The 57,671-nt window shown below is 61.8% G+C and carries 43 protein-coding genes and 1 other RNA gene (2 of these 44 cut by a window edge); 25 read left to right on the plus strand and 19 right to left on the minus strand.

Annotated elements, in window-relative coordinates; translation table 11 throughout:
• The 4 genes from KI235_RS09105 to KI235_RS09120 all read left to right on the plus strand — a co-directional run.
• Positions 1-559, plus strand: the 3' portion of a protein-coding gene (locus tag KI235_RS09105; RefSeq protein ID WP_013692602.1) for a response regulator. Its footprint begins 122 nt before the window's first position; 559 of the gene's 681 nt are visible here — the last part of the coding sequence; its start codon lies off the left edge, out of view; the stop codon is at positions 557-559.
• Entirely contained in the window at positions 556-1,887 is a 1,332-nt protein-coding gene (locus KI235_RS09110) for an ATP-binding protein (protein ID WP_013692603.1), read from the plus strand. The genes KI235_RS09105 and KI235_RS09110 overlap by 4 nt, the downstream gene beginning before the upstream one ends.
• A 292-nt stretch (positions 1,888-2,179) precedes the next feature.
• The gene (locus tag KI235_RS09115; RefSeq protein WP_039012751.1) at positions 2,180-3,592 is read left to right on the plus strand and encodes an aspartate aminotransferase family protein; all 1,413 of its coding nucleotides are present in this window, start codon (positions 2,180-2,182) and stop codon (positions 3,590-3,592) included.
• An 84-nt stretch (positions 3,593-3,676) separates the two neighbouring features.
• Positions 3,677-3,904: an MbtH family protein gene (locus KI235_RS09120; protein ID WP_003199508.1), complete on the plus strand. Its 228-nt coding sequence runs from the start codon at positions 3,677-3,679 to the stop codon at positions 3,902-3,904.
• Positions 3,905-4,092: 188 nt separating this feature from the next.
• On the opposite strand, the gene KI235_RS09125 is transcribed toward KI235_RS09120, so the two are convergent.
• Positions 4,093-4,911: a pyruvate, water dikinase regulatory protein gene (locus KI235_RS09125; protein ID WP_003199510.1), complete on the minus strand. Its 819-nt coding sequence runs from the start codon at positions 4,909-4,911 to the stop codon at positions 4,093-4,095.
• Between the two features lie 184 nt (positions 4,912-5,095).
• Here KI235_RS09125 and ppsA point away from each other — a divergent pair, with 184 nt between their 5' ends.
• The 8 genes from ppsA (at position 5,096) to KI235_RS09165 (ending at position 13,219) form a co-directional block, all read left to right on the plus strand.
• Positions 5,096-7,471 carry a phosphoenolpyruvate synthase gene (gene ppsA / locus KI235_RS09130; RefSeq protein WP_212795646.1) on the plus strand — a complete coding sequence of 792 codons (2,376 nt, stop codon included), beginning with the start codon at positions 5,096-5,098 and terminating at the stop codon, positions 7,469-7,471.
• 158 nt (positions 7,472-7,629) lie between these two features.
• Positions 7,630-8,619 (plus strand): alpha/beta fold hydrolase, encoded by a 990-nt coding sequence (locus KI235_RS09135; RefSeq protein WP_003199516.1) that lies wholly within the window; start codon positions 7,630-7,632, stop codon positions 8,617-8,619.
• 126 nt (positions 8,620-8,745) lie between these two features.
• On the plus strand, positions 8,746-9,237 hold the full coding sequence (gene rraA / locus KI235_RS09140; RefSeq protein ID WP_003199517.1) for a ribonuclease E activity regulator RraA: 492 nt from the start codon (positions 8,746-8,748) through the stop codon (positions 9,235-9,237).
• 25 nt (positions 9,238-9,262) lie between these two features.
• Entirely contained in the window at positions 9,263-10,258 is a 996-nt protein-coding gene (locus tag KI235_RS09145) for a zinc transporter ZntB (protein WP_003199519.1), read from the plus strand.
• Between the two features lie 63 nt (positions 10,259-10,321).
• Positions 10,322-10,567 carry a hypothetical protein gene (locus KI235_RS09150; RefSeq protein ID WP_003199521.1) on the plus strand — a complete coding sequence of 82 codons (246 nt, stop codon included), beginning with the start codon at positions 10,322-10,324 and terminating at the stop codon, positions 10,565-10,567.
• Positions 10,568-10,569: 2 nt separating this feature from the next.
• Positions 10,570-11,394 (plus strand): mechanosensitive ion channel domain-containing protein, encoded by an 825-nt coding sequence (locus tag KI235_RS09155; protein ID WP_003199523.1) that lies wholly within the window; start codon positions 10,570-10,572, stop codon positions 11,392-11,394.
• A gap of 91 nt (positions 11,395-11,485) precedes the next feature.
• On the plus strand, positions 11,486-12,076 hold the full coding sequence (gene sigX, locus KI235_RS09160) for an RNA polymerase sigma factor SigX (RefSeq protein ID WP_003183614.1): 591 nt from the start codon (positions 11,486-11,488) through the stop codon (positions 12,074-12,076).
• 108 nt (positions 12,077-12,184) lie between these two features.
• Positions 12,185-13,219: an OmpA family protein gene (locus tag KI235_RS09165; protein ID WP_003199525.1), complete on the plus strand. Its 1,035-nt coding sequence runs from the start codon at positions 12,185-12,187 to the stop codon at positions 13,217-13,219.
• A gap of 587 nt (positions 13,220-13,806) precedes the next feature.
• On the opposite strand, the gene cobA is transcribed toward KI235_RS09165, so the two are convergent.
• From cobA to KI235_RS09205, 8 genes are all read right to left on the minus strand, one after another.
• Positions 13,807-14,562 carry a uroporphyrinogen-III C-methyltransferase gene (cobA, locus tag KI235_RS09170; RefSeq protein ID WP_013692606.1) on the minus strand — a complete coding sequence of 252 codons (756 nt, stop codon included), beginning with the start codon at positions 14,560-14,562 and terminating at the stop codon, positions 13,807-13,809.
• 10 nt (positions 14,563-14,572) lie between these two features.
• Positions 14,573-17,290, minus strand: a complete 2,718-nt coding sequence (locus tag KI235_RS09175) for a nitrate reductase (protein WP_212795647.1) — start codon at positions 17,288-17,290, stop codon at positions 14,573-14,575.
• The gene (gene nirD / locus KI235_RS09180) at positions 17,290-17,607 is read right to left on the minus strand and encodes a nitrite reductase small subunit NirD (protein WP_003199531.1); all 318 of its coding nucleotides are present in this window, start codon (positions 17,605-17,607) and stop codon (positions 17,290-17,292) included. Before nirD ends, KI235_RS09175 begins: the two co-directional genes overlap by 1 nt.
• Positions 17,604-20,057 carry a nitrite reductase large subunit NirB gene (gene nirB / locus KI235_RS09185; RefSeq protein WP_003199533.1) on the minus strand — a complete coding sequence of 818 codons (2,454 nt, stop codon included), beginning with the start codon at positions 20,055-20,057 and terminating at the stop codon, positions 17,604-17,606. Before nirB ends, nirD begins: the two co-directional genes overlap by 4 nt.
• Before the next feature lie 483 nt (positions 20,058-20,540).
• Entirely contained in the window at positions 20,541-22,211 is a 1,671-nt protein-coding gene (locus KI235_RS09190) for a bifunctional protein-serine/threonine kinase/phosphatase (protein WP_003199535.1), read from the minus strand.
• A 9-nt stretch (positions 22,212-22,220) separates the two neighbouring features.
• Entirely contained in the window at positions 22,221-23,432 is a 1,212-nt protein-coding gene (locus tag KI235_RS09195) for a nitrate/nitrite transporter (RefSeq protein ID WP_003199537.1), read from the minus strand.
• A 367-nt stretch (positions 23,433-23,799) separates the two neighbouring features.
• Complete coding sequence (locus KI235_RS09200; protein ID WP_003199539.1) at positions 23,800-24,375, minus strand: ANTAR domain-containing protein; 576 nt, start codon at positions 24,373-24,375, stop codon at positions 23,800-23,802.
• A gap of 14 nt (positions 24,376-24,389) precedes the next feature.
• Entirely contained in the window at positions 24,390-25,601 is a 1,212-nt protein-coding gene (locus KI235_RS09205) for a CmpA/NrtA family ABC transporter substrate-binding protein (protein WP_003199541.1), read from the minus strand.
• Positions 25,602-25,833: 232 nt separating this feature from the next.
• On the opposite strand from KI235_RS09205, the gene KI235_RS09210 reads away from it, so the two are divergent.
• A complete protein-coding gene (locus KI235_RS09210; protein ID WP_003199543.1) occupies positions 25,834-26,853 on the plus strand; it encodes a quinone-dependent dihydroorotate dehydrogenase in 1,020 nt (339 codons plus the stop codon).
• 289 nt (positions 26,854-27,142) lie between these two features.
• On the opposite strand, the gene KI235_RS09215 is transcribed toward KI235_RS09210, so the two are convergent.
• Positions 27,143-27,358: a ribosome modulation factor gene (locus KI235_RS09215; RefSeq protein ID WP_003223300.1), complete on the minus strand. Its 216-nt coding sequence runs from the start codon at positions 27,356-27,358 to the stop codon at positions 27,143-27,145.
• Between the two features lie 530 nt (positions 27,359-27,888).
• Between KI235_RS09215 and rlmKL the strand changes: the two genes are divergently transcribed.
• Both rlmKL and KI235_RS09225 read left to right on the plus strand, forming a co-directional pair.
• The gene (rlmKL, locus tag KI235_RS09220) at positions 27,889-30,159 is read left to right on the plus strand and encodes a bifunctional 23S rRNA (guanine(2069)-N(7))-methyltransferase RlmK/23S rRNA (guanine(2445)-N(2))-methyltransferase RlmL (RefSeq protein ID WP_003199545.1); all 2,271 of its coding nucleotides are present in this window, start codon (positions 27,889-27,891) and stop codon (positions 30,157-30,159) included.
• Positions 30,160-30,302: 143 nt separating this feature from the next.
• Positions 30,303-32,687: a GGDEF domain-containing protein gene (locus KI235_RS09225; RefSeq protein ID WP_003199548.1), complete on the plus strand. Its 2,385-nt coding sequence runs from the start codon at positions 30,303-30,305 to the stop codon at positions 32,685-32,687.
• Between the two features lie 233 nt (positions 32,688-32,920).
• Here the strand turns inward: KI235_RS09225 and dacB are convergent, their stop codons facing one another.
• Positions 32,921-34,387 (minus strand): D-alanyl-D-alanine carboxypeptidase/D-alanyl-D-alanine-endopeptidase, encoded by a 1,467-nt coding sequence (gene dacB, locus KI235_RS09230; RefSeq protein WP_003199550.1) that lies wholly within the window; start codon positions 34,385-34,387, stop codon positions 32,921-32,923.
• A gap of 231 nt (positions 34,388-34,618) precedes the next feature.
• On the opposite strand from dacB, the gene KI235_RS09235 reads away from it, so the two are divergent.
• Entirely contained in the window at positions 34,619-34,963 is a 345-nt protein-coding gene (locus tag KI235_RS09235) for a YggL family protein (protein ID WP_003199553.1), read from the plus strand.
• 158 nt (positions 34,964-35,121) lie between these two features.
• Here KI235_RS09235 and KI235_RS09240 read toward each other — a convergent pair whose 3' ends face one another.
• Complete coding sequence (locus tag KI235_RS09240; RefSeq protein WP_003199555.1) at positions 35,122-36,312, minus strand: benzoate/H(+) symporter BenE family transporter; 1,191 nt, start codon at positions 36,310-36,312, stop codon at positions 35,122-35,124.
• A 244-nt stretch (positions 36,313-36,556) separates the two neighbouring features.
• On the opposite strand from KI235_RS09240, the gene KI235_RS09245 reads away from it, so the two are divergent.
• Positions 36,557-37,321 (plus strand): GntR family transcriptional regulator, encoded by a 765-nt coding sequence (locus tag KI235_RS09245; RefSeq protein WP_003183531.1) that lies wholly within the window; start codon positions 36,557-36,559, stop codon positions 37,319-37,321.
• Positions 37,322-37,447: 126 nt separating this feature from the next.
• On the opposite strand, the gene guaD is transcribed toward KI235_RS09245, so the two are convergent.
• The 4 genes from guaD to xdhA form a co-directional block, all read right to left on the minus strand.
• The gene (gene guaD / locus KI235_RS09250) at positions 37,448-38,752 is read right to left on the minus strand and encodes a guanine deaminase (protein WP_003199558.1); all 1,305 of its coding nucleotides are present in this window, start codon (positions 38,750-38,752) and stop codon (positions 37,448-37,450) included.
• Positions 38,753-38,771: 19 nt separating this feature from the next.
• Entirely contained in the window at positions 38,772-39,614 is an 843-nt protein-coding gene (gene xdhC / locus KI235_RS09255; RefSeq protein WP_003199560.1) for a xanthine dehydrogenase accessory protein XdhC, read from the minus strand.
• A 123-nt stretch (positions 39,615-39,737) separates the two neighbouring features.
• Entirely contained in the window at positions 39,738-42,137 is a 2,400-nt protein-coding gene (xdhB, locus tag KI235_RS09260; RefSeq protein WP_003199562.1) for a xanthine dehydrogenase molybdopterin binding subunit, read from the minus strand.
• On the minus strand, positions 42,130-43,584 hold the full coding sequence (xdhA, locus tag KI235_RS09265) for a xanthine dehydrogenase small subunit (protein WP_100263715.1): 1,455 nt from the start codon (positions 43,582-43,584) through the stop codon (positions 42,130-42,132). Before xdhA ends, xdhB begins: the two co-directional genes overlap by 8 nt.
• 382 nt (positions 43,585-43,966) lie before the next feature.
• Between xdhA and KI235_RS09270 the strand changes: the two genes are divergently transcribed.
• From KI235_RS09270 to KI235_RS09290, 5 genes are all read left to right on the plus strand, one after another.
• On the plus strand, positions 43,967-44,626 hold the full coding sequence (locus tag KI235_RS09270; protein ID WP_003199566.1) for a GntR family transcriptional regulator: 660 nt from the start codon (positions 43,967-43,969) through the stop codon (positions 44,624-44,626).
• 2 nt (positions 44,627-44,628) lie between these two features.
• Positions 44,629-48,117, plus strand: a complete 3,489-nt coding sequence (gene smc, locus KI235_RS09275) for a chromosome segregation protein SMC (protein ID WP_212795648.1) — start codon at positions 44,629-44,631, stop codon at positions 48,115-48,117.
• Between the two features lie 258 nt (positions 48,118-48,375).
• Complete coding sequence (gene zipA / locus KI235_RS09280; protein WP_003199570.1) at positions 48,376-49,221, plus strand: cell division protein ZipA; 846 nt, start codon at positions 48,376-48,378, stop codon at positions 49,219-49,221.
• A 109-nt stretch (positions 49,222-49,330) separates the two neighbouring features.
• Positions 49,331-51,688, plus strand: a complete 2,358-nt coding sequence (ligA, locus tag KI235_RS09285) for an NAD-dependent DNA ligase LigA (RefSeq protein WP_212795649.1) — start codon at positions 49,331-49,333, stop codon at positions 51,686-51,688.
• A 128-nt stretch (positions 51,689-51,816) separates the two neighbouring features.
• On the plus strand, positions 51,817-52,977 hold the full coding sequence (locus KI235_RS09290; protein WP_003199574.1) for a putative zinc-binding metallopeptidase: 1,161 nt from the start codon (positions 51,817-51,819) through the stop codon (positions 52,975-52,977).
• A gap of 69 nt (positions 52,978-53,046) precedes the next feature.
• On the opposite strand, the gene KI235_RS09295 is transcribed toward KI235_RS09290, so the two are convergent.
• The gene (locus KI235_RS09295; RefSeq protein ID WP_145902434.1) at positions 53,047-53,442 is read right to left on the minus strand and encodes a hypothetical protein; all 396 of its coding nucleotides are present in this window, start codon (positions 53,440-53,442) and stop codon (positions 53,047-53,049) included.
• A gap of 482 nt (positions 53,443-53,924) precedes the next feature.
• Here KI235_RS09295 and ffs point away from each other — a divergent pair.
• Together ffs and KI235_RS09305 are read left to right on the plus strand one after the other, a co-directional pair.
• An RNA gene (ffs, locus tag KI235_RS09300) (signal recognition particle sRNA small type) lies at positions 53,925-54,021 on the plus strand.
• Positions 54,022-54,351: 330 nt separating this feature from the next.
• Positions 54,352-55,005 (plus strand): Pr6Pr family membrane protein, encoded by a 654-nt coding sequence (locus KI235_RS09305; protein ID WP_043042820.1) that lies wholly within the window; start codon positions 54,352-54,354, stop codon positions 55,003-55,005.
• Between the two features lie 81 nt (positions 55,006-55,086).
• Here the strand turns inward: KI235_RS09305 and KI235_RS09310 are convergent, their stop codons facing one another.
• Positions 55,087-55,401 carry a helix-turn-helix transcriptional regulator gene (locus KI235_RS09310; protein ID WP_003199578.1) on the minus strand — a complete coding sequence of 105 codons (315 nt, stop codon included), beginning with the start codon at positions 55,399-55,401 and terminating at the stop codon, positions 55,087-55,089.
• Positions 55,402-55,739: 338 nt separating this feature from the next.
• Here KI235_RS09310 and KI235_RS09315 point away from each other — a divergent pair, with 338 nt between their 5' ends.
• Positions 55,740-57,488, plus strand: coding sequence for a GGDEF and EAL domain-containing protein (locus KI235_RS09315; RefSeq protein WP_038859502.1), 1,749 nt, complete (start codon positions 55,740-55,742; stop codon positions 57,486-57,488).
• On the opposite strand, the gene KI235_RS09320 is transcribed toward KI235_RS09315, so the two are convergent.
• On the minus strand, positions 57,434-57,671 hold the final stretch of the coding sequence (locus KI235_RS09320; RefSeq protein WP_013692613.1) for a transporter substrate-binding domain-containing protein. It continues 533 nt past the right edge of the window; 238 of the gene's 771 nt are visible here — the last part of the coding sequence; its start codon lies off the right edge, out of view — the gene reads right to left on this strand; the stop codon is at positions 57,434-57,436. The two genes, KI235_RS09315 and KI235_RS09320, sit on opposite strands and share 55 nt — an antisense overlap.

Here is a 57,671-nt window from a genome sequence, read left to right on the forward strand (position 1 = left end):
CGTGGCGGAATTCGATGTCATGGTGCTGGACTTGGGATTGCCCGACGAGGACGGTCTCAAACTGCTCAGGCAGTTGCGTCAGCAGGGGCTGGAGACGCCGGTGCTGATCCTCACCGCCCGGGACTCGGTGACCGACCGGGTCGACGGCTTGCAGGCCGGCGCCGATGACTACCTGCTCAAACCCTTCGACCTGCGCGAACTTGCGGCGCGCCTGCACACGTTGCTGCGGCGCGTGGCGGGGCGCAGCGTCAACCTGATCGAACACGGTCGCCTGACCTATGACCCCAGCAGTCGGGAAACCACCCTGGACGGCCAACCGGTGGATCTGTCCCGGCGCGAGCAATCGCTGTTGCAGGCACTGTTGCACAGTCGCGGCAGGGTGCTGTCCACTGAACAGCTCAAGGACAGCGTCTACGGGTTCAACGACGAACTGGAAAGCAACGCCCTCAACGTCCATATCCATCACCTGCGGCGCAAGTTGGGTAACGGGATTGTCGAGACCGTGCGTGGCCTGGGCTATCGCCTGGGGCCGGCCGAAGGTGGAGAGTCTTCCAAGTGATGAGCCTGCGACTGCGCCTGAGCCTGACCCTCGGCGCGGCCTTTGCCCTGATCTGGGCCCTGGCCGCGGCGTGGATGCTCAGCGACCTGCGCAACCAGATGATGTTTTCCCTCGACCAGCGCCTGGTGGCTTCGGCGCGGATGGTCGCCGGGTTGCTGGAACAGATGCCACCGTTGCCGAGCAAGGGCGACGGCACGCATTTGAGCTCCGAGCAATTGAGCATTCCAGGCGGCATGGCCTGTCAGGTCAGTTCCTTGCGCGGCGAGATTCTGGCCCGCAGCCACGGCACCCCGGAGCAAACCCTGGAAGCCGAGAAAATGGGCTTCCACGACCAGATGATCGACGGCGCGCCCTGGCGCAGCTTCACCCTGGCCCGGGGCGATTTGCGCATCACCACCGCCGACCGCCAGATCGAACGCGAAGCCCTGAACATGTCGATACTGTTGGCCGCCTCGGTGCCGGTGGGCGTGGCGCTGCTCGGTTGCCTGTGCCTGTTGTGGCTCGGCATCGGCCAGGGCCTGGCACCGCTCAATCGCATTCGCGATGCGCTGATGCGGCGTAGCGCCGATTCCCTGGAGCCCTTGCAGATCCATCCACTGCCCAGCGAATTGCGACCGCTGCTGGAGACCCAGAACCAGTTGTTCCAGCGCATCGGCAAGACCATCGAGCGTGAGCGCCGGCTGACCGGCGACGCCGCCCACGAGCTGCGTAGCCCGCTGACCGCGATCAAGACGCACCTGCAAGTGGCGCGCATGACCGAAGGCGCCGCCCGCGACCAGTCCCTGGCTCGGGCCGAGGAGGGCGCCGACCGCATGCACCGCACACTCGAACAGTTGCTGTTGCTGGCGCGGGTCGAAGGCAGCCTGTCGTTCGACGATGGCGTGCAATGCAACGCCGAGCAGGTCGCCCGACTGGCGATCCAGGATGCCGTCAGCAGTGATTCGCGGCGGATCAGGCTGCACGTATCCCCAGGGTTGTCCGATGCACCGGTGCAGATGCCGGCGGTGCTCTCCATCGCCGCCTTGCGCAACCTGCTGGATAACGCCCTGCGCCATACCCCGGACGATACCGATGTGGAGCTGAGCCTGGAGATGGTCGGCCAGCGCGTGCGCTTCCAGGTCCGCGACCACGGCCCCGGCATCGCCGCCGACGACATCCAGCACCTGACCCAGCGCTTCTGGCGCAATGGCCAGAGCACCGGCTGCGGACTGGGGCTGGCGATCGTCCAGGCCATCGTCCAGCGTTGCGGCTGCGGCCTGCATTTCGACACGCGCCCGGATGGGTTGCGGGTCGAGTTGACGGTGCCGGTGCAGGTGTTACCGGCCTGATTCACTCCAACAATGGCCTGTGCAACGGCTCTGTGGGAGCAAAGCTTGCTCGCGATGGCATCACCTTGGCCGACAGTCAGGCCGAGGTGCCTGCATCGCGAGCAAGCTTTGCTCCCACAGGCTTCATGAACAAGCCACTGATCGCGTCGACCCGCAAAGTTCTGCCCGAGAGTAAATCCCTGCGTTGCTGATGCGTTTCCACAACAGGAAACCTGCATGTGCGCTCCGACCGGAGATGCACCTGTGCGGTGTGTCGTTGGGTCATTACTTCAGTGTATTGCGGGGTCGAGGGATGTCAGTCGCCAACAGTCTTATCGAAGCACAGCCGGCCCGGGTCAGCCCTGCGCCGGTCGAGACGCTCTACCAGTTCAATGAGTCGCCGCTGCTGGCCCGCCAGAATCGGCAGGAGTCCAACGCCCGCAGCTACCCAAGGCGGATTCCCCTGGCCCTCAAGCGTGCCAAGGGGCTGTATGTCGAGGACGTCGAGGGTCGCACCTTCATCGACTGCCTGGCCGGCGCCGGCACCTTGGCGCTGGGGCATAACCATCCGGTGGTGATCGAAGCGATCCAGCAGGTGCTGGCCGATGAGCTGCCCTTGCATACCCTGGACCTGACCACGCCGGTCAAGGACCGTTTTGTCCAGGACCTGTTCGGCTTGTTGCCGGCAGAGCTGGCCGCCGAGGCGAAGATCCAGTTCTGCGGCCCCACCGGCACCGACGCGGTGGAAGCCGCCCTCAAGCTGGTACGCACCGCCACCGGCCGCAGCACCGTGCTGTCGTTCCAGGGCGGTTATCACGGCATGAGCCAAGGGGCGTTGAGCCTGATGGGCAGCCTGGGGCCGAAGAAACCCTTGGGCGCCTTGCTCAGCAGCGGCGTGCAGTTCATGCCCTATCCCTACGATTACCGCTGCCCGTTCGGACTGGGTGGTGTCGAAGGCGTGAAGGCCAATCTGCATTACCTGGAAAACCTGCTGAATGACCCCGAGGCCGGCGTGCAATTGCCGGCAGCCGTCATCGTCGAAGTGGTGCAGGGCGAGGGCGGGGTGATTCCCGCTGATCTGGACTGGCTACGCGGTTTGCGGCGGATCACCGAGCAGGCGGGGGTGGCGTTGATCGTCGACGAAATCCAGAGCGGCTTTGGCCGTACCGGCAAGATGTTTGCGTTCGAGCACGCCGGGATCATCCCGGACGTGGTCGTGCTGTCCAAGGCCATCGGTGGCAGCCTGCCCCTGGCGGTGGTGGTTTATCGCGATTGGCTCGACACCTGGCTGCCGGGCGCTCACGCCGGGACCTTCCGTGGCAATCAGATGGCCATGGCCGCCGGTTCCGCAGTGATGCGCTATCTGCAGGAGCACGACCTGCCGGCCCACGCCGCGGCCATGGGTTTACGCTTGAGCGAGCACCTGCGCATCCTGCAGCGAGACTTCCCGCAACTGGGCGATATCCGCGGTCGCGGGTTGATGCTCGGCGTCGAACTGGTGGATCCGGCGGGTAAGCCTGACGCCCTGGGCCATCCGCCGGTACATGCACGGCTGGCGCCACAGCTGCAACGTGAATGCCTCAAGCGCGGGCTGATCCTGGAACTGGGTGGCCGGCAAGGCGGCGTGGTGCGGTTCCTGCCACCGCTGATCATCACAAAGGCGGAAATCGACCGGGTTGCCGAGATTTTCGGGCGAGCCCTGCAGGCGGCGGTCGTCGAGGCCTAATTTTCACCCCGGCCCGTACGTTCCTTTCATATCCTGGCTGCGCAGATGCCGCCGCGAACCTCGAGCAAAGATGGAGAGACACCCATGACTTCAGTATTCGACCGCGAGGACATCGTCTTTCAGGTCGTGGTCAACCACGAAGAACAGTATTCGATCTGGCCAGACTACAAGGTCGTCCCAGAAGGCTGGCGCACCGTCGGCAAAAGCGGGTTCAAGAAGGAATGCCTGGCCTACATCGAAGAAGTCTGGACCGACATGCGCCCGCTGAGCCTGCGCAAGAAGATGGAAGAGCAGGCGGCTGTGGCTCATTGAGGTAGAACCTGTGGGAGCAAGCTTCCACAGGAGGAAAGCAGGGGGAATACAAATCCTGAAGTCATACCAGAACCAATGTGGGAGCGAGCTTGCTCGCGATTGGGGAGTGTCAGGCAACATTCATGCGGCTGACACACCGCAATCGCGAGCAAGCTCGCTCCCACAGGTTTTTGCTTCAGGCCTCTACCTCACTTGAACCGCCGCTCCACCCCTTTCTCCACCAGGATCTTCGCCGAAATCTCTTCCACGGAAAAATGCGTGGAATTGATGTGCGGAATATTCTCCCGCCGGAACAGGTTTTCCACCTCGCGCACTTCGAACTCGCACTGGGCATAGCTCGAATAGCGGCTGTTGGGCTTGCGCTCGTTGCGGATCGCGGTAAGGCGGTCCGGGTCGATGGTCAGGCCGAACAGCTTGTGCTGGTGGGCGCGCAGGGCGCTGGGCAGTTGCAGGCGCTCCATGTCGTCTTCGGTCAGCGGGTAGTTGGCCGCACGGATGCCGAACTGCATCGCCATGTACAGACACGTCGGCGTCTTACCACAGCGCGACACCCCCACCAGGATCAGGTCGGCCTTGTCGTAATAATGCGTGCGCGCGCCGTCATCGTTGTCCAGCGCGAAGTTGACCGCCTCGATCCGCTCCATGTAGTTGGAGTTGTGGCCGATGGAGTGGGATTTGCCGACCGAGTAGGAGGAATGCTCGCTCAGTTCCTGCTCCAGGGGAGCCAGGAACGTGGAAAAAATGTCGATCATGAAACCATTGGACGTTGCGAGAATCTCACGGATGTCCTGATTGACGATGGTATCGAAGATAATCGGGCGGAAACCGTCGGTTTCGGCGGCTTTATTGATTTGCTGTACCATGGCCCGCGCCTTGTCGACGCTGTCGATGTACGGCCGTATGAATTTGGCGAAGGTAATGTTTTCGAACTGTGCCAACAGGCTTTGGCCTAGCGTTTCGGCCGTAATGCCGGTGCCGTCGGAGATAAAGAAAGCAGATCGTTTCATTTGCGCCTTGGGCCTTAAGCTAGTGAGCTAGTGACGATTCTTGGATATGATAGGCGCGATTTGCTGGCCGCCAGTGGTCCGCATTCTCACTTATTTTCCAGGTCCAGGCCATATCGCCGGTCATCGCTCCCCTGGAGCCACCGGTGCCTTGAGCTTTTCCAACACAGTTAGTGGAGAGATCACCTTGGTAGAGTACGTAGTTTCCCTCGATAAGCTCGGCGTCCATGATGTGGAGCATGTGGGGGGCAAGAACGCATCCCTGGGCGAGATGATCAGCAACCTCGCCGGTGCCGGCGTATCGGTGCCAGGTGGCTTCGCCACGACCGCCCAGGCTTATCGTGATTTCCTGGAACTGAGCGGCCTGAACAAGCAGATCCACGATGCGCTCGATGCCCTGGACGTCGATGACGTCAATGCCCTGGCCAAGACTGGTGCCCAGATCCGCCAATGGATCATGGAAGCCGAGTTCCCCGAGAAACTGAACGCCGAGATCCGCACCGCTTTCGCCAAGCTGTCCGAAGGTAATCCCGACATCGCCGTCGCCGTGCGTTCCTCGGCCACCGCCGAAGACCTGCCGGACGCCTCCTTCGCCGGCCAGCAGGAAACCTTCCTGAACATTCGTGGCGTGGAAAACGTCATCCGCGCCGCCAAGGAAGTCTTTGCCTCCCTTTTCAACGACCGTGCCATTTCCTACCGCGTGCACCAGGGCTTCGACCACAAGCTGGTTGCCCTGTCCGCCGGTGTGCAGCGCATGGTCCGCTCCGAAACCGGCACCGCCGGCGTGATGTTCACCCTCGACACCGAGTCGGGCTTCCGTGACGTGGTGTTCATCACCGGCGCCTACGGCCTGGGTGAAACCGTCGTGCAGGGCGCGGTGAACCCGGATGAGTTCTACGTCCACAAAGGCACGCTGCAAGCCGGTCGCCCGGCCATCCTGCGCCGCAACCTGGGCAGCAAGGCCATCAAGATGATCTACGGCGACGAAGCCAAGGCCGGTCGTTCGGTGAAGACCGTCGACGTGGACAAGGCCGAGCGCGCGCGTTTCTGCCTGAGTGACGCCGAAGTCAGCGAACTGGCCAAGCAGGCGATGATCATCGAACAGCACTACAAGTGCCCGATGGACATCGAATGGGCCAAGGACGGTGACGACGGCAAGCTGTACATCGTGCAAGCCCGCCCGGAAACCGTGAAGAGCCGCACCCAGGCCAACGTCATGGAGCGCTACCTGCTCAAGGAAACCGGCACCGTGCTGGTGGAAGGCCGCGCCATCGGCCAGCGCATCGGCGCCGGCAAGGTGCGGATCATCAAGGACGTCTCGGAGATGGACAAGGTCCAGGCCGGTGACGTACTGGTCTCCGACATGACCGACCCGGACTGGGAACCGGTGATGAAGCGCGCCAGCGCCATCGTCACCAACCGCGGCGGGCGTACCTGCCACGCGGCGATCATCGCCCGTGAACTGGGGATCCCAGCAGTGGTCGGTTGCGGCAACGCCACCGAACTGCTCAAGGATGGCCAGGGTGTGACCGTGTCCTGCGCCGAAGGCGATACCGGCTACATCTTCGAAGGCGAACTGGGCTTCGACATCAAGAAGAACTCCGTGGACGCCATGCCGGACCTGCCGTTCAAGATCATGATGAACGTCGGCAACCCGGACCGCGCCTTCGACTTCGCGCAGCTGCCGAACGCTGGCGTGGGCCTGGCCCGCCTGGAGTTCATCATCAATCGCATGATCGGCGTGCACCCCAAGGCGCTGCTGAACTACGACGGCCTGCCGCAGGAAATCAAGGACAGCGTCGACAAGCGCATTGCCGGTTACAACGATCCGGTCGGTTTCTACGTCGAGAAGCTGGTGGAAGGCATCAGCACCCTGGCCGCAGCGTTCTGGCCGAAAAAGGTCATCGTGCGCCTGTCGGACTTCAAGTCCAACGAATACGCCAACCTGATCGGCGGCAAGCTTTACGAGCCGGAAGAAGAAAACCCGATGCTGGGCTTCCGTGGCGCTTCGCGCTACATCAGCGAAGCGTTCCGTGACTGCTTCGAACTCGAGTGCCGCGCCCTCAAGCGCGTGCGCAACGAGATGGGCCTGACCAACGTCGAGATCATGGTGCCGTTCGTCCGGACCCTGGGCGAAGCGAGCCAGGTCGTCGACCTGCTGGCGGAAAACGGCCTGGCCCGTGGCGAAAACGGCCTGCGCGTGATCATGATGTGCGAGCTGCCGTCCAACACGATCCTGGCTGAAGAATTCCTCGAGTTCTTCGACGGCTTCTCCATCGGTTCCAACGACCTGACCCAGCTGACCCTGGGCCTGGACCGCGACTCCGGGATCATCGCGCACCTGTTCGACGAGCGGAATCCGGCGGTCAAGAAGCTGCTGGCCAACGCCATCGCCGCCTGCAACAAGGCTGGCAAGTACATCGGCATCTGCGGCCAGGGCCCTTCGGACCACCCGGACCTGGCCAAGTGGCTGATGGAGCAGGGCATCGAAAGCGTTTCGTTGAACCCGGACTCCGTGTTGGAAACCTGGTTCTTCCTGGCTGAGGGTCAGGCGGCGGTCTGATCGAGTGAAGGGGCCTCACCGGTAATGTAAGCCGGGTAACCTTTGTGGGAGCGAGCTTGCTCGCGATAGCGGAGTGTCAGCCAAGATTGTTTTGCTGATCCACCGCCATCGCGAGCAAGCTCGCTCCCACAGTCGTCTTTTTTTTGTGCAAGAAGATCATGCAAAGCAGCAGCAACCTTTTTCCTGTCGCCCTGATCAGCGCCGAGCGGCGCGGTGATCTGAGCGAAGATGTCTATCGCTTGAAACCCGGCAACAGCCCGGACGCCAGCGTCGAACTGGCCGTCACCCGGCTGGGCATGGCCGACGCCTGCGAAACCCGTGGGGTCCCGGTGATCCTGTTGCACGGCAGTTTTTCCAATCGGCGTTTCTGGTATTCCCCCAAGGGCCTGGGCCTGGGCGCGTACCTGGCACGCCTGGGGTTCGATGTCTGGATTCCCGAGATGCGCGGCCATGGGTTGTCCCAGCGCAACCAGGGCTATCGCAACAATCGCGTGGCCGACTACGCCCGCTACGACTTGCCGGCCATTGGCGCCTTCGTGCGTGAGCAGAGTGGGCAAGTGCCCCACTGGATCGGTCACTCCCTGGGTGGCATCACCCTGGCGGCCGCCTTGGGCGGCCATTACCTGGGCGAGCCGGCGGTGGCTTCGGCGGCGTTCTTTGGTACCCAGGTCAGCCGTACCTACTGGCCGTTGAAGATTCCGCCAGTGGAGTGGAGCGGTCGCTTCATCCTCAAGCGTTTTGCTCAATTGTCCGGTTCAAGGCTCAAGCGCGGCCCCGAGGACGAGCCCATCGGCCTGGCCCTGGAAAGCATGCGCTGGTACGGCCTGTTCGGACGTTTCGGCGATGCCGAGAAGAACTGGTGGGCCGGGTTGGCCGATGTCCAGTTGCCGGTGTTGGCGGTGAGTGCCACAGGCGATCACCAGGACCCGACCTGGGCGTGCCGCAAGCTCTTCGACCAGATTGGTTCCGAGCACAAGCAGTTTGTCTGCCTGGGCCGGGGACAGGGTTTCACCGAAGACTTCGGTCACGTCGAGATGCTGGTCAGCAAGGCTGCGCATCTTGAAGTCTGGCCGCTGGTGGCGCGTTGGCTCAAGGATCAGCAGGCCCCTTTGCTGGCCGAACAGCCCCAGTTGGCCGAGGCGGTTTGAGGCGAAGGCTCTGACAAGGGCATTTCGCTCTGGTCGGCTTGCGGCTAAGATATGACGCTTCAAGCGGTTCCAGTCACAAACGGTTGCTCATTCAGTCCGACGTTCCAGCCTTTCAGGAGTTGTTCGATGAACCATTACCTCACGCCCGACCTGTGCGACGCCTACCCGGAACTGGTACAGGTGTTGGAGCCGATGTTCAGCAATTTCGGCGGCCGCGATTCCTTCGGCGGCGAAATCGTGACCATCAAGTGCTTCGAGGACAACTCGCGGGTCAAGGAGCAGGTTGAACTCAAGGGCAACGGCAAGGTGCTGGTGGTCGATGGCGGCGGTTCCCTGCGTCGGGCGCTGCTGGGGGACATGCTGGCGGAAAAAGCCGCGAAAAACGGCTGGGAAGGGCTGGTGGTCTACGGTTGCATCCGCGACGTCGACATCATCGCCCAGACGGACCTCGGGGTTCAGGCCCTGGCCAGTCACCCGATGAAGACCGACCGGCGTGGCGTCGGCGAGCTCAATGTGCCGGTGACCTTTGCCGGCGTGACGTTTCGCCCGGGCGAGTATGTCTATGCGGACAATAACGGCGTAATCGTCTCGCCAAGCCCGCTGAAAATGCCTGAATGAAGCAGTACAGCCATAAGGGATGAGGATGTTCGAGGAAGAAAACGCGCAATGGGGGCTGGTGCATGCCCTGGTGCTGGACGGTAAAGGCGGCGCGCGTTCCATAGCCCGGACCGAACTGGACGATTTGCAGTTGCAGGCCCATGAAAGCCTGTGGCTGCACTGGGATCGCAGTCATCCGCAAACCCACACCTGGCTGCGCAAATCCAGCGGCCTGAGCGAATTCAACTGCGACTTGCTGCTCGAAGAGAACACCCGGCCGCGCTTGTTGCCGTTGCCCAACGCCGAACTGCTGCTGTTCCTGCGGGGGATCAACCTCAACCCGGGTGCCGAGCCTGAAGACATGGTGTCGGTACGGATCTTTGCGTCTGCCCAGCGGGTGATCTCCCTGCGCCTGCGTCCGTTGCGCGCCACCGATGAGCTGCTGGCGCAGCTGGCCGAGGGCAAGGGTCCGAAAACGGCGTCCGAACTCATCCTCTACATGGCGCAATACCTCACCAATAAGGTGCAGGACCTGGTCACCTGCCTCTCCGAAATCGTCGATACCGAGGAAGAAAAACTCGATACCGACGAACGGTATACCCCTGAGCACGACGCCATTTTGCACATCCGTCGAAGGGCTGCCGGGCTCAAGCGATTCCTGGCGCCACAGCGGGACATCTTCGGCCAGATGACGCGGCTCAAACTGCCATGGTTTTGCGACGATGACGGCGACTACTGGAACGAATTGAACAACAGCCTGACCCGTTACCTCGAGGAGCTGGAATTGACCCGAGAGCGCGTGGGGCTTGTGCTGGAGGCCGAAGACCGGCGCCTTTCGGTGCGCATGAACCGCACCATGTACCGCTTCGGTATCGTCACCGGGATTTTCCTGCCGATGAGTTTTCTCACCGGCCTTCTGGGTATCAATGTCGGCGGCATTCCGTTTTCCGCAAGCCCCTACGGTTTCATGGTCGCCTGCCTGCTGATGATCTGCGTGGCGCTGGGGCAGTGGTGGTTGTTCCGTCGTTTGCGCTGGGTGTGATGGGGTTTCATGTGACCCGACGAAATTTGATCGCGTCTTCCACAGACATCACGAGAGGTGCGTATGCACGATCCGTTTGAACAGTCTTTGCGCGACATGCTCAAGGCTTCGCCGTCCAGCCGGGACGACGATGCATGCCTGGGACGTGTACTGAAAACCGCCAACCGCCAGGTCGGCGCAGGTGATCTGTTCAGCCTGCTGGGCCGCTGGTTGCCCGCGCTGATGATCGCCCTGAATAACGGATCGGCCCATCTCTCGCCGGTTTCCCGCCGTAAACCTGTTACTCGCACCGCTGATAAGGCTGATTGAATATGGAACTTGATCTCTGGACCCAGAGCCTCGTCACGGCGATGACTGCGTTGTGGACCAAAGTAGCTAACTTCATCCCGAACCTCTTTGGCGCCCTGGTGGTGCTGCTGTTGGGCTTTGTCGTGGCCAAGCTGCTGGACACGCTGCTGTCCAAGCTGCTTGCCAAGCTGGGCCTCGATCGCCTGATGGGCGGCACCGGCCTGACCAAGTTGCTGTCCCGTGGTGGCATCCAGGTACCGATCTCGACCCTGGTCGGCAAGATCGTGTATTGGTTCGTATTGCTGATTTTCCTGGTTTCGGCAGCAGAATCCCTTGGCCTTGAGCGAGTTTCGGCTACGCTCGATATGCTCGCATTGTATTTGCCGAAGGTTTTTGGTGCTGCGCTGGTGTTGCTGGTCGGCGTTCTGCTGGCGCAACTGGCCAATGGGCTGGTGCGCGGCGCGGCCGAGGGCGTTGGGCTGGACTACGCCGCTGGCGTAGGGCGAATTGCTCAGGGCCTGGTGATCATCATCAGTATTTCGGTGGCGATCAGCCAGTTGGAGGTCAAGACTGACCTGCTCAACCACGTGATCGTGATCGTTTTGATTACCGTTGGTCTGGCGGTTGCGCTGGCAATGGGATTGGGGAGTCGTGAAATCGCCGGTCAGATCCTGGCGGGAATCTATGTGCGTGAATTGTATGAGGTTGGGCAACAAGTGCGTGTTGGCGAGGTCGAAGGCCAGATCGAAGAGATTGGCACGGTGAAGACCACATTGCTGACCGAGGAGGGCGAGCTGGTGTCGCTTTCCAATCGGATCCTGCTGGAACAGCATGTGAGTAGCCGCTAACCCGGCAAACCCTGCTAATGTATGCCGCCGCAAAATGCCTGCTATCGCAGGCTGCGGCGCACATTGACCTAGACTGTCGGCCCGACTTGTTTTGAACAAACCCCAATCGCTATCTACGCGCTACGACCCCCGTGATCTCTCCGATGAGGAGTTGGTCGCGCGCGCGCATACCGAGCTGTTTCACGTAACGCGCGCCTATGAAGAATTGATGCGCCGCTACCAGAGAACATTATTTAACGTTTGTGCACGATATCTTGGGAACGATCGCGATGCTGACGATGTCTGTCAGGAGGTGATGTTGAAGGTGCTGTATGGGTTGAAGAACTTCGAGGGGAAATCGAAGTTCAAGACCTGGCTCTACAGCATCACCTACAACGAATGCATCACGCAGTATCGCAAGGAACGGCGAAAGCGCCGCTTGATGGACGCTTTGAGCCTGGATCCTCTGGAGGAAGCGTCGGAAGATAAGGCGCCCAAGCCCGAGGAGAAGGGGGGACTCGATCGCTGGCTGGTCTATGTGAACCCGATCGATCGGGAAATTCTGGTGCTACGATTTGTCGCAGAGCTGGAATTCCAGGAGATCGCAGACATAATGCATATGGGTTTGAGCGCGACAAAAATGCGTTACAAGCGCGCTCTTGACAAATTGCGTGAGAAATTTGCAGGCATTGCTGAAACTTAAGTTCGGCGCAAATATCTCTTACGTGTAGGCAAGTTCTGTTAGACTTGCCGCCGAGTTGTCCCCCGGTTTGCGGGACTGCTTCACAATCACCAGATGGGGATTTAACGGATGAAACTGAAAAACACCTTGGGCTTTGCCATTGGTTCTTTGATTGCTGCCACTTCGTTCGGCGCTCTGGCACAAGGCCAAGGCGCAGTTGAAATCGAAGGCTTCGCCAAGAAAGAACAATTCGACAGCGCTCGTAACTTCAAGAACAACGGCAACCTGTTCGGCGGTTCGGTTGGTTACTTCCTGACCGACGACGTTGAACTGCGTCTGGCCTACGACGAAGTGCACAACGCCCGTACTGACGACGGCACCAACGTCAAAGGCGCCAACACCGCTCTGGACGCTCTGTACCACTTCAACAACCCAGGCGACATGCTGCGTCCATACGTTTCGGCCGGTTTCTCCGACCAGAGCATCGACCAGAATGGCAGCAACGGCCGTAACCGTTCCACCTTCGCCAACGTTGGCGGCGGCGCCAAGCTGTACTTCACCGAGAACTTCTACGCCCGTGCTGGCGTTGAAGCTCAGTACAACATCGACCAGGGCGACACCGAGTGGGCTCCAAGCGTCGGTATCGGTGTGAACTTCGGTGGCGGCTCCAAGCCTGCTGCTGCTCCAGTTCCAGCTCCGGCTGAAGTCTGCTCCGACAGCGACAACGATGGCGTGTGCGACAACGTCGACAAGTGCCCTGACACCCCAGCCAACGTAACCGTTGACGCTGATGGCTGCCCAGCTGTTGCTGAAGTCGTACGTGTTGAGCTGGACGTGAAGTTCGACTTCGACAAGTCGGTTGTCAAGCCTAACAGCTACGGCGACATCAAGAACCTGGCTGACTTCATGAAGCAGTACCCATCCACCAGCACCACTGTTGAAGGTCACACTGACTCCGTCGGTCCTGACGCTTACAACCAGAAACTGTCTGAGCGTCGTGCAAACGCCGTTAAGCAAGTTCTGACCAACCAGTACGGTGTTGAATCGTCCCGCGTTCAGTCTGTTGGCTACGGCGAATCCCGCCCAGTTGCTGACAACGCCACTGAAGCTGGTCGTGCAGTTAACCGTCGCGTAGAAGCGCAGGTTGAAGCCCAAGCTAAGTAATTAGCCCACAGCTTTGGAAGAGCCCGGCCTAGGCCGGGCTTTTCTTTGCCTGGGATTTATGAAAATCAGCGGGGAAATAGTTTACGGTGGCGGTTTGATTGGGTGCATATCCATTGCTGCGCGATGGCGGTCTGACGGCATGACCGGGTACATATCCATTGCTGCGGTAACGGCTACTTAGGGTTCCGCCCTTACGGCGGCTCACTTTTTTTCAGACGCCAAAAAAAGTAAGCAAAAAAGGCTTGCCCCACCACTCGGTGCCTCGCTTAGGCTCGGCATGCCCTCACTCCGGCATTGCTCCGTGGGCCCGCCGCGAAGGGCCATCCATGGCCCAGCGCGGCTAACCCGGCATCCATGCCGGGTTGCCCACTGCGCAATGCCTGCGTTCGGCCAGCGTGGTTAACGGGGCGTCCCAGATCAAAATCAAAAGCGAGGCGGCCTAACAGCCGGTCTGGTTCTCCCGGTCGAACTCAGATCCCATTGTGGGAGCGAGCTTGCTCGCGATTGCTGTGTGTCAGTCACCATCCAGGCTGCTGATACACCGCCATCGCGAGCAAGCTCGCTCCCACACTGGTAGGGGGTCTATGTCAGAGGGCTGAAACCTGGACCCAGGCAGACGGGGATGTGGCCAGTTCGGCAGCACCGGCCACCGCGCCAATCACCAGGATCGCCGGGCTCTTGAGTTGAAAGGTGCTGGCATCGGCTTCCATCGAGGCCAGGTCGCTGCGGCAGTCACGTTGATGGGGCAGGGACGCATTTTCGATCATGGCGACAGGCGTGTTCGCGGCCAGGCCACCGGCCAGCAACTGTTCGCGAATTTCGCTCAGTTTCGCCACACCCATGTACACCACCAGCGTCGTGCCGCTTTGCGCCAAGGCTTGCCAGTTCAGGCTGCTGCCATCCTGGGTGTGGGCCGTCACCAGCGTCACGCCCCGGGCAATCCCGCGCAGGGTCAGTGGAATATCGCACTGGGTCGCCCCCGCGAGGCCGGCGGTGATGCCATTGACCATCTCCACTTCGACACCCTGCTCGCGCAGCCACTGCGCCTCTTCACCGCCGCGGCCGAAGATGCATGGGTCGCCACCCTTGAGACGCACCACGCATTTGCCCTGGCGGGCATAGCGCAGCATCAGGCGATGGATAAAGGCCTGGGGCGTGGAGCGGCAGCCGCCGCGCTTGCCCACGGCAATGATGCGCGCGTCGGGGCAATGTTCCAGCACCGCGGCGTTGACCAGATCGTCGATCAGCACCACGTCGGCTTCGCCCAAGGCGCGCACGGCTTTGAGGGTCAGCAATTCAGGGTCACCAGGACCTGCACCCACCAGCCAGACTTTTGCGTTCATAGTGTTTTCCTCACGAGATAGCCGCCAGCGGTTGCGCAGTGGCAACCAGCAGGCGCTTGATTTCCGGTACGCAGGAGCCGCATTGCGTGCCACAGCCCAGCTCCTGTTTGAGCCCCTGCAAGTCCAGGCCGCGTTCAATGCCTGCGCAGATCGCACGCTGGCTGACGTTCATGCAGTTGCACAGCGTTTTACTGCCACCCGTTGCGGCGCCGACATTGCCCGGCGGCGCGCTCAAAGGCGCCAGCAGCCAGCGCCGCAGTTGTTCATCGGCACGACCTTCCAGCCACAGGTTCTGCAACCAGTGCCGGGCCAGGGTTTCGCCGGCCAGGCGAATGGCGGTGATGCGGCCGTTTTCGATGCGCACCCGCTTACCGATGGAGCGACGCGGATCGTCGTAGGCCAGCACCGGCCCATCGATCAGGCCCAATTGTTCATCAATGGCCTGGAGCAGTTGCGGTTCGGGGGCGACAGCGCTGGCAGCGCGAATCAGCAGCGCGGGACGCTCACGGCCAGTCAGGCTCAGGCTGACGTAGGAAAACGCCTCGCACAGGGGGCGCAGGGCCTCCAGATGCTGTTGAACATCGCCTTCGATCAAGGCGAAAAGCTGCCAAGGCAGGTTTACCGGTTCCAGGCGTACGCCGCTGTGCTTGAGTTCCGGTTGTTTCGACAAGGGATCGAAGGCCGGTTGCGTCAGGGTATTTACGCCGCCCTTGAGGAACCGGTCGCCCCAGTGCATGGGCAGGAACGCCTGGCCGGGCCGTACGCTGTCGTCGCTGTCCACGGCCACGATCACGCTGCCGCGACGGCTCTTGAGGCTGACCAGGTCGCCCGCTTGCAGGCGATGGCGTTGCAGTTCGTCGGGGTGCAGGCTGAGGACCGCTTCGTTCACATGACCAAACAACTGCGCGGCGGTACCGGTACGGCTCATGCCGTGCCATTGGTCCCGCAGGCGGCCGGTGTTCAGGGTCAACGGGTAGCGGGCGTCACGCAGTTCCTTGGCGGCGCGATAGGGGTCGGCCACAAACCGCGCCCGGCCGCTGTCAGTAGGAAAAATTCCGTCCACGTACAGGCGCGCCGTCCCGACCGTGGCGCCGTCCGGGAAAGGCCATTGCTGAGGGCCGAGTTGGTCGATCAGGGCATGGCTGATGCCGGACAAGTCCAGGTCGCGGCCACGGGTCAGCTGTTTGTATTCATCGAAGAGTTGGGCCGGGCTTTCAAAGGCGAACAGGCTGGGTTGGCCCGGGCGCAGGTGTTTTTCCAGGCGTTGTGCGAAATCTACCGTGATTGCCCAGTCCGGCCGTGCTTCACCCGGTGCGCCGATGGCCCGGCGGACGTGGGAAATGCGCCGTTCGGAGTTGGTCACCGAACCTTCTTTCTCGCCCCAACTGGCCGCTGGCAGCAGCAGGTCGGCAAACGCGGCGGTTTCGGTGGTCCGGAACGCTTCCTGCAACACCACGAACGGGCAGGCTTGCAGGGCTTCACGTACCGCGGTCTGGTCCGGCATCGATTGGGCAGGGTTGGTACAGGCGATCCACAAGGCCTTGATCTTGCCGCTGCGAACCTGCTCGAACAGCTCGATGGCGCTCAAGCCAGCGGTGGCGGGCAGTTGCTCGACGCCCCAGTAGTGGGCGACTTCGGCACGATGTTCCGGGTTGGCGGCTTCGCGATGGCCCGGCAGCAGGTTCGACAGGCTGCCGGTTTCCCGTCCGCCCATGGCGTTGGGTTGACCGGTCAGCGAGAACGGCCCCGCACCTGGACGGCCGATCTGCCCGGTGGCCAGGTGCAGGTTGATCAGGGCGCTGTTTTTCGCGCTACCGGCGGTGGACTGGTTCAAACCCATGCACCACAACGACAGGAAGCTTGGCGAGGTGCCGACCCATTCGGCGCACTGATGCAGTTGTTCGACACTGATGCCGCACAGCTGGGCGACCATGCTCGGGGTGTAATCGCGCACCAGGTTTTTCAGCTCCGCCAGGCCTTCGGTGTGGGCCTTGATGAAGTCGCGGTCGATCCAGTCTTCCCACAGCAGTAGGTGCAAAATCCCATGGAACAAGGCGACATCGGTGCCCGGCAGGATCGCCAGGTGCAGGTCTGCCAGATCGCAAGTGTCGGTGCGCCGGGGGTCGATGACGATGATTTTCATCTGCGGTCGATGGGATTTCGCCTCTTCGAGACGGCGAAAGAGGATGGGATGGGCGTAGGCCATGTTACTGCCGACGATCATCACGCAGTCGCTCAACTCCAGGTCTTCGTAGCTGCAGGGCGGGGCGTCGGCGCCGAGGCTGCGCTTGTAGCCCACCACGGCGGAGGACATGCACAGCCGCGAATTGCTGTCGATATTATTGGTGCCCACCAATGCCCGGGCGAGCTTGTTGAAGGCGTAGTAGTCCTCGGTCAGCAATTGGCCGGAGATGTAGAACGCCACGCTGTCCGGGCCGTGCTCGGTGATGGTCTCGGCGAAGACGCTGGCGGCGTGATCCAGGGCGCTGTCCCAGTCGGTGCGGGCCCGGGCCAGTCCTTTGCCCAGGCGCAGTTCGGGGTAGAGCGCGCGTGCGGCGAGGTCGCCGGTCAGGTGCAGGGTCGAGCCCTTGCTGCACAGTTTGCCAAAGTTGGCCGGATGGGCGGGATCGCCGCTGACGCCGAGGATGCGCTCGCCGTCATGCTCGATCAGGACGCCGCAACCGACCCCGCAATAACAGCAGGTCGAGGCAGTGATCTGGCGGTTCATCAGCTTGCGTCCCGCAGGGCCAACTGCACCCGGCCGTTTTCGACCCGGGCCGAATGATGATGGGCGCAGCCTACGTCCGGGGCCTGGGCCTGACCGCTTTCCAGGTCGATCTGCCAGTTGTGCAGCGGGCAGGCCACGCGTTTGCCATAGACCAACCCTTGGGACAACGGGCCACCCTTGTGCGGGCAACGGTCATCGAGGGCGAACACTTCATCGTCGCTGGTACGAAAAATCGCGATGTCGCCTTTCGGGCCATTGATGATGCGCGAACCCAGGATATTGATGTCTTCCAGTGCGCAGATATCCAGCCAGTTCATGCCGGCACCTCCAGGTTTTTCACGGGGATGACCTCAAACTCTTTCTTCAACTGGGGTTGTTCCAGGCGTTGTTTCCACGGGTCTTGTTCCAGCGACAGGGAAAACTTCAGGCGTTCATGGAGCGCCTTACGTCGAACCGGATCTTCAAGCACGGCTTTCTTGATGTGCTCCATGCCGACCCGCTGCATGTAATGCACGGTGCGTTCGAGGTAGAAGGCTTCCTCGCGGTACAGCTGCAGGAAGGCACCGTTGTATTCACGCACTTCTTCGGCGGTCTTGAGCTTGACGAAAAACTCCGCGACTTCGGTCTTGATCCCGCCGTTGCCGCCGATGTACATCTCCCAGCCGGAGTCGACACCGATAATGCCGACGTCCTTGATGCCGGCTTCCGAACAGTTGCGTGGGCAACCGGAGACGGCCAGTTTCACTTTGTGCGGCGACCACATGTTGAACAGGTCGTGCTCCAGCTCGATACCCAGTTGGGTGGAATTCTGTGTGCCGAAGCGGCAGAACTCGCTGCCCACGCAGGTCTTCACGGTGCGGATGGACTTGCCGTAGGCGTGGCCGGACGGCATGTCGAGGTCTTTCCAGACGCCGGGCAGGTCCTGCTTCTTGATGCCCAGCAAATCGATGCGCTGACCGCCGGTGACCTTGACCATGGGCACGTTGTATTTGTCGGCCACGTCGGCGATGCGCCGCAGTTCCGAAGGGTTGGTCACGCCACCCCACATCCGCGGGACCACGGAATAGGTGCCGTCTTTCTGGATGTTGGCGTGGGCGCGTTCGTTGATCAGGCGCGACTGTGGGTCGTCCTGGGCTTCGCCGGGCCAGGTGGAAATCAGGTAGTAGTTCAACGCCGGGCGGCAGGTGGCGCAGCCGTTGGGGGTGCGCCAGTTCAGGTAGCTCATGGCCCCGGCGATGGTCAGCAGGTGCTGGTCGCGGATCGCCTGGCGGATCTGGCCGTGGTTGAGGTCGCTGCAACCGCAGATGGCTTTTTCGCTTTTCGGCTTGACGTCCGCCGCACCGCCGACGGTGTTGATCAGGATCTGCTCCACCAGGCCGGCGCAGGAACCGCAGGAACTGGCGGCTTTGGTGTGTTTTTTCACGTCATCGACGCTGAACAGCCCGTGCTCCTGGATCGCCTTGACGATGGTGCCCTTGCACACGCCGTTGCAGCCGCAGACTTCGGCGCTGTCGGCCATGCTCATGGCTTTGTCCTGGCCCTGGTGGCCTACGTCGCCCAAGGCGTTTTCACCGAACATCAAGTGATCGCGGATCTCGCTGATGCCATGGTTCTCACGGATCTGGCGGAAATACCAGCCGCCATCCGCCGTATCGCCGTACAGGCAGGCACCGACCAGCACGTCATCCTTGATCACCAGCTTTTTGTAGACGCCGCCGATGGGGTCGGAAAGGGTGATGGTCTCGGTGCCTTCGCCGCCCATGAAGTCCCCGGCGGAGAACAGGTCGATGCCGGTGACCTTCAACTTGGTCGAGGTGACCGAACCCTTGTAAGTGGCGAAGCCCAGTTGCGCGAGGTGGTTGGCGCAGACCTTGGCCTGTTCGAACAACGGCGCCACCAGGCCGTAGGCGGTGCCACGGTGGCTGGCGCATTCACCAATGGCGTAGATGCGCGGGTCGTAGGTTTGCATCGTGTCGTTGACCAGGATCCCGCGGTTGCACGGGATGCCGGATTTTTCCGCCAGTTCGGTATTGGGACGGATGCCGGCGGCCATCACCACCAGGTCGGCGGGGATGATGTCGCCGTTCTTGAACTGGACCGAGCCGACCCGGCCATTGCCGGCATCGTGCAAGGCCTGGGTCTGCTCGCTGAGGCGGAATTTCAGGCCACGGTTTTCCAGGGCGGTCTGCAGCAGTTGGCCGCTGGTCTTGTCCAGTTGCCGTTCCAGCAGCCATTCGCCCAGGTGCACCACAGTCACGTCCATGCCCCGCAGCTTCAAGCCGTTGGCGGCTTCCAGGCCGAGCAGGCCGCCACCGATCACCACGGCGTGCTTGTGGGTCTTGGCGGTGTTGATCATCGCCTGGGTGTCGGCGATGTCGCGGTAACCGATCACGCCTTCCAGGGTGTTGCCAGGAATCGGCAGGATGAAGGGTGTGGAGCCGGTGGCGATCAGCAAGCGGTCGTACTCGGCTTCGCTGCCGTCTTCGGCGATGACCCGGCGTTTGACCCGGTCGATTTCCACCACTTTGCGGTTGAGCAGCAGCTTGATGTTGTTGTCCAGGTACCAGCTCAGGTCGTTGAGCACGATCTCTTCGAACGTCTGCTCACCGGCCAGCACCGGCGAGAGCAGGATGCGGTTGTAGTTGGTGTGGGGCTCGGCGCCGAACACCGTGATGTCGTACAGCTCGTTGCTCAGCTTGAGCAGTTCCTCGAGGGTTCGAACCCCGGCCATGCCGTTGCCGATCATCACCAGTTTGAGTTTTTTCATCAGGGTTCTCCGCAAGCTCAGGTCCGCTTTATCACGGCGATCGGACTGGCTCGGTCATTTTTACGAAAACAAAAAAAGGCGTCCCGCTAGCAAGCTAGCGAGGACGCCTTTGTCCTGGTCCCGTTCTCTCGGGAAGCACCGCCTTCATCGTTGGAGGCGTTGCCTTATGTCTGTTGAAAGGGATTATGCAGTGGTTGTGCCAACTGGCGCGAAGGCACGGATTTATTGAGTGGCGGGCTGGTGGAGCGGATTGGGGAGGGATTTATTGCACCGAATCAAAGCGTGTTGCCCGGTAATGGAGCGTGGCAGCCGGCAGCTTGGTAGTGGCAGGCAGGCCGCCATCGCGAGCAAGCTTTGCTCCCACAGCAGATCCCCTGTGGCAGCAAATTCCCTGTGGGAGCAGGTCCCCTGTGGCAGCAAATTCCCTGTGGGAGCAGGTCCCCTGTGGCAGCAAAGCTTGCTCGCGATGGGCGCGACCGGATCTCAGCCATGAAACACTAGAAACAGCAGCACCAGATTCACCACCAGCGACACCAGCGCCAACGTCCGCCAGACCTTCAGCGGTTCTCTTTCCAGCAGCGGCCTGGGCCTGACGCTCAAGCTGCGGCGCTCGCCCTGTTCCAGCAGCAACAACCATTCCTCGGCGGTTTCAAAACGCTGCTCCGGATCCGCCGCGACGGCGCGTTCCAGGCTTTGCCCGAGCCATTCGGGCAGGTCCGGCCGGTAGCGGCTGGCACTGACCGGCACGCCAAAGCGCGGGCGCTGGAAGGCTTCGATTTCTCCGTAGGGATAGTGCCCGGTCAGCAGGAAATACAAAGTCACGCCGACGGCATACAAATCCTGTTGCGCCGTTGGCGCGGTGCCGCCGAAGGCTTCCGGGGCAATGTAGCTGGGGGTGCCGGGCAAGACGTTGGCCTGGTCCTCGGACAGGCCCGGGCAGTACGCCAGGCCGAAATCCAGCAGGCGCAATTCCCCGTCGTCGCCCAGGTGCAGGTTTTCCGGCTTGATGTCGCGGTGGTAGATCTGCCTTCGATGCAACAGGCCCACCGCCCGCACCAGCCGTTGCGCCAGGTCCAACCACTGGGCCAGAGGTAGCGGCCCGCCCTGGTTGAACAGCTCGGCCAGGGTCGCACCCGGATATTCCCGCATCACGTAGTACAAATGCTGACGCTGGGGAACGCCATGGACCTCGGGAAACTGCCGCCCGGCGACGCGCTTGAGAAACCATTCTTCCGAAAGCAGGGCCTGTCCGGCCCGGCTGTCGTCCCGTAGATGCACGGGCAGGGTTTTCAGCAGCCAGGGTTGGCCCTGGCCGTCGCGTACCCGGTAGAGCAACGATTGCTGGCTGTGGCCGAGCAGGCTTTCGATCTGCCAGCCCTCGAACACCTGGCCCGGTTTCAGCGCAGGTGGCAGGGGCCATTGCTGCAGCTGGATCAGGGCATCGCCGATGCTGGCTTCGCCCACCGCATCGACCCGCACCAGCAAGGCGCTGGCGTTGTCCTGGCTACCGGCCAGGTGTGCGGCGTTGACCAGCGTCTGCGCGGCCAGGTCCAGGTCCGGCTGGTCGCGCAGGATACCGGCGATGGCCGTATCCCCCAGGACCGCCCAGACGCCGTCGCTGAGCAGCACGAAGGTTTCGTCGGTGCGCAGCTCGCCGTCGAGAAAGTCGAGGATCAGGTGTTGATCCAGGCCCAGGGCGCGCTTGAGCACATGCTGCATGCCTTGCTGTTCCCAGACGTGATCCTCACTGACCCGTTGCAGGTGGTCGGCGTGCCAGCGGTAGACTCGGCAATCGCCGACATGCGCGAGGGTGAAGCGCCGGCCCCGCAGGACCAGGGCGCTGACGGTGGTGAGCAGCGGTTGCCCGCCACCGTTGGCTTGCAGCCAGCGATTCTGCGCCAGCAACAGCCGGTCCAGCGCCTGGGCCACGCCCCAGGTTTGCGGCGTGGAGTAGTAGTCCAGGGCCAGCGCCTGCAAGGTCGAACGGGCGGCCAGCCCGCCGTCGGCGCATTGGCTCACGCCGTCGGCGATGGCGAACAGGTAACCCTTGCTGGCGGCCAGGGCTGGGGCGGGGGTGACCAGGCGCAGGGCGTCCTGGTTTTCCTCCCGCGGGCCGATGGCACTGGCTTCGGCGAAACTCAGTTGCAGGCTCATGGTTGCAGCTTATACCCGAGCAGCGGTGACAGCTGCCGAACCCCAAGTGGTTCTCCAGCGACGCTTGACGCCGTGCAGACCGAACCAGGCCAGGACACCGAGGCTGGCGAACAACCACAGCGCCAGTTGATAGCTGCCGGTGCTTTGCTTGATCGCGCCCATGCCCGCCGCCAGGGCGAAACCGCCGATGCCGCCGGCCATGCCGATCAGCCCGGTCATCACGCCGATCTCGCGACGGAAGCGTTGTGGCACCAGTTGGAACACCGCGCCGTTGCCCGCACCCAAACCGAGCATGGTGCAGACGAACAGGGCCAGGGCCGCGTAGGAACTCGGCAGGTTGAAGCCCACTGCGGCGATGCAGACGGCCGCCACAGTGTACATGCCCAGCAAGGTGCGGATGCCGCCGAAACGGTCCGCCAGGGCGCCGCCCAATGGACGCATCAGGCTGCCACCGAAGACGCAGGCGGCGGTGTAGTAGCCGGCGGTGACCGGGCTCAGGCCATATTGGTCGTTGAAGTAGCCGGGCAGGGCGCTGGCCAGGCCGATGAAGCCGCCGAAGGTCACGCTATAGAAGAACATGAACCACCAGCTGTCGCGGTCGCCCAGGGCCTTGAGGTAATCGGCCATGGATTTGGCTTTTGGCCGCTCGGGGGCGTTCTTGGCCAGCCAGGCGAAAAGCACCAGGGTCAGCACCAGCGGGATCAGCGCGAAGCCGAACACGTTGGTCCAGCCGAAGGCCACGGCCATGACCGGTGCGATCAACGCAGCGAGCACGGTGCCCGAGTTACCAGCACCGGCAATGCCCATGGCCTTGCCTTGATGCTGTGGCGGATACCACTGGGACGCCAGCGGCAGGGCCACGGCGAACGAAGCACCGGCCACACCCAGGAACAGGCCGAGCAGCAGGGCTTGTTCGTAGCTGTGGATACCCAGTTTCCAGGCGCAGAACAGCGCGCTGATCACGATCACCTGGCCCACCATGCCGGCGGTTTTTGGCGAGATCCGGTCGGCCAGCAGGCCCATGAACAAACGCAGCACGGCGCCAGCCAGGATCGGCGTCGCGACCATCAGGCCGCGTTGCTGGGTGGTCAGGTGCAGGTCGGCGGAGATCTGTACCGCCAGTGGGCCGAGCAGGTACCAGACCATGAAGCTCAGGTCGAAGTAGAGGAAGGCCGCGAACAGGGTCGGGGTATGGCCGGATTTCCAGAAGCTTGAATTCATCGCGCACCTCAGCTGTAAAAGTCTCGAGAAATGAGTCAGTGCTTTGAGCAGTGCGCCGTCTGTGGTCGCACCACCGGTCCCGAAGGGCCAAAACAAAAAAACGCCGCAACCCGGATCGCCAGAGAGGCAAGAAGGGTGTGCGACGTCTTTGTCGTAGGTGGGGCAACCGCCGTTGGTTACCTGTGGGTTTGCTTAAGCGAGATCTGTGCCAGGTCTGTCATGATCGTTCCTACGCTCTGCGTGGGAATGCATCCCGTGACGCTCTGCGTCACCTTGTGAAGCGGAACGCGGAGCGTCCCTGGCGGCATTCCCACGCAGAGCGTGGGAACGATCATTAGTAGGGGGCGAGGCAGGCGCTACAAGGCTTTCAGCCCAGCAGCTCATTCATGGCAATGATCTGCTCCGCCACCTGGATCAGCTTCTGCTGGCGGCTCATGGCCTGGCGGCGCATCAGGGTGTAGGCCTGTTCCTCGTTGCATTCCTTCATCTTCATCAGCATGCCCTTGGCCAGTTCGATGCGCTTGCGCTCAGCCAATTGCTGGTCCCGGGCCAGGAGCTGGGCGCGCAGGGCCTGGTCGCTTTCGAAGCGGGCCATGGCCACGTCGAGGATCGGTTGCAGGCGCGCGGCATGGATGCCTTCGACGATGTAGGCGCTGACGCCCGACTTGATCGCCTGGCGCATCACATTGGGGTCGTGCTCGTCGGTAAACATGACGATCGGTCGTGGCTGGTCGCGACTGACCAGCACCACTTGCTCCATCACATCGCGCCCGGGTGACTCGGTATCGATCAGGATCACGTCCGGACGCACCGTTTCGACGCGCGCTGGCAGGTCGATGGTCAGGCCGGATTCGTCGATGACTTCGAACCCGGCTTCAATCAGGGCGGCCTTGAGGCGACCGACTTTTTTCGCGGTGTCGTTGATCAGCAGGATACGCAGCATGGTCGTGGCTCCTGTCAGCGGCTGGCGAGAAGGGGAGCCGCATCGCTCAAGGCGTGCAGTTTGAAGCTGCGGGCGTACCCGGCCGGATCCGAGCCGTCCCAGGTGATGCCGTCGATCAGTTGGCTGCTGCGCATGTCCTGGCGCGGGGACGCGATGTCCAATGCCGCGCAGGCTTCGCGGTACAGCTTGAGTTGCTGGACGTCCTGGGCCACGGCCAGGTAATCCGGGTCTTCGCGCAGCAGGCCCCAGCGGCGGAACTGGGTCATGAACCACATGCCGTCCGACAGGTACGGCAGGTTCACCTCGCCGTTGCCATGAAAGCGCATGGCGTGGGGATCCTGCCAGCTGTTGCCCAAGCCGTCGGCATAGATCCCCAGCAGGCGCGGCTCGATGCAGTCCAGCGGGGCGTCGAGGTATTCAGGCGCAGTCAACAGTTGCGCGGTGCTGCGACGGTTTTCGCTGCTTTGTTCGATGAAGCGGCTGGCTTCGAGGATCGCCATCACCAGGGCCCGGGCGGTATTGGGGTATTGCTCGACGAACGCGCGGGTGCAACCCAGGACTTTTTCCGGGTGATCGGGCCAGATGGTCTGTGTGGTCGCCAGGGTGAAACCGAGGTTCTGCTTCACCGCGCTGGCGCACCAAGGCTCGCCGACGCAAAACCCGTCGATACGCCCGGCTTGCAGGTGCGCGATCATTTGCGGTGGAGGCACGACCACGCTGTCGACATCCGACAACGGGTGGATGCCCTGGGCGGCGAGCCAGTAATAGAGCCACATGGCGTGGGTGCCGGTGGGGAAGGTCTGGGCGAAGGTCAGTTTCGGGCGAGTTTGGTGCACGTGTTGTTCCAGTGCTTCAGGACTGGTCACGCCCTGGGCCTGCAAGCCATGGGACAGGTTGATGCTCTGGCCGTTCTGGTTCAGCCCCATCAGCACGGCCATGTCACTCGCCGCGACCCCGCCGATGCCCAGGTGCACCGCGTAGATCAACCCATACAGGCTGTGGGCGGCATCGATTTCGCCGCTGACCAGCTTGTCGCGCAGGTTGGCCCAGGAGGCCTGGCGCTTGAGGTTCAGGGTCAGGCCGTAGGGTTGGGCGAAGCCCTGGGTGGCGGCCACGACGAGCGGGGCACAGTCGCTCAAGGCCATGAAACCGAGGTTGACCGCGCTCTTTTCCGGGGCATCGCTGCCGTTGACCCAGGCCAGGGGGTTGGCTGGAACTTCATTCATCGGTATCACCTTCCGCATAAAAAAGCGCCGTGTCCGGGCCCAGGAGGCCGGACGACGACGCCGTTGTCCCTTAAAACAGTGTGGCACTCATTCCGTCGTTGGCATGGGCGCTGATGACCAAAAGGGTGCAAGGCATATGCCAGCGCTATCGTTTTGTGCGGGCGCCTCGCTTGAGCCGCCGTTGCCCGGCTATAATCGCCGCCTCATTTCGTCGCCCGAGTCAAAGCCGCCCATGTACACCCTGGCCCGTGAACTGCTGTTCAAACTCTCCCCGGAAACTTCCCACGACCTGTCCCTGGACTTGATCGGCGCGGGCGGACGCCTCGGCCTAAACGGTTTGTTGTGCAAGGCCCCGGCAAAATTGCCGGTGACGGTCATGGGCCTGGAATTCCCCAACCCGGTCGGGTTGGCGGCGGGCCTGGACAAGAATGGCGCGGCCATCGACGGGTTCGCCCAGTTGGGTTTCGGTTTCGTGGAAATCGGCACCGTCACCCCCCGACCGCAGCCGGGCAACCCCAAGCCACGGCTTTTCCGCCTGCCGCAAGCCGAGGCGATCATCAACCGCATGGGGTTCAACAACCTGGGCGTCGATCATCTGTTGGCCCGTGTGGCCGCGGCCAAGTACAAGGGCGTGCTGGGCATCAACATCGGCAAGAATTTCGACACGCCGGTGGAGCGCGCCGTCGACGACTACCTGATCTGCCTGGACAAGGTCTACGCCCACGCCAGCTACGTGACCGTCAACGTCAGCTCCCCCAACACCCCGGGGCTGCGCAGCCTGCAGTTCGGTGATTCGCTCAAGCAACTGCTGGCCGACCTGGCCCGGCGGCGCGCAGAACTGGCGTTGATTCACGGCCGGCACGTGCCGCTGGCGATCAAGATCGCCCCGGACATGACCGACGAAGAGACCACCCAGGTGGCCCAGGCCCTGATCGAGACGGGCATGGACGCAGTAATCGCCACCAACACGACCCTGGGTCGCGAAGGTGTCGAAGGGCTGGAACACGGTGACGAGGCGGGCGGCTTGTCTGGCGCGCCAGTACGTGACAAGAGCACCCACACCGTGAAGGTGCTGGCCGCTGAATTGGCGGGGCGCTTGCCGATCATCGCCGCGGGCGGGATTACCGAAGGCCGCCACGCCGCCGAGAAGATCACCGCCGGGGCGAGCCTGGTGCAGATTTATTCGGGCTTTATCTATAAGGGGCCGGCGTTGATTCGTGAGTCGGTGGATGCCATTGCGGCGTTGGGTTGATTCAGGAACGGTCGGCATCTATTGATGCGAGCAAGTTGTGGGAGCAAAGCTTGCTCGCGATGCAGGCGCCTCGGTTCCAGGTGGACCGCGTCGTCTTCATCGCGGGCAAGCCTTGCTCCCACAGCGTGTCGCCACAACAGTGTTTGCAGCTCAACCTCTTGAAACCCAGGCATTAAAAAGGGCTCCTCGAAGGAGCCCCCTGGGCCGTAGCCCGCCGTCCGGATGGGACGTGCGTGGTTAAATCGATATGAGTGTCAAATTGTCGAGTTCTTGAGTATTAAGCCCTGTGTCAGCCGACGGCGTGAAGTTCGTTGAGTCTATGGATACCCGCAGTGCCGGTCATACCGTCCCAGTTGTCGCCGCGTCCTTCTCGCCAGCCATTGATCCAGGCTTGACGTACCGACGGTAGAGTAAAGGGGCAAAGCTCACGGGATTTACCACCAACGCCATATTGGTAACCACGTAAAAATGCTCTTTCCAACGGATCACGCTTAAGTCTTCTCATAGGGTGTTGCCCTCACTTGTTGACTGTTACTTAGCGTCGACCTCTATCGAGGCCGGGGCAGAATCATTCTGCCGTTGGTGGCTCGTTGCCGGCGTGACGAGCCGAGGTGTTGACGCCGTTGCGACGTCAACCTGTGTTGAGTTCTAACCAAAGCGTCACATGGATGGAATGATCGTTTTGTCATAAGCACGTAACAATAAAGATGTTAGGGCGATAAGTAACTTGATGTTCGTTGACCGCTTTTGAGCAAGACCCCTGTATGATCGGCCCTGCGCCGAAAGGGGTAGGTCTGGCTCGGATGAGAATGTCCTCCCGTTGCACTCGGGTACTATTCGACGAAAGGGTCGAGTTTTCACAATTTGTTGCACAGAATTTTTTTTCTGCCTTCGCATCTAAGCTCTTTTAACTGAGCGGCGAGGGTGGCACGGCACACTTTCGTGCCACGCGGGTGCTCTTGAGAAAAGCACCTGATTGAACCCGGCCCGGCAATGCGTTGCCCGGTCCACTTAGCCAAAGGCTCTGGAAATCCCATGTCCGATCGTTTCGAACTCTTCCTCACTTGCCCCAAGGGCCTCGAAGGCCTGCTCATCGAGGAAGCCGTCGGGCTTGGCCTTGAAGAGGCGCGCGAGCACACCTCGGCCGTGCGCGGCATGGCCGACATGGAAACGGCGTATCGCCTGTGCCTGTGGTCGCGCTTGGCCAACCGCGTGTTGCTGGTACTCAAGCGCTTCCCGATGAAGGACGCCGAAGACCTGTACCACGGCGTGCTGGATGTCGACTGGCAAGACCACATGCTGGCCGATGGCACCCTGGCGGTGGAGTTCAGCGGCCACGGCTCGGGCATCGACAACACCCATTTCGGCGCCTTGAAGGTCAAGGACGCCATCGTCGACAAGCTGCGCACGCCGACGGGCGAGCGGCCGTCCATCGACAAGCTCAACCCGGACCTGCGCATCCACCTGCGCCTGGACCGCGGCGAAGCGATCCTCTCCCTCGACCTCTCCGGCCACAGCCTGCACCAGCGCGGTTATCGCCTGCAGCAGGGCGCCGCGCCGCTGAAGGAAAACCTCGCCGCCGCGATCCTGATCCGTGCCGGTTGGCCACGCATTGCCGCTGAAGGCGGGGCGCTGGCCGACCCGATGTGCGGTGTGGGCACGTTCCTGGTGGAAGCCGGGATGATCGCCGCCGACATGGCGCCGAACCTGCGCCGCCAGCAGTGGGGTTTCACCGCCTGGCTCGGCCATGTGCCGGCGTTGTGGAAGAAACTCCACGAAGAGGCCAGTGAACGCGCCGCCGCCGGCCTGGCCAAGCCACCGTTGTGGATTCGCGGCTACGAAGCCGACCCACGACTGATCCAGCCGGGGCGTAACAACGTCGAACGTGCCGGCCTGAGCGAATGGATCAAGATCTATCAAGGCGAAGTCGCCACCTTCGAGCCGCGTCCGGACCAGAACCAGAAGGGCCTGGTGATCTGCAACCCACCGTACGGCGAGCGCCTGGGCGATGAAGCCAGCCTGCTTTACCTCTACCAGAACCTTGGCGAGCGTCTGCGCCAGGCCTGCCTGAACTGGGAGGCGGCGGTGTTCACCGGCGCGCCGGACCTGGGCAAGCGCATGGGCATTCGCAGTCACAAGCAGTATTCGTTCTGGAACGGCGCCTTGCCGTGCAAATTGCTGCTGATCAAGGTGTTGCCGGACCAGTTCGTCACGGGTGAGCGTCGTACCCCGGAACAGCGTCAGGCCGAGCGTGAACAGGCCGTCTACGATCAGGCCCCGGAAGTACCGCAGGAGCGCCAGTACAACAAGAACGGCAACCCGATCAAGCCAGCACCGGCGCCGGCCCCTGTGGTCGAGCAGGCGCGGTTGAGCGAAGGCGGGCAGATGTTCGCCAATCGCCTGCAAAAAAACCTCAAGCTGCTGAGTAAATGGGCCAAGCGTGAAGGCGTTGACTGTTATCGGGTCTACGATGCCGACATGCCGGAATATTCCATGGCCATCGACCTGTACCACGACTGGGTGCACGTCCAGGAATACGTCGCGCCGAAGTCCATCGACCCGGAAAAAGCCTCGGCCCGGCTGTTCGACGCCCTGGCGGCGATTCCCCAGGCGCTGAACGTGGACAAGAGCCGCGTGGTGATCAAGCGTCGCGAGCGCCAGAGCGGCACCAAGCAGTACGAGCGCCAGAGCGCCCAGGGCAAGTTCACCGAGGTCAACGAAGGTGGCGTGAAGCTGCTGGTCAACCTCACCGACTACCTGGACACCGGGCTGTTTCTCGACCATCGGCCGATGCGCCTGCGGATCCAGAAAGAGGCGGCCGGCAAGCGTTTCCTCAACCTGTTCTGCTACACCGCGACCGCCAGCGTCCACGCCGCCAAGGGTGGCGCGCGCAGTACCACCAGCGTCGACCTGTCCAAGACCTACCTGGACTGGGCGCGGCGCAACCTGTCGCTCAATGGTTTTTCCGACAAGAACCGCCTGGAGCAGGGCGATGTGATGGCCTGGCTTGAAGCCAGCCGTGACGAATACGACCTGATCTTCATCGACCCGCCGACTTTCTCCAACTCCAAGCGCATGGAAGGCGTGTTCGACGTGCAGCGCGACCATGTGCAGTTGCTGGACCTGGCCATGGCGCGCCTGGCGCCGGGCGGCGTGCTGTATTTCTCCAACAACTTCCGCAAGTTCCAGCTCGAGGACAACCTCGGCGAGCGTTATGCGGTGGAAGAAATCACCGCCAAGACCATTGATCCGGATTTTGCCCGCAACGGCAAGATCCACCGCGCCTGGAAGATCATGGCACGTTGATTTGCAGTTGATTGGATCCACGAAGCCTTGTAATACAAGGCTTCTGGCCTATTTTAAGGGCTGGTCAAAGTGATGGCGAATAGCTATAACTTAGGCTGTGTCCAGGGCTATGCCTATGCCTGGCTCCTTTCTGAGTTGTATTTATGGCATTGCATCAGGTGCGTCCCAGGATCCTGGGCTTTATCAGCGAAGACGTTTCGGCCTGGCTGGTGGCTTCGCTGGTCCTGCTGGCCGGTACGGTCCTGACCGGCTTGCTGACCTGGGCGATGATGAACCTGTTCAATCAGCAATTGCGCCAGCGCTTCGAGCTGCAAGCCGAGGAGCGTTTCAGCCGCATCGAAGAACACTTCCAGGACCAGGAGCAACGCCTCGACAGCCTCAGGCGTTTCTTTGCCAACTCCGAAGGGGTCTCCAACACTGAATTCCGTGGTTACGCCGACGCGCTATTGCGGCGTACTCGCGCCTTCGCCTGGGCGCCCAGGGTGCTGCGCGACGAACGGCAATCGTTCGAACAACACGCGCAGGCCGAAGGGGCCACTCAATTCACGATCCGCGAGGCAGACGGCGACGGTGGCTTGCGGCAGGCCTCCGAACGGGACGAATACGCTCCAATGCTCTACATCCAGAGCCAGGCTTCCTACGGGGCGCCGCTAGGCCTGGACCTGCTTTCCGAACCCTTGCCTCGTGCCGCCCTCGAGCGGGCCCGCCAGCGTGACGGGCTGGTGGCCTCGCAGCCATTGGACCTGATGGGTACCGACCCGGTGTTTGCCCGCGGTGTGTTGCTGGTCGCGCCCGTCACCCGGGAATCGGCCAGCGAACCGTTGGGGTACGTGGTGGCGGCTATCAGCATGCGGCAACTGGCGGGTGATGGGCTGCCAGCGTCCAGTCACGACAATCTGTCGATGCGTGTCATGGACCTGTCTGGCGAAAACGCGGAAGAGGCGTTGTTCGAATCCCACAACCCGCCAGGTCGTAGTGATTTGTCGTCGACCCGCCTGCTGCGTCTGGCTGATCGCGACTACCGGGTGGAATTGCGGCCCAGCCGGGTGTTCCTGGCCACCAATCATTCTTCGGTCACCAGCATGGTGATACTCGGCGGTTTGCTCAGCCTGCTGCTCAGTGCCTTGCTCTATGTGCTGGTCAGCCAGCGGCAGCGGGCCTTGAAACTGGTAGAGCAACGCACCCGTGAACTGCGCGCCCGGGAGCAGGAGCTGCGCGGTACCCACGGCCAGTTGCGCGGTGTACTGGATGCCGCAACCCAAGTCGCGATCATCGCCACTGACCTGCGCGGCGTCATCACCACCTTCAACGCCGGCGCCGAACAGATGCTCGGCTACCCGAGCTGCGAGGTCCTGCAGAGCATGACCCTGGAAAGCCTGCATGTACCGCGCGAACTCCAAGCCCGCGCCGCCCAACTCGGCGCGCGTTTTGGCAAGCCGATCCCGGCGTGCCACGCGATGCTGCTCGAAGGCGGCGAGCAGGGCGGGCAACAGGCGCGGGAGTGGACCCTGGTGCGCCGCGATGGGAGTCACCTGACCGTGAACATGCTCGCCACACCGATGCTCGATGACCAGGGGTTGTGGATCGGGCACCTGGCGATCTGCATCGACATCACTGAACGCAAGCGCGTCTACGAAGCATTGGCTGCCCGTGACCTGTTGCTGAAAAAGCTCAGTGCCCACGTACCCGGGGGGATCTACCAATTCAGAATGGATTTCAACGGTCGCTTCAGCGTCATCTATGCCAGTGACGGCATTCGCGACATCTATGAATTGGAACCCGATGTGCTGGTGCAGAACGCCGAGGCGATTTTCTCGCGCATTCACCCGTTGGACAGCACGCGCGTCCGCGCTTCGATTCGCGCTTCGGCCCACACCTTGAGCCCGTGGCGGGAAGAGTACCGGGTGCAACTGCCTTTGCGCGGCCTGCGCTGGGTACGCGGCGAGGCCACGCCCGAGGAACTGCCCGGCGGCGGGGTGTTGTGGCACGGCTATATCTCGGATATTTCCGACCTCAAGCGCGTAGAAGAAGAGCTGCGGGCCCTGTCCGTGACCGACGCCCTGACCGGCATTCGCAACCGTCGCTATTTCCAGGACCGCCTGACTTCGGAGATGGCTCGGGTCGAGCGCGGTTCCGGAGGGCTGGCGGTCATCATGCTCGACATCGACCACTTCAAGCGCATCAACGACCAGCATGGCCACGCAGTGGGCGACCGGGTGTTGCAGGCCGTCTGTCAGCGCGTCGGCCAACGGTTGCGGCGCACCGATGTGTTCTGCCGGCTGGGCGGAGAAGAGTTCGTGGTGCTGTGCCCGGACACAGACAGCGAGAGTGCCTACACCTTGGCATTGGAGCTGTGGGAAGGCTTGCGGGCGGCGCCCATCGAGGGTGTGGGGTTTGTCACCGCCAGCTTCGGTATCGCCACCTGGCGCATCGGGGAGGGTGCCGATGCGTTGCTGCTAAGGGCTGACTCGGGCGTGTATGCGGCCAAGCAGGCCGGACGGGATCGGGTTGAGGTGCAGTTGGGCTAGCCACATATCATCGCGATATCGGTGGTTCAGTTGATGAATAGACTGAATGACATGCCGCTATCGCGAGCAAGCTCGCTCCCACAGTGGGTCGGCTTCGTACACGAGTTTTGTGCCCGCGGCAGATCAAGTGTGGGAGCGAGCTTGCTCGCGAAAGCGGTGTGTCATTCAGCATCGATGTCTGCTGACCTACCGAATCGCGAGCAGGCTCGCTCCCACATTGGGTTTGTGCTGGATTAGAGCGCCGAAGCCGTCTGTGGCAGTTTCGGCTGGCGATACAGGTCCAGCAGCACCTGGTCCAGCACCGATGAAGCGCCCCAAGGCTTCGGATCGTTGAGAATCGCCACCACCGCCCAGGTGTTGCCATTGATGTCACGGCTGAAGCCGGCGATGGCGCGGACGGTGTTCAGGGTACCGGTCTTGACGTGGGCTTCGCCGGCCATGGCGGTGGTCTTCAGGCGTTTGCGCATGGTGCCGTCGGTGCCGGCAATCGGCATCGAACTGATGAACTCGGCCGAGTACGGGCTGCGCCAGGCAGCCTGCAGCATGGCCGCCATTTCCCGGGCGCTGACCCGTTCGGCACGGGACAAGCCGGAACCATTCTCCATCACCAGGTGCGGCGCGGTGATGCCTTTCTTGGCCAACCACTGGCGCACCACCCGTTGCGCGGCCTTGGCGTCATCACCGTCGGCTTCGTTACGGAACTGCGCACCGAGGCTCAGGAACAGTTGCTGGGCCATGGTGTTGTTACTGTATTTGTTGATGTCGCGGATGATCTCCGCCAGGTCCGGGGAGAACGCCCGGGCCAGCACCTTGGCGTTGCTCGGGGTCGCGGCCAGGCGGTCCGTGCCCTGGATGCTGCCGCCCAGCTCTTTCCAGATCGCCCGCACCGCGCCTGCGGTGTAGGTGGCATGGTCCAGCAGCGAAAGATAGGTCTGGGAGCTGCAACCGTCACCGAGCTGGCCGCCGACGGTCACTGTCACGCTGCCGTCCGTCTGGGCCACCGGGTTGTAGCGCACACCGCCGGTGCATTGCTTGGAGTTGACGGCCTTGACCTGGTTGTCGATGCGAATGCTCGCAATCGGCGGCTCCACCGACACCAGCACCCGGCCGCCGTCGTTACGGGCGACGAAGCGCAGGGCCTTGAGGTTGACCAGCAACGAGTCGGGCTTGACCAGGAACGGTTTGTTTTCGTCGTTGCCGTCGTCGTTGAATTCAGGCAGTTGCGGCTGGATGAAGAAGCCTCGGTCCAGTACCAGGTCGCCGGTAACCTGCTGCACGCCGTTGGCCCGCAGGTCGCGCATCAGCAGCCAGAGTTTTTCCATGTTCAGCTTGGGATCGCCGCCGCCCTTGAGATACAGGTTGCCGTTGAGGATCCCGCCGTTGAGGGTGCCGTCGGTGTAGAACTCGGTTTTCCACTGGTGATTGGGGCCGAGCATTTCCAGGGCCGCGTAGGTGGTCACCAGTTTCATGGTGGAAGCGGGGTTAACCGAAACGTCGGCGTTGTGCAGGGTCGGGGTGCCGGGGCCATTGAGCGGCACCATCACGAGGGACAGCGCGTCATCCTGCAGCTTGCTGGCCTTGAGGGCCTTTTGCACGTTGGGCGACAGGGCAGTGTTGATCGTGGCGGCGTGGCTGGTGACAGGGAGGGCCAGGGGAAGAAGAAGGCTGGCCAGAAGCAGTGGACGCAAAGATTTGATCATTTGAAATAAAACCCTACGGGCGAGGGGGAAATAACGAGGACATGAAAATGAACGTCCTCAACGGTCACGAAAGTGTCGGCATTATGCCCCAAGCCGCAGCCGCTTGGGCCGTGCCTGAGCCCTTCGGCTGCTATTTTTTACCGACGGTAGGCCGATACGCCCGATCAGTCGGGCAATCGACGCATCAAACTGGTAAAGTGCCGGCCGTTATTACTTATGAGGATTGTTCCAATGGCGACTAACCGTTCCCAGCGTCTGCGCAAAAAACTGTGCGTGGATGAATTTCAAGAGCTGGGTTTCGAACTGAACCTGGATTTCAAAGAAGATCTGGCCGATGAGGCTATTGACGCTTTCCTCGACGCTTTCCTGAAAGAAGCCATGGAAGCCAACGGCCTGGGCTACGTCGGCGGTGACGACTACGGTCTGGTTTGCCTGCAGAAGCGTGGCTCGGTTTCCGAAGAGCAGCGCGCTGCCGTTGAAGCCTGGCTCAAGGCACGTCCTGAGCTGACCAGCGTTGAAGTCAGCCCACTGATGGACGTCTGGTACCCGGAAAAGCCGATCAATCCGGTCGCTTGATGGTCAGAAACCGGCAGCCCTTTCGGGCGCCGGTTTTTTTGTGCCTGTCTGTTGGGTTGATCGTTCCCACGCTCCGCGTGGGAATGCCTCTAGGGACGCTCCGCGTCCAGTGACGCGGAGCGTCACGGGCTGCATGCCCACGCAGAGCGTGGGAACGATCAGGCGCTACGCCAGTTCAGGATCAGCAAGGTCAACACCCCCGCCACAATCCCCCAGAACGCCGAACCGATGGAGAACAGCGTCAGCCCCGACGCCGTGACCATGAAGGTGATCAACGCCGCTTCCCGCTCCTTCACTTCGCTCATGGCGATGCTCAAGCCATTGATGATCGACCCGAACAGCGCCAAGGCCGCGATGGACAGCACCAGCTCCTTGGGCAGCGCCGCGAACAACGCCGCCAGCGTAGCGCCGAACACCCCGGCAATCCCGTAGAAGATCCCGCACCAGACCGCCGCCGTGTAGCGCTTGTTGCGATCTTCGTGGGCGTGGGGGCCGGTGCAGATGGCCGCGCTGATGGCCGCCAGGTTGATGCCATGGGAGCCGAACGGTGCCAGCAGCAGCGAGGCGATGCCGGTGCTGGTGATCAACGGCGAGGCCGGCACGTTATAACCGTCGGCCCGCAGCACGGCGATGCCGGGCATGTTCTGCGAGGTCATCGCCACTACGAACAGCGGAATGCCGATGCTGATGGTGGCCGCCAGGGAAAAGTGCGGCGTGGTCCAGACCGGCGTCGCGACTTCCAGGGCAAAGCCGCTGAAGTCCAACAGCCCCAGCAGGCCCGACAGCGCCGTACCGATCAACAGTGCCGCCAGTACCGCGTAGCGGGGCGACAGGCGCTTGACGATCAGGTAGGTGAAAAACATCCCCAGCACCAGGCCGGTGCGATGCTGGGTGGCGACGAAGATCTCGCTGCCGATCTTGAACAGGATCCCCGCCAGCAACGCCGCCGCCAGCGAGGCTGGAATACGCTTGACCAGGCGCTCGAAACTGCCGGTCAGGCCGCAGATCGTCACCAATACTGCACAGGTGATATAGGCGCCGATGGCCTCGCCGTAACTCACACCGCCCAGGCTGGTGATCAGCAGCGCCGCGCCGGGTGTCGACCAGGCGATGGTGATGGGCGTGCGATAGCGCAGCGACAACCCGATGGAACACACCGCCATGCCGATGGAAATCGCCCAGATCCACGAAGAAATCTGCCCACTGGTCAGCCCTGCCGCTTGCCCGGCCTGGAACATCAGCACCAGGGAACTGGTGTAGCCGGTCATCATCGCAATGAACCCGGCGACGATGGCTGAAGGCGAGGTATCGGCCAATGGACGAAGTGGTGTGGTCGTGACTTCGGTCATGGTGGGCGGTGGTCCTTGTTGTAGATTGACTGGGCTTGATCGCGCCGCAGGTTTTGGGTTTGAAGCCTAAACTCAACGCAGTAGCCGATTGCAATACAGCCATGCCCGCAAACAGCCGTACAGTCGTGTTGCCATCAGAGGTTGTGTACAATCGAGCTGTTTTTTACGCGATACTTGCCAGCGACCCGCTGTGCCGTATTACAGTCACGGTCAATTCGCCGCAGTTCTCCCGACTCGAGTGCCCATGAACGAACAGTTGCAGCCCCTCAAGAAACAACCGCGAGCCGGTAAAGCCGGCCGCAGCGGAACCCAGGACGATATTGTCTATGCGCATATCTTCGAGGCCATCCTCGAACAACGCCTGGCGCCCGGTACAAAGTTGAGCGAAGAGGCACTGGGGGAGATTTTCGGGGTCAGCCGCACGATCATTCGCCGGGCGCTGTCACGCCTGGCTCACGAAGGCGTGGTGTTGCTGCGGCCCAACCGCGGTGCCGTGGTGGCGAGCCCGAGTGTCGAAGAGGCTCGCCAGGTATTCATGGCCCGGCGCCTGGTGGAAAGGGCGATCACCGAATTGGCGGTGCAGCACGCCACGGCCGAACAATTGGCTGAGCTGCGGCAGATGGTCAGCGATGAGCGCGACAGTTTCTCCCGTGGCGACCGCGGCGCCGGCATCCGTTTGTCGGGCGAGTTCCACCTCAAGCTGGCCGAAGCGGCGAAGAACGCCCCGCTGATCAGCTTCCAGCGCAGCCTGGTGTCCCAGACGTCGCTGATCATCGCCCAGTACGAAAGCGGCAACCGTTCCCACTGTTCCTATGACGAACACACCCAGCTGATCGACGCCATCGAGGCTCGCGATGCGACGCTGGCAGTGGACCTGATGATGCATCACATGGACCACATCGACAGCAAGCTCAACCTCGACGAGGAAAGTGCGTCGGATGACTTGCATGCGGTGTTCTCGCACCTGCTGCAGAGCAAGAAGCCTGGGCGGTCGACCGCTAAGCTCTAACCCCCCGACCCTGATCGTTCCCATGCTCTGCGTGGGAACGCAGCCCGGGACGCTCCGCGTCCCAAAAGCCGAACGCAGAGCGTCCGTTGAGGCATTTCCACGCAGAGCGTGGGAACGATCAAAAATCTACCGCTGATGCACCAATTTACCGGCCGCATAAGTCTGCGCCACCGTCCGGTCATCCCCCAGCGTCATCAACACGAACAACCGCTCGGCAATGTCCTTGGCCTGCTTGAGGCGATAGCCCAGCAGCGGCGTGGCGTTGTAGTCCAGCACCAGGAAATCCGCATCGGTACCCGGTTGCAACGTCCCGATCTTGTCCTCCAGGCGCAGGGCCCGGGCGCCGCCGAGGGTGGCCAGGTACAGCGACTTGAACGGGCTCAGCCGCGCGCCCTGCAACTGCATCACCTTGTAGGCTTCGTTCAGGGTTTGCAGCAGCGAAAAACTGGTGCCGCCACCCACGTCGGTGCCCAACCCCACGTTCACTTTATGCTTCTGCGCCATCGGCAGGTTGAACAGGCCGCTGCCGAGGAAAAAGTTCGAGGTCGGGCAGAAGGCTATGGCCGAACCGGTCTCGGCCAGGCGAGCGCATTCGTCGTCACATAAGTGCACGCCGTGGGCGAACACCGAACGTTCGCCGAGCAGTTGGTAGTGGTCGTAGACGTCCAGGTAGCCCTTGCGCTCCGGGAACAGCTCTTTGACCCATTGCACCTCCTGCAGGTTTTCACTGATGTGGGTCTGCATGTACAAGTCTGGGTATTCCCCCAGCAACTGACCGGCCAAGGCCAGTTGTTCCGGAGTGCTGGTGGGGGCGAAGCGCGGGGTCACGGCGTAGTGCAGGCGGCCCTTGCCGTGCCAGCGCTCGATCAGCGCCTTGCTCTCGGTGTAGCTGGATTCGGCGGTGTCGACCAGGTAGTCCGGGGCGTTGCGGTCCATCATCACTTTGCCGGCGATCATCCGCAGGTCGAGCTTCTGGGCCACTTCAAAAAACGAATTCACCGATTGCGGGTGCACGCTGCCGAACACCAGTGCGGTGGTGGTGCCGTTGCGCAGCAGTTCCTTGACGAAAATATCGGCCACGGCATCGGCGTGGGCCTTGTCGGCGAACTGGCTTTCGCAGGGGAAGGTGTAGGTGTTGAGCCAGTCCAGCAATTGCTCGCCATAGGCGCCAACCATGCCAGTCTGGGGCAGGTGGATGTGGGTGTCGATCAGGCCGGGGGTGATCAGCGCGTCCGGGTAATGAGTGATTTCGATGTCAGTTGCCAGGGTCGGCAGCAGGTCATGGGCGTGGCCGATGGCACTGATCTGGCCGTTTTCCACCACCAGCAAACCGTCTGCGAAATATTCATAGGACGCCTCGATACCGACTTCGGCCGGGTCGGCGAGGCTGTGGAGCAGGGCGGCGCGGTAGGCTTTGCGTGTCAGGGGCATGGGAATTCTCAACGAGTGTTCAACGGTTCGCCTGGCTGCGGCGCGAGGCCGGCAGCAGCTTGGCAATCGGTTCGGCGCGGGCGGTGTGCTGGCCGAAGTCGGCGTTATAGGTGGCGATGATTTCGCCGGTGATGGAGATGGCGATTTCCACAGGCAACTTGCCTTTGACTTCGCCGATGCCCATCGGGCAACGCATGCGCTGCAAGGTGCTGCTGTCAAAACCACGATCACGCAGGCGATGCTCGAACTTGACCCGTTTGGTCTTCGAGCCGATCAGGCCGAAGTAGGCAAAGTCGTTGCGCTTGAGGATCGCGGCGCTCAGTTCCAGGTCGAGCTGATGGTTGTGGGTCATGACGATGCAGTAGCTGCCGACGGGCAATTCGTCGACTTCATCCAGTGGCTCCTCGGTGACGATCTTGCGCACGCCATGGGGCAGGTGTTCGGGGAATTCCGCCTCCCGTGAGTCGATCCAGCGCACCTTGCAGGGCAGGCTCGCCAGCAGCGGCACCAGGGCGCGGCCGACGTGGCCGGCGCCGAACACGGCGATCTGCGCCTGGACCTGGCCCATGGGTTCGAACAACAGCACGGTGACGCCGCCGCAGCACTGGCCCAGGCTCGCACCGAGGCTGAAGCGCTCCAGATGGGTGTTCTGCTGGCCGCTGGCGAGCATGTGCCGGGCGATTTCCATGGCCTTGAATTCCAGATGTCCGCCACCGATGGTGTCGAACGTCTGGCTGGCGCTGATGACCATCTTCGAACCGGCGTTGCGCGGGGTGGAGCCGAGCTCTTCGATGATCGTCACCAGCACGCACGGTTCACCGCGGGTTTGCAGGTCGGCGAGGGCGCTGATCCAGTTGTACATATTCACCTCGACATCTTTGTTGTCTGTTCCGGCCTCATCGCGAGCAAGCTCGCTCCCACAGGGGATTTGTGAACACCGACCCAATGTGGGAGCGAGCTTGCTCGCGATTGGCCGCGCCGCGGTCTAAAGCGAAGCCAACTCGGTTTCAGCTTCCCCAACCTCCACCGCCCTCAACCCGCGCATCTGCTCACACCCCCACAACACCCGTTCCGGTGTTGCCGGGGCGTCGATGTTCGGTTGGTGCCGGTAATCCCCCAGGCTCGCCACGGCGTCCTTGATGGCGCACCACGCGGCGATGCCGAGCATGAACGGCGGCTCGCCCACGGCCTTGGAGTGGAACACCGTGTCTTCGGGGTTCTTGCGGTTTTCCACCAGCTTGACCCGCAGGTCCAGCGGCATGTCGGCCACGGCGGGGATCTTGTAGCTGGCCGGGCCATTGGTCATCAGCTTGCCCTTGTCGTTCCACACCAGTTCTTCCATGGTCAGCCAGCCCATGCCCTGGATGAAACCACCCTCGACCTGGCCGATGTCGATGGCCGGGTTCAGCGAGGCGCCGACGTCGTGGAGGATGTCAGTGCGCAGCATCTTGTACTCGCCGGTGAGGGTGTCGACGATCACCTCGGCACAGGCCGCGCCATAGGCGTAGTAGTAGAACGGCCGGCCACGGGCCTGGCTGCGGTCGTAGTAGATTTTCGGGGTCTTGTAGAAGCCGGTGCTCGACAGCGAAACCTGGGCGAAATACGCCTGCTGCACCAGCGCCTCGAAGGTCAGGATGTGATCGCGCACCCGCACATGGCCGTTGTGGAATTCCACGTCCTCTTCGCTGACCTTGTACTGTCGCGCGGCGAATTCCACCAGGCGCCGCTTGATGGTTTCGGCGGCGTTCTGCGCGGCCTTGCCGTTCAGGTCGGCACCGCTGGAGGCGGCGGTGGGCGAAGTGTTCGGCACCTTGTCGGTGTTGGTCGCGGTGATTTGCACGCGGTCCATTTCCACCTGGAACACCTCGGCCACCACTTGCGCGACCTTGGTGTTCAAACCCTGGCCCATTTCGGTGCCGCCATGGTTCAGGTGGATGCTGCCGTCGGTGTAGACGTGGATCAGCGCCCCGGCTTGGTTGAGGAAACTGGCGGTAAAGGAAATGCCGAATTTGACCGGGGTCAGCGCCAGGCCCTTTTTCAGGATCGGGCTATTGGCGTTGTAGCGACGGATCGCTTCGCGGCGTTCGGCGTACTGGCTGCTTTCTTCAAGCTCGGCGGTCATTTCCTCGAGCATGTTGTGCTCGACGGTCTGGTAGTAGTGGGTGACGTTGCGTTCGGTCTTGCCGTAATAGTTGGCCTTGCGCACGGCCAGCGGATCGAGCCCCAGGTGCCGGGCGATGGCATCCATCACCTCTTCGATGGCGACCATGCCTTGGGGCCCGCCGAAACCGCGGTAAGCGGTGTTCGACGCGGTGTTGGTCTTGCAGCGGTGGCCGTTGATGGTCGCATCGCCCAGGTAGTAGGCGTTGTCGGCATGGAACATCGCCCGGTCGACGATCGAGGCCGACAGGTCCGGCGAGCAACCGCAGTTGCCGGCCAGTTCCAGGGCGATGCCGTGCAGGCGTCCGGTGCTGTCGAAGCCGACGTCGTATTCGATGTAGAAGGGGTGGCGCTTGCCGGTCATCAGCATGTCTTCGACACGGGGCAGGCGCATCTTGGTCGGCTGGCCGGTGAGGTGCGCGATGACGGCGCACAGGCAAGCCGGGCTGGCGGCCTGGGTTTCCTTGCCGCCAAAGCCGCCGCCCATGCGGCGCATGTCCACCACGACTTTGTTCATCGACACGCCCAGCACCTCGGCCACCAGTTTTTGCACTTCAGTGGGGTTCTGGGTCGAGCAGTAGACGAGCATGCCGCCGTCTTCGGTGGGCATCACCGAGGAAATCTGGGTTTCCAGGTAAAAGTGTTCCTGGCCGCCGATGTGCAGCGAGCCCTGGATGCGATGCTCGGCGCTCGCCAGTGCCGTGGCCGAATCGCCGCGCTGGTGGGTGTGGCTGTCGAGCACGAAGTGCCGCTTGCGCAGGGCCTCGACCACGTCCAGCACCGGTTCCAGGTCTTCGTATTCGACGATGGCCGCCATCGCCGCCTTGCGCGCGGTGTCCAGGTCCTTGGCGGCGACGGCCAGCACTGGTTGGCCGACGAACTGCACGTCATCGATGGCCAGCAACGGATCACCCGGCAACAGCGGGCCAATGTCCTTCAGGCCAGGGATGTCTTGGTGGGTAATGGCGATGCGCACGCCTTCGAAGGCGTAGCAGGGCGTGGTATCGATGCGAATGATCCGGGCGTGGGCGCGGTCCGACAGCCGGGCATAGACGTGCAACTGGTTCGGAAACTCCAGGCGATCATCGATGTACTGGGCCTCGCCGGACACATGCTTGGCGGCGCTGTCGTGCTTGACGCTGCGGCCCACGCCGGTGGTCAGGTCGCGGGCGAACAGCTCGGCGAGTTCGGCTTGGGTCTTCTCTACGGTGTGATGGTTAGACATAAGCGGTCACCCGAGTCTCGATGTGCGGCGTTTGCAGTTCGATGAAGTATTTGCGCAACAGGTTGCGGGCGCTGAGCAGGCGGTATTCCTTGCTGGCGCGGAAGTCCGACAGCGGCGTGAAGTCTTCGGCCAGTGCGAGGCAGGCGCGTTCGACGCTGCTGTCGGTCCACGGCGCACCGATCAATACCGCTTCGCAATGCTTGGCGCGTTTGGGCGTCGCGGCCATGCCGCCGAAGGCCACGCGGGCGTCGCGGACCACGCCGTTGTCGATGCGCAGGTTGAACGCCGCGCACACGGCGGAAATGTCGTCGTCCAGGCGCTTGGAGACCTTGTAGGCGCGGAACGCCTGTTCGGCGCTGGCCCGTGGCACGATGATCTTTTCGATGAATTCGCTTTCCTGGCGGGCGGTGACCCGGTAGTCGATGAAATAGTCTTCCAGGGCCAGGGTGCGGCGGGTCTGGCCCTTGCACAGCACGATCTGCGCGCCGAGGGCGATCAGCAGGGGCGGCGAGTCGCCAATCGGTGAGGCGTTGCCGATGTTGCCGCCCAGGGTGCCCTGGTTGCGGATCTGCAGCGAGGCGAAGCGCTGCAGCAATTCGCCAAAGTCCGGGTACTCTGCTTTCAGGGCTTCGTAGCAATCGGAGAGGGCGGCGGCGGCGCCGATTTCCAGGCGATTGTCGAAGCGTTCGATACGCTTGAGTTCGGCGACGTTGCCCACGTAGATCATCACCGGCAGTGTGCGGTGAAATTGCGTGACTTCCAGGGCCAGGTCCGTGCCGCCGGCCAGCAGGCGCGCCTGGGGATAGGCATCGTAGAGATCGGCCAGGTCGGCGACGGTCAGCGGCACCAGGCAGCGTTTGTCGCCACTGTTAAGCTCGCCGGTCTCGGTCGGCGCAATGGCTTTGAGGCGGGCGATGGTTTCGGTTTCGCGGGCATCGAACTGGTCTGGCCGCTGGCCACAGCAGGCCTGCTCGGCAGCGGCCAGGATCGGCCGGTAGCCGGTGCAACGGCAGAGATTGCCGGCCAGGGCTTCGTGGGCTTTATGGGCGTCGGGTTGCTCGCTGTTCTTTTGCAGGGCGAACAGCGACATGACGAAGCCCGGTGTGCAGAAGCCGCATTGCGAGCCGTGGCAATCGACCATCGCCTGCTGGACGCTGTGCAGTTGGCCCTGGTGCTTGAGGTCTTCGACGCTGATCAGTTGCTTGCCGTGCAGGGACGAGACGAAGGTCAGGCACGCGTTGAGGCTGCGATAGCGAATGCGTTCGCGGCCATCGGCGTCCGTTTCCAATTCGCCCACCACCACGGTGCACGCGCCACAATCGCCGCTGGCGCAGCCTTCTTTGGTGCCTGGTTTACCAACGTGTTCGCGTAAATAGTTGAGCACGGTCAGGTTCGGGTCCAGGGCGTGCTCGCTACGGAGTTCCTGGTTGAGTAAAAACTGGATCACGGAAGGCCTCGCAGACTCATTATTGTTGTATCGACGTGGGCTGAATTTATCAGTTCTGACTTTTCGGTCAACGATTTTCTGACTTAAAGGTCAAGAAATTCCACTTGGTCGATGAACAACGATCTATGGACACTGTAGAACCCTGTGGGAGCCGAGCTTGCTCGCGATGACAGCGGTACATTCAGTATGGATGCAAGATGACAGACCGCTATCGCGAGCAAGCTCGCTCCCACAGGTTCTTCCACAGGTTCTGTTTCAGCAGGAAAGCTCAAACTTTTTTTGCTTGAATCGTGCCAAAAACCCGGTACAGGCCCTGCGCCATGACGTATCGAGTGCGCTACACTGCGCCGCTTGTGCAAATCGAAGAGTTTGAAGGACAACCATGACGTTCAAGGCCCCGGACAGCCTCGCCGAGCAAATCGCCCATCACCTCGCCGAACGCATCATTCGCGGCGAAATGAAACCGGGAGAGCGCATCCAGGAGCAGAAGGTCACGCTGGCACTCAACGTCAGCCGCGGCTCGGTCCGCGAGGCCTTGCTGATCCTGGAACGACGCCACTTGATCGCGATCCTGCCGCGCCGTGGCGCCCACGTCACCGAACTCACCGAACACAAGGTGCGCAGCCTCTGCACGCTGATGAGCGAGCTGTACATCCTGCTGGGCAACGCCGTGGCCCATGGCTGGAAAGAGCAGGCCGACATGGCGCCGTTCGTAGCGATCCAGCAGCGTCTCAACGACGCCTACGCGCGCCAGGACATCCGTACCTTCGTCGATGAAAGCTTCAGCGTGATGCGCGCCGCCTATCCCTTTGCCGACAACCCGTACTTGCAGGAAACCGTCGAGAACCTGCAACCGGCCATGAGCCGTGCCTATTTCCTGGCCCTGGACCAGCGCAAGGCGGAAATGAGCGAGTTCCTCGACCTGTTCCAGCGCCTGCTCGCCGCTGTGCTGGCCCGTGATTTACCGCAGATCCGCATCGTGCTCACGGCCTACGCCCAGCGCAGTTGCGACCTGGTGGTCTCTGCCTTGACGAAGGCCTGAACGTGCGGCTCAAGTGCATCAAGCTGGCGGGGTTCAAATCCTTCGTCGACCCGACCACGGTGAACTTCCCCAGTAACATGGCGGCGGTGGTCGGGCCCAATGGTTGCGGCAAGTCGAACATCATCGATGCCGTGCGTTGGGTGATGGGCGAGAGCTCGGCCAAGAACCTGCGCGGCGAGTCGATGACCGACGTCATCTTCAACGGCTCCACCAGCCGCAAGCCGGTGAGCCAGGCCAGCATCGAGCTGGTGTTCGATAACTCCGACGGTACCCTGGTCGGCGAGTACGCGGCGTATGCGGAAATCTCCATTCGTCGCAAAGTGACCCGCGACAGCCAGAACAGCTATTTCCTCAACGGCGCCAAGTGCCGGCGTCGTGACATCACCGATATCTTCCTCGGTACCGGCCTGGGCCCGCGCAGCTACTCGATCATCGAACAGGGCATGATCTCCAAGCTGATCGAGGCCAAGCCCGAAGACCTGCGCAACTTCATTGAAGAAGCCGCCGGTATTTCCAAATACAAGGAGCGGCGGCGCGAGACTGAAAACCGCATTCGTCGCACCCACGAGAACCTCGCGCGCCTGACCGATCTGCGCGAAGAACTCGAACGCCAACTCGAGCGTTTGCACCGTCAGGCCGAGGCCGCGAAGAAGTACCAGGAATACAAGGGTGAGGAGCGCCAGCTCAAGGCCCAGCTGTCGGCCCTGCGCTGGCAAGCGTTGAACGAGCAGGTCGGCCAGCGTGAGGCGATCATCGGCAACCAGGAAGTCAGCTTCGAAGCCCTGGTGGCCGAGCAACGCAACGCCGACGCCGCCATCGAACGCCTGCGTGACGGACACCACGACCTGTCCGAGCGCTTCAATCTGGTGCAGGGGCGCTTCTATTCCGTGGGGGGCGACATCGCCCGGGTCGAGCAGAGCATCCAGCATGGTCAACAACGACTGCGGCAGTTGCAGGATGACTTGAAGGAAGCCGAGCGGGCGCGCCTGGAAACCGAATCGCACCTGGGTCACGACCGCACGCTGCTGCTGACCCTTGGCGAAGAACTGGACCGGCTCACGCCAGAGCAGGAAATCACCAGCGCCGCCGCCGAAGAGGCCGCCGCAGCCCTGGAGGAAGCCGAGCTGACCATGCACGGCTGGCAAGAGCAGTGGGACAGTTTCAACCTGACCTCGGCCGAGCCGCGGCGCCAGGCTGAAGTCCAGCAGTCGCGCATCCAGCAGTTGGAAACCAGCATGGAGCGCCTGGCCGAACGTCAGCGCCGCCTGTCCGAAGAGCGCGCCTTGCTCGCGGCGGATCCGGAGGACGCGGCGATTCTGGATCTGAGCGAGCAACTGGCGGCCAGTGAAGCCACCCTCGAAGACTTGCAGGCCAGCGAAGATGCCCAGGTCGAACGGCTCGAGCAACTGCGCCAGGCCTTGCAACTGGCCTTGCAGAACCAGCAGCAGGGCCAGGGCGAATTGCAGCGACTCAATGGACGCCTGGCCTCGCTGGAAGCCCTGCAGCAAGCCGCGCTGGACCCAGGCACCGGCACCGCCGAATGGCTGCGCGATCAGCATCTGGCCGAGCGTCCGCGACTGGCCGAGGGCCTGAAGGTCGATGCCGGTTGGGAGCTGGCGGTGGAAACCGTGCTGGGTGCCGATCTGCAGGCGGTGCTGGTGGATGACTTTGGCGGCTTCGATTTGTCGGGTTTCACCCAGGGCGATCTGCGCCTGCTCAGTCCGGCTGGTGACGGCGTGCGAATCCCCGGCAGCTTGCTGGACAAGGTCGAGGCCCAGGTTGACCTGTCGCCCTGGCTCGGGCAGGTCAAACCGGTGGATAGCCTTGAGCAGGCCTTGGCCCTGCGTGGGCAATTGGCGGTCGGCGAAAGCCTGATCAGCCGTGACGGGTATTGGGTCGGCCGGCATTTCCTGCGGGTACGCCGGGCCAGCGAAGCCGAGAGCGGCATGCTTGCCCGTGGTCAGGAAATCCAGCGCCTGAGCGAAGAGCGCGAAGAGCGCGAGGCCAGCGTCGAAGCCCTGGAAACCGAATTGCAGAACCAGCGGGCGCAACAGCGTCAGCAGGAGAACGGCCGCGAACACCTGCGGCGGCTATTGCAGGATGAAGCGCGCCAGCAAGGCGAGCTCAAGGCGCAGTTGTCGGCCGGCAAGGCCAAGGTTGAACAGCTGGCGCTGCGCCGCACCCGCCTGGAAGAAGAAATCGCCGAACTGGGCGAGCAGCGGGCGTTGGAGCACGAACAGATCGGCGAGGCGCGCTTGCAACTGCAGGAAGCCCTCGATGCCATGGCGCTGGACACCGAGCAGCGCGAACTGCTGCTGGCCCAGCGCGACAGCCTGCGCGAGCGCCTGGACCGGGTGCGCCAGGAAGCACGCCAGCACAAGGACCATGCCCATCAGTTGGCGGTGCGCCTGGGCTCGCTCAAGGCTCAGCACGATTCCACGCGCCAGGCGTTGGAACGGCTGGAAATGCAGTCCGAACGCCTGACCGAAAAACGCGAGCAGTTGAGCCTCAATCTGGAGGAGGGTGAAGCGCCGCTGGAGGAGCTGCGCCTCAAGCTCGAAGAGTTGCTCGACAAGCGCATGAGCGTCGACGAAGAGCTCAAGACGGCGCAGATCGCCCTGGAGGACGCCGACCGTGAACTGCGCGACGCCGAAAAGCGCCGCAGCCAGGCCGAGCAGCAATCGCAACTGATTCGCGGCCAGATGGAACAGCAGCGCATGGAGTGGCAGGCCCTGACGGTGCGGCGCAAAGCCTTGCAGGACCAGTTGCTGGAAGACGGCTACGACCTCGACGGCGTGCTGGCCACCCTGGTGGCCGGGGCGAACGAGAAGGACGCCGAGGAGGAGCTGGAACGCATTGCCCAGCGCATCCAGCGCCTGGGGGCAATCAACCTGGCGGCCATCGACGAGTACCAGCAGCAGTCCGAGCGCAAGCGCTACCTGGACGCCCAGAACGACGATCTGGTGGAAGCGCTGGAGACCTTGGAAAACGTCATTCGCAAGATCGACAAGGAAACCCGCAACCGCTTCAAGGATACCTTTGATCAGATCAACGGCGGTTTGCAGGCACTTTTCCCAAAAGTTTTCGGTGGCGGCAGCGCTTACTTGGAACTGACGGGCGAAGATTTACTCGATACAGGGGTGACAATCATGGCGCGTCCTCCTGGCAAGAAGAACAGCACCATCCATTTGCTCTCCGGTGGCGAAAAGGCGCTGACCGCGCTGGCCCTGGTCTTTGCCATCTTCAAATTGAACCCGGCGCCGTTCTGCATGCTCGACGAAGTCGACGCACCACTGGACGACGCCAACGTAGGCCGTTATGCACGGCTGGTGAAGGAGATGTCTGAAACGGTGCAGTTCATCTACATCACCCACAACAAGATCGCCATGGAAATGGCCGATCAGTTGATGGGGGTGACCATGCATGAGCCGGGCTGTTCGCGGCTGGTGGCGGTGGATGTGGAGGAGGCCATGGCTATGGTGGATGCCTGAAGAACGGTTTGTAGGGCTTCTACTTGGAACGCTGTAGGTATTTTTTACCCTGGAGCCTGTTGTTCAAATCACAGATTGGACACAAGCCTGTGCGACAGACGGTGTAAAGTTATCTTTGGTCGTGCTAGTTTAATGTCAATTTTTCGTATGCGTGGGCAAAACGCCATTCAGAACATAGAGTTGGCGCCACGTTTTAAAGCGGTTTGCAAATAGCTAAGCCCCTTATTTTTCAGCATTTTTATAGAGGCACGGGATTACATGGAAATCGGTCTGCGCGAGTGGCTGATCGTCATCGGCATCATTGTCATTGCCGGTATTCTTTTCGACGGCTGGCGCCGCATGCGCGGCGGTAAGGGGAAACTGAAGTTTCGCCTGGACCGCAGCCTGTCGAACCTGCCCGATGAGGATGACAGCGCCGAACTGCTAGGCCCGCCCCGGGTGCTGGACACCCACAAGGAGCCGCAGCTGGACGAACACGACTTGCCGTCGATGAGCGCGCCTGCCCGTGAGCCACGGGAGTCGAGTTCCAAGCGCGGCAAGCGCAACAGCGAGCCGTCCCAGGGTGATTTGAACCTGAACCTCGACCTGGATGGTGGCCCGAGTTTCAGCAGTCGCGACAGCGATTTCCCGGACGAGAACAAAACCTCGAGCGCCGACAAAGACCAGGCCCAGGCTGAAGAAGTGCTGGTGATCAGCGTGATCTGCCGCGACCCGGCCGGCTTCAAGGGCCCGGCGTTGCTGCAGAACATCCTGGAAAGCGGCCTGCGTTTCGGCGAGATGGACATTTTCCATCGTCACGAGAGCATGGCCGGCAACGGCGAGGTGCTGTTCTCCATGGCCAACGCCGTCAAGCCTGGCGTGTTCGACCTGGACGACATCGATCATTTCAGCACGCCGGCGGTGAGTTTCTTCCTCGGCCTGCCGGGCCCGCGTCATCCCAAGCAGGCCTTCGACGTGATGGTGGCCGCGGCTCGCAAGCTGTCCCAGGAGCTCAATGGCGAACTCAAGGATGACCAGCGCAGTGTGCTGACTGCCCAGACCATCGAGCACTATCGCCAGCGCATCGTCGAATTCGAGCGCCGGGCATTGACCCAGAAGCGCTGAGGCCAAAGATCGCTGGCCTGCAGGAGCTGACGAGTGCAGCTCCTGCACGCGATCGAAGTATTGAGAATGAGCAGCCTAGGCTGCTCTTTTGCTTTATGAGAGAACACCCATGAACGCCGTTGAAACCCGCATCCAACAGCTGCGCACCGAGCTGGATCAGCACAACTACCGCTACCACGTCCTCGACGAACCGAGCATCCCGGACGCCGAGTACGACCGCTTGTTCCACGAGCTCAAGGCCCTGGAAGAGCAACACCCGGAGCTGGTGACCAGCGATTCCCCGACCCAGCGCGTCGGCAGCGTGGCGCTGTCGGCGTTTAGCCAGGTGCGTCATGAGATCCCGATGCTCAGCCTGGGCAACGCCTTCGACGAAACCACCATGCGCGAATTCGACCGGCGGGTGACCGAAGGCCTCGACCTGCCCATGGGCGATTTGCTGGGCGGTGGCGCGGCGGTTGAATACAGCTGCGAGCCGAAACTCGATGGCCTGGCGGTCAGCCTGTTGTATCAGGACGGCATGCTGGTGCGCGGTGCCACGCGCGGTGATGGCACCACGGGCGAAGACATCAGCGTCAACGTGCGTACCGTGCGCAATATTCCCCTCAAGCTGCAGGGCAGCGGCTGGCCGCCATTGCTGGAAGTGCGCGGCGAGGTGTACATGTCCAAGGCCGGCTTCGAGCGCCTCAACGCCACGCAACTGGAAGCGGGTGGCAAGACCTTCGCCAACCCGCGCAACGCGGCGGCGGGGAGCCTGCGCCAGCTGGATTCGAAGATCACCGCCAACCGCCCGCTGGAATTCTGCTGCTACGGTATCGGTCAGGTGACCGCGGACATTGCCGATACCCATATCGGCAATCTCAAGCAGCTCAAGGCCTGGGGCCTGCCCATCAGCCGTGAATTGAAGCTGGCCCACGGTATTGATGAGTGCCTGGATTACTACCGTGACATCGGCGAGCGGCGCAACGCATTGCCGTATGAAATCGATGGTGTGGTGTTCAAGGTCAACAGCATCGCTTCTCAGCGCGAACTGGGTTTCCGCGCCCGGGAACCACGCTGGGCCATCGCTCATAAATTCCCGGCCTCTGAAGAACTCACCGAGTTGCTGGACGTCGAGTTCCAGGTCGGCCGCACTGGCGCCGTGACGCCCGTGGCGCGCCTCAAGCCGGTCAAGGTCGCTGGCGTGACCGTGGCCAACGCCACGTTGCACAACATGGACGAAGTGGCGCGCCTGGGCCTGATGATCGGCGACACCGTGATCATCCGCCGTGCCGGCGACGTGATCCCGCAAGTGGTGCAAGTGATCACCGAGCGCCGCCCGGACGATGCCCGCCCCGTGGAGATCCCCCGGCAGTGTCCGGTGTGTGGTTCCCATGTCGAGCGCACGCAACTGATCAAGCGCAGCAAGGGCCGTGAAACCATCAGCGAAGGTGCGGTGTACCGTTGCGTCGGTCGCCTGGCCTGTGGCGCGCAGCTCAAGCAGGCGATCATTCATTTCGTGTCGCGCCGGGCCATGGACATCGAGGGCCTGGGCGAGAAGAGCGTCGAGCAACTGGTGGATGAGGGGCTGGTGGGTTCGCCCGCCGATCTGTATGCCCTGACCTTCGAGCAGGTGGTCGACCTGGAAGGTTTCGCCGAACTGTCGAGCAAGAACTTGCTGGCGGCCATCGTCGACAGCAAGAAGCCGAGCCTGGCGCGTTTCATCTACGCCCTCGGTATCCCGGACGTGGGCGAGGAGACCGCCAAGGTCCTGGCTCGCTCTCTTGGTTCGCTGGAGCGCGTACAAGCGGCTGTGCCCCAGGTGCTCACCTACTTGCCCGATGTCGGCCTGGAAGTGGCCCACGAGATCCACAGCTTCTTCGAAGACCCACACAACCGCCAGGTGATCAAGGACCTGCTGCGCCACGGTCTCGAGATCCAGGACCAGGGCGAGTTGGGCGCCGAGTTCTCCGCCAGCACGACCCTGGGTGGCTTTCTCGACAAGCTGAACATCCCCTCGGTCGGGCCGGGCGGGGCGCAGAAACTGGCAGACAAGTTCGGTTCACTCGAGGCGGTGATGAACGCCGACTGGCTGGACATGCGTCAGGCGTTGCCGGAAAAGCAGGCCAACGCCGTGCGCGAGTTTTTCGCCGTTGCCGCCAACCGTCAGCAGGCCGAGGCAGCGGAGCAACAGTTGCGCGACTTTGGCATGCATTGGCAGAGCGAGAAGAAGGTCGTCGAAGGCTTGCTCGAGGCAGGTCACACCTGGGTGCTGACCGGTTCGCTGGAGTTGATGAGTCGCGACGTCGCCAAGGACAAGCTGGAGAGCCTGGGGGCCAAGGTCGCCGGTTCCGTGTCGGCGAAAACCCACTGCGTGGTGGCGGGGCCGGGTGCCGGTTCGAAATTGACCAAGGCCAATGAGCTGGGGCTCAAGGTGCTGGATGAAGAGGCGTTTGTCGTCTTTCTGAGTCAGCATGGCATCACGGTTTAGCCGGGTTGGCTCTTGTGGCGAGGGAGCTTGCTCCCTCGCCACGGTTTATCGGGCACTATGACGCAACGCGTGGGAACGATCATGGAAGTGGGGTGATCTAGTCTTGCAGGCTCCAGGGAGAGATCGCCATGTACCGCTTCTTCGAACAACTGAGCTCACGCATCGCCGCGCCGTTCGTGGGCGATCGGTCACGTAACAGCAAGGTCTGGCCGTGCCGCTGTGGCCAGTCGTTGTTTTTTCGCAATAGCCAATGCCTGGCCTGCCTGGCGGCGCTGGGTTATCAACCTGAGCAGAGTCGCCTGACGTCCTTGCAACCCGGCGAGCAAGCCGGGACCTGGACGCTGGACGCCGATCCCCAAGCCGGGCTGTTCCGCCGTTGCGCCAACCTTGACACCGCGGCGGCCTGCAATTGGCTGCTGCCGGACAATGGGCGCGATACCCTGTGCATCGCCTGTAGCCTGAACCGTACTATTCCCGACCTGTCGATCCCGGAAAATCCCGAACGCTGGCGCAAGGTCGAGACCGCCAAGCGTCGTCTGGTAGCGCAGTTGATTACTTTCGGCTTGCCGGTCATCCCGAAAACCGTCGACGAAAATATTGGCTTGGCGTTTGATTTCATCGGTGTCGATCCCGACGGCACGCCACCCACCACCGGTCACGCCAGCGGGCTGATCACCCTCGACATCAAGGAAGCTGACGATGCCCATCGCGAATACGTGCGCCAGCAGATGCGCGAGCCGTATCGCACCTTGCTCGGGCATTTCCGGCATGAGGTGGGGCACTACTACTGGGACCGGCTGGTCGCCAACAGCCATTGGCTCGAGGCTTTTCGCGAGCTGTTCGGCGATGAGCGCGCCAGCTACGCCGACGCCCTGGAGCAGCACTACCAGCAAGGCGCGCCGCTGGACTGGCAAACCCGCTACGTCAGCGCCTATGCGACCATGCACCCGTGGGAGGACTGGGCCGAAACCTGGGCCCATTACCTGCACATGATGGACGCGGTGGACACCGCCCTGGGTTTCGGCATGAGCGCTCGGGAAATGGATTTCGACTACCAGCCGTTCCCGCCCGAGACCTTGTACGACGCCGAACATGCAGGCGGTGCGGCTTTTCTTTCGTTCGTCAACGCCTGGATCGAACTGGCTGGCATGCTCAACGAACTGTCCCGCAGCATGGGCCAGCCGGATTTCTACCCGTTCGTCGTACCGGCGGCAGTGATCACCAAGCTGCACTTCATCCATCTGGTGATCCAGGAGGAGGGTGGTCGGGCGGATGAGGTGTTGTTGTAGTTTTGCTCACACAGCGAATGATTGAACGTCCAAGTCGGTATTGAACTCATCTGATGCATTGCCAGCTCTTCATAAAAGGCTGGCAAAGTTAAGTGATACCATTTGTTTTGATTGTGCCTGCCATTCATATTTTCCTCTAGCATGAAAACCGCCATGGATGATGGCTTTTTTATTATGGAAGATACGATGGAAAATCATGATATGGATAAAGCGGCGATAGTGCCCAATGCACCACGGAGGCTTTCCCAGGCCGGGCAAAGCCGATACACGATCATATTGGCCTGGCAGATCCCGGATAATATCCGCCCTGACCAGATTGCCGCGCACACCTTCAGGGTGACGGCCGTGGCAGGTGGACAGGGGCAGTTTGTCCCTGCAACCAGAGTGCAGCCGGATCACCGTGGTTGGTATCGACATGAGATCGGTGTCAGCGGGGCAGCCCAGCCAGTTTATTTCAATGTTCAAGTTCGAACTCAGGCTGTTAATGGCCAATATGGACCGTTCTGTCCGGTGGTGGTTTGTAATACTTCGTCGTGATTGGGGGCAAGCAATAACCTGGATACAAAAAGTTTTAATCAGTTATGAGTGCTTGGTGTAAGCCTTCAATCTACTAAAGGTTCACTTCATGCGGACAAGCTCATTCCCACACGGGCTCTCGGATATTCACAGATCCAACCTCCACCCCGATCCCTGTGGGAGCGAGCTTGCTCGCGATAGCGGTAGATCAGCTTGCATCAATATTGAATGTACCGAGGCCTTCGCGAACAAGCTCGCTCCCACACAGGCACTTGGATGTCCGCAGAATCGACGCCCACCCCCCGATCCCCCTGTGGGAGCAAGTGCTTGAACATCTTCAGTTTTTTAATCCGGCACGAACGGTTGTAACTTCTTGCCAGATAGGTACAATGGCGCGGCTCGCCGTCAGGCGGGCGTCGTTATGGTGACCCCATCGGTCCCCCCGCAACGATTACCCGTGAACCTGGTCAGATCCGGAAGGAAGCAGCCACAGCGGGAACATTGTGTGCCGGGGTGTGGCTGGTGGGGTTGCCTCCATAACGCCCAAACCTTCGTTCGCAAGGTTTGCAAATTCCCATTTTTTTCTTTTAGGCCTGGTTCGGTCGATGTTTTCTGTTGTCCGGATTTCGGCTCAAGCAGAGTGATTGAATTAAAGGCGTGCTCCCGAGCAGTGAGGCTAAGCCTTCCTTTTAGGCCACGAGTCTCGGGTAATCCCTACCGTTGATCAGGACTGTCAAATCTGACAGTAGAGTCTAATGCTGTGCTCTTCTATGGTCTTGTTCCACAGGCAACCTGCTTCATGAGTCCCCAACAATGGGCTTCGCAGTCGCAGGGGGGCGCTCAGCCAGGAGCACGCTCATGAGCGACGACAGGGTATTAACGCAAGGCGCAAGCGGCAGCGTGGTGAAGTTGGCGGCAGCGCTGGGTTGGTTGGCATTGTTCCTCCAGCTTTATCTGATCCTGATTTCGCGCTGGCAGAGCGGGAAGAGCCTGCTAGGTGGGGTGGATATCTTTTTCAGTTATTTCACGGTGCTGACCAATATCCTGGTGGCGGTAGTGCTGACCTTCGCGGCAACGACAGGGGATTGGCCGTTGCGGCGCTTTTTCCTCCGGCCGTCCGTGCAGGGTGGTGTGGCCGCTGCCATTGTGTTGGTCGGTCTGGCGTACAACCTGCTGTTGCGTCACACGTGGAATCCCCAGGGCCTGCAGTGGGTGGCTGATGAGTTGTTGCATGACGTGATGCCGGTCGTGTTTGTGATTTATTGGTGGTTCTGCGTGCCCAAGGGGACTTTGCGCTGGAGCAATGTGTGGTCGTGGCTGATCTATCCACTGGTCTATTTCATTTATGTCCTGATACGCGGCCGATGGGTCGGCTCCTATCCTTACCCATTCATCGAGGCTGATCGGTTGGGTTACCCGCAGACGCTTGGCAATGCGTTGATGGTGCTGCTGGGGTTCATGGTGGTGTCACTGGCGGTAGTGGCTGTGGATCGGGCGAAAGGCAAGGGTTAACTGGTTTGGATTGCCAGCCGAGCATCGGGCGCTCCGATCTGTCAGGCATCGACAGGTCGGGGCGTCTCCTTTCATATTGCATCAAGGCTTGGACAAGGCCTGGTCGACCGCTGCGATCAGCTTGCCCAGGTCCTTGGAGGTGGCTTTGTGTATGACGCCGAACAGATACGCCCGCTGTTCATCCTCATCGCCCATGTCGGCAAAAAAGGCTTTCAGTTGTACATCCAGCACATTGGCAAGCAGGAACAAGGCTTCGACGCTGGGGGTGTAGGTGCCGGTTTCGAAGCGGCTGATGGTTTTGGGGTCAAAACCGGTTTTTTCGCCAAGTTCAGCCTGAGTAAGCCCCGCTACTTTGCGGTAGCGTCTGATGGCTGGACCCAAACTTGAAATTTGCATCGCTTAATTCCCATTTAGAATCAAGAACTTAACGATAGATTTTTGCATTAGGCAACCACGCAATCCATCACCTTGCTTTGCAAAGTGTGATGTGTTTCGTAGAATCGGCCTTTGGCACGGGTATTTGGTGACCTGCTTCAGAAGCCGGGGTGTGTGCAGAGACCGGGCCTTGCGTTTCTTGCCGCGATACATGGCAAGGGCTGAAGCTCTCCCTTAGCACCGCCAGGGCCCGCGCTCCAGCTTCCCTCAAAGTGTTTGAGCCTAGTTGATTTTCGCCTGTCTTGAAGGCGGTGCAACCGCGCGCGACAAATGAGCCTGACTCATGGATGACTGCTTCGATGGATAAGAAGTACCGCAGAGCCGTTGACGCCGCCGCGATTTTTTCCGAAACCGATCTGAGCGGGCGCATCACCTACGTCAACGATCAATTTTGCAGCCTTTTTGGTTACCGGCGCGATGAGTTGCTGGGTGGGAACCATCGCCTGCTCAATTCCGGCCAGCACCCTGACGAGTTCTTCGGCGCCATGTGGCGCACCATTGCCCTGGGCCAGGTCTGGAAAGGGGAAATCTGCAACCGGGCCAAGGACGGTACGCTGCACTGGGTCGACACGACCCTGGTGCCAGTAATCGATGACGATACAGGACAAATCGAACGCTACCTGGCAATTCGCTTCGATGTCAGCGAAAAGCGTCGCCTGCTGCATTCCCTGCAATGGCGGGTCGGTCACGATGTGCTGACCGGGTTGCCCAACCGCACTTATCTGTCCGATCTGCTGGACCAGGCCCTGGAGTTTTCCCGTGCGGAAAACTTGCCTCTGGCGGTGTGCATGCTCGATCTCGATGGCTTCAAGGCGGTCAATGACGGTTATGGTCACGCCAGTGGCGATCGGCTGCTGGTGGAGGTCGCCAGGCGCCTGCGCAGTATCGTGCGTGGCGAGGACGTGGTGGCGCGGCTGGGTGGGGACGAGTTCGTGCTGGTGCTGCGCCATGTGCGTGGGATGGATGAGTTGCATGCCGCGTTGAGCCGGGTGTTGATCGCCGTTTCCATGCCGTATGGCATTGACGGTAAGGACATCAAGGTCTTCGCCAGCATTGGCGTCACATTGTTCCCATGGGATAACGACGACGCCGAGACCTTGTTGCGCCACGCCGACCAGGCGATGTACGTGGCCAAGCAAAGCGGTCGCAATCGTTTCCACTTGTTCGATGTGTCCCGGGACAAGGAAGTGCGAGCCACTTACCAGACCGTCGAGCGGGTCCGCCAGGCACTGGCCGGTAACGAGTTGCGGCTGCATTTCCAGCCCAAGGTCAACATGCGTCATGGCACCGTGGTCGGCATGGAGGCGCTGCTGCGCTGGAAGCATCCGCAACGTGGCCTGGTGCCGCCACGGGAGTTCCTGCCGCTGGTGGAAGAGACCGACCTGATTGTCGAGATCGGCGAGTGGGTCATGGAGCAGGTACTGACCCAGTTGCAGCAATGGCAGCAAGCGGGGCAGGGCTGGCCGGTGAGCATCAATATCTCGGCGCGGCATTTCCAGCGGGCGGATTTTGTCGAGCGGTTGCGACAGGTGTTGGAACGGCATCCGGCGGTACCGCCACGCCTGTTGGATCTGCAGATTGTCGAATCGGTCGCATTGGAAAACCTTGCCCACGTCAGCGCCTGCCTCCAGGCCTGCCATGCCTTGGGCGTGGGGTTTTCGCTGGGTGGTTTCGGCACGGGCTACTGCTCGCTCAACGACCTCAAGCACCTGCGCACGCAAACCATCAAGATCGACAAGACCTTTGTCCGCGACATTCTCCATGACCGCGACGACCTGGCACTGACCGAAGCGGTGATCGGCCTGGCCCGGGCGTTTGGCCGTGAGGTGGTCGCCGAAGGGTTGGACAGCCTTGAGCATGGCCAACTGTTGCTGAACCTGGGCTGTGAGGTGGCACAAGGTTATTTCATCGCCCGGCCCATGCCGCCCGAACGGATACCCGGCTGGGTGCAGGGGTTCATCCCGCCGTCGCAATGGCAGCAGCGGCCAGGCGATCAGGGGGAGGGTGCCTCGCTCCTGGCCTGCGATGCGTCACTGCGGCCCGTGTAAAGCTGGATGATCGCGTCGATCTCCCCGGAGGTTTTCATGTTCAACAAGGTCCTCAGAATGCGTTGTGCTGGAATGTTCGGGTCGTTGCGCACATAACAGCTCAACTGCTGTTCCTGAAGCACTGCCACCTCATGGAGTTGCCGATCAGCGGTATGACGTTGATTGAACCAGTCCAGCGCCCAT

The sequence above is a fragment of the Pseudomonas sp. St386 genome (assembly GCF_018325865.1).
In the GTDB taxonomy this organism is placed as follows: Bacteria; Pseudomonadota; Gammaproteobacteria; order Pseudomonadales; family Pseudomonadaceae; genus Aquipseudomonas; species Aquipseudomonas brassicacearum.

Bases quoted from the DNA above. Each gene is read 5' to 3' on its own strand.
- KI235_RS09115 (WP_039012751.1), top strand. From the start codon at position 2,180: ATGTCAGTCGCCAACAGTCTTATCGAAGCACAGCCGGCCCGGGTCAGC.
- KI235_RS09120 (WP_003199508.1), top strand. From the start codon at position 3,677: ATGACTTCAGTATTCGACCGCGAGGACATCGTCTTTCAGGTCGTGGTC.
- KI235_RS09125 (WP_003199510.1), bottom strand. From the start codon at position 4,911: ATGAAACGATCTGCTTTCTTTATCTCCGACGGCACCGGCATTACGGCC.
- KI235_RS09135 (WP_003199516.1), top strand. From the start codon at position 7,630: ATGCAAAGCAGCAGCAACCTTTTTCCTGTCGCCCTGATCAGCGCCGAG.
- rraA (WP_003199517.1), top strand. From the start codon at position 8,746: ATGAACCATTACCTCACGCCCGACCTGTGCGACGCCTACCCGGAACTG.
- KI235_RS09145 (WP_003199519.1), top strand. From the start codon at position 9,263: ATGTTCGAGGAAGAAAACGCGCAATGGGGGCTGGTGCATGCCCTGGTG.
- KI235_RS09150 (WP_003199521.1), top strand. From the start codon at position 10,322: ATGCACGATCCGTTTGAACAGTCTTTGCGCGACATGCTCAAGGCTTCG.
- KI235_RS09155 (WP_003199523.1), top strand. From the start codon at position 10,570: ATGGAACTTGATCTCTGGACCCAGAGCCTCGTCACGGCGATGACTGCG.
- KI235_RS09165 (WP_003199525.1), top strand. From the start codon at position 12,185: ATGAAACTGAAAAACACCTTGGGCTTTGCCATTGGTTCTTTGATTGCT.
- cobA (WP_013692606.1), bottom strand. From the start codon at position 14,562: ATGAACGCAAAAGTCTGGCTGGTGGGTGCAGGTCCTGGTGACCCTGAA.
- KI235_RS09175 (WP_212795647.1), bottom strand. From the start codon at position 17,290: ATGAACCGCCAGATCACTGCCTCGACCTGCTGTTATTGCGGGGTCGGT.
- nirD (WP_003199531.1), bottom strand. From the start codon at position 17,607: ATGAACTGGCTGGATATCTGCGCACTGGAAGACATCAATATCCTGGGT.
- nirB (WP_003199533.1), bottom strand. From the start codon at position 20,057: ATGAAAAAACTCAAACTGGTGATGATCGGCAACGGCATGGCCGGGGTT.
- KI235_RS09190 (WP_003199535.1), bottom strand. From the start codon at position 22,211: ATGAGCCTGCAACTGAGTTTCGCCGAAGCCAGTGCCATCGGCCCGCGG.
- KI235_RS09195 (WP_003199537.1), bottom strand. From the start codon at position 23,432: ATGAATTCAAGCTTCTGGAAATCCGGCCATACCCCGACCCTGTTCGCG.
- KI235_RS09200 (WP_003199539.1), bottom strand. From the start codon at position 24,375: ATGCTGCGTATCCTGCTGATCAACGACACCGCGAAAAAAGTCGGTCGC.
- KI235_RS09205 (WP_003199541.1), bottom strand. From the start codon at position 25,601: ATGAATGAAGTTCCAGCCAACCCCCTGGCCTGGGTCAACGGCAGCGAT.
- KI235_RS09210 (WP_003199543.1), top strand. From the start codon at position 25,834: ATGTACACCCTGGCCCGTGAACTGCTGTTCAAACTCTCCCCGGAAACT.
- KI235_RS09215 (WP_003223300.1), bottom strand. From the start codon at position 27,358: ATGAGAAGACTTAAGCGTGATCCGTTGGAAAGAGCATTTTTACGTGGT.
- rlmKL (WP_003199545.1), top strand. From the start codon at position 27,889: ATGTCCGATCGTTTCGAACTCTTCCTCACTTGCCCCAAGGGCCTCGAA.
- KI235_RS09225 (WP_003199548.1), top strand. From the start codon at position 30,303: ATGGCATTGCATCAGGTGCGTCCCAGGATCCTGGGCTTTATCAGCGAA.
- dacB (WP_003199550.1), bottom strand. From the start codon at position 34,387: ATGATCAAATCTTTGCGTCCACTGCTTCTGGCCAGCCTTCTTCTTCCC.
- KI235_RS09235 (WP_003199553.1), top strand. From the start codon at position 34,619: ATGGCGACTAACCGTTCCCAGCGTCTGCGCAAAAAACTGTGCGTGGAT.
- KI235_RS09240 (WP_003199555.1), bottom strand. From the start codon at position 36,312: ATGACCGAAGTCACGACCACACCACTTCGTCCATTGGCCGATACCTCG.
- KI235_RS09245 (WP_003183531.1), top strand. From the start codon at position 36,557: ATGAACGAACAGTTGCAGCCCCTCAAGAAACAACCGCGAGCCGGTAAA.
- guaD (WP_003199558.1), bottom strand. From the start codon at position 38,752: ATGCCCCTGACACGCAAAGCCTACCGCGCCGCCCTGCTCCACAGCCTC.
- xdhC (WP_003199560.1), bottom strand. From the start codon at position 39,614: ATGTACAACTGGATCAGCGCCCTCGCCGACCTGCAAACCCGCGGTGAA.
- xdhB (WP_003199562.1), bottom strand. From the start codon at position 42,137: ATGTCTAACCATCACACCGTAGAGAAGACCCAAGCCGAACTCGCCGAG.
- KI235_RS09270 (WP_003199566.1), top strand. From the start codon at position 43,967: ATGACGTTCAAGGCCCCGGACAGCCTCGCCGAGCAAATCGCCCATCAC.
- zipA (WP_003199570.1), top strand. From the start codon at position 48,376: ATGGAAATCGGTCTGCGCGAGTGGCTGATCGTCATCGGCATCATTGTC.
- ligA (WP_212795649.1), top strand. From the start codon at position 49,331: ATGAACGCCGTTGAAACCCGCATCCAACAGCTGCGCACCGAGCTGGAT.
- KI235_RS09290 (WP_003199574.1), top strand. From the start codon at position 51,817: ATGTACCGCTTCTTCGAACAACTGAGCTCACGCATCGCCGCGCCGTTC.
- KI235_RS09305 (WP_043042820.1), top strand. From the start codon at position 54,352: ATGAGCGACGACAGGGTATTAACGCAAGGCGCAAGCGGCAGCGTGGTG.
- KI235_RS09310 (WP_003199578.1), bottom strand. From the start codon at position 55,401: ATGCAAATTTCAAGTTTGGGTCCAGCCATCAGACGCTACCGCAAAGTA.
- KI235_RS09315 (WP_038859502.1), top strand. From the start codon at position 55,740: ATGGATAAGAAGTACCGCAGAGCCGTTGACGCCGCCGCGATTTTTTCC.